Origin of the sequence: Chryseobacterium sp. PMSZPI, assembly GCF_002835665.1 — a bacterium.
In the GTDB taxonomy this organism is placed as follows: Bacteria; Bacteroidota; Bacteroidia; order Flavobacteriales; family Weeksellaceae; genus Chryseobacterium.
On record NZ_PIZV01000034.1, the window covers coordinates 1 to 57,671 of the forward strand.

A 57,671-nucleotide genomic window follows, 5' to 3' on the forward strand; every position below is an offset into this window, starting at 1 on the left:
TTCACTTTATTTTCTCTGGTTCTTCAGAATTTAATTAATATCTAATTTATTACTAAATCCTTTTGCAAATCTAAAGGTATTCGTGACATTAATCTTTTCTATTATATCTGAAATAAAATCTCAGTGTCCGCTATGCTTTCCGACAAAAATCAGTTATCTTCGAATTCGTTGTTTTTTAAGAGTTCAGCGAGAACTTTTTTAGCACGCATGACACGAACCTTTGTATTGGCTACTGAAATTCCCAGTTCCTCAGCGATCTCCTTGATGCTTTTTTCCTCAAAGAATCTTAGTTTGATAATATCCTGATAATTAGCATCTAAAGATTCTATGGTTTTAATGATCTTCTTTTGCTCTTCGTCAGAAATCATAAGTTCTTCCGGCGATTTTGCATATTGATTTTTAACCTCATCAAGGTTTTCGATAGAATCTTCATTTTCCCTATTTCTCTTTCTCCAGAAATCAATCACTGTATTTTGAGCAATCGTAAGAATCCAAGTCTTAAATTGAAAATGCGGATCAAACATGTCCAGCTTCGATAATACTTTAGAAAAAACATTCACAGTAATTTCATCGGCATCATTTTCATCCCTTACTTTTTTCATCACAAAAGAGAAAACATCCACCCAAAAAATATTAATGAGTTTAGTCTGGGCCTTTTGATCCTTATCCTTGGCCTTCTGGATGAGCAGGAATAGCTGTTCGTCGTTCATTAATAACAAATATAGCGCATTTGAAGTAAAATTGCAAAAGGCTAAGGGAACAAAAAAGCAGATAGCATGACTTCCATTTATATTTTATCAATTCAGCTTTCTTAGCTCATTAATTTATAAGCATTTTAAGATAAAAGTTGTTTAAACTTTATAGACCACAGAAGCTTTCATTTTAAAACACTTTAGTTCACTTAAGTAAGTTTGTTTAAAACGATTTCGTAAAAAAGTCCATATAAGATGAAAATCAAAGATTTTCACAAAGCTTAGGTGTTCTTATTATGCATAGGCCAGACTAAAAAAACTTAAGTGGTGAAACCTTTTGTGGTTAAAAATAATCAATATAAAAGTTTAAACTGCTTCGGTATTCCATCGTTTCAATTTTTTGCTTTTCTAGTCTTTTTCTCTTCCTTCTGAATTTTACTATCTTTGCATCGTAAAATTTTAAAGAAAAAAATCAATGAATTCCTTTATAGAAGAACTAAAATGGCGTGGTCTTTTTGCCGATATGATGCCCGGAACCGATGAACAACTGAATAAAGAGGTAACTACTGCATATATTGGTTTTGATCCAACTGCCGATTCTTTACATATCGGAAGTCTTATCCAGATAAAAATTTTAGCACACTTTCAACAACATGGTCATAAACCAATTGCTTTGGTAGGGGGTGCTACAGGAATGATTGGAGATCCATCCGGAAAATCTGCAGAAAGAAATTTATTGGACGAAGAAACGCTTTTACATTATGTTGATTGTTTAAAAAATCAGCTTTCTAAATTCTTAAATTTTGATGGTAACGAGCCCAACAAAGCAGAATTGGTAAACAATTACGATTGGATGAAGAATATTTCATTCCTTGATTTTGCAAAGAATATCGGAAAGAACATCACCGTTAACTATATGATGGCCAAAGATTCTGTAAAGAAAAGATTCTCAGGAGAAGGCGGTGCAGACGGAATGAGTTTTACAGAATTTACGTATCAGTTGATTCAGGGATATGATTTCCTTCATTTATATCAAAACAACAATGTCAAACTTCAAATGGGAGGTTCTGATCAGTGGGGAAATATCACTACAGGAACAGAATTAATCCGTAGAAAGGCTCAGGGTGAAGCTTTTGCGTTAACGGTTCCTTTGATTACAAAAGCTGACGGTTCTAAATTCGGAAAGTCTGAAAGTGGTGAAAACTATTGGTTGGATAAAAAGAAAACCTCTCCTTACAAATTCTACCAATTCTGGCTGAACGCTACGGATGAAGACGCTGAAAGATTTATCAAATTCTATACTTTCTTAGGAAAAGAGGAAATCGAAACTTTAATTGAAGAACATAAAACAGCTCCACACGAAAGAAAGCTTCAGAAAAAACTGGCTGAAGAAGTTACAGTCTGGGTGCACGGCAGAGAGGAATATGAAAAGGCATTAAAGGCTTCCGAAATTCTTTTTGGACGTTCTACAGCTGAAGACTTAGTAAGCCTGGATGAAGAAACGTTCCTTGAAGTTTTTGATGGAGTTCCACAAAAAGAAGTGGCCAAAGCTGATGTATTAGGAATCAACATCATTGATCTTCTTTCTGAAAAATCAGGATTCTTGAAGTCTAAAAGTGAGGCCCAAAGAGAAATTAAAGGAAATGCTATTTCTGTAAACAAACAAAAAGTAAATGATACTTTTACAGCCAATGAAAGCGACCTTATTGATGGTAAATTCTTATTACTTCAAAAAGGTAAAAAAAGCTACTTTATTGTAAAAGTGATGTAATCATCTTACATATAGTAAATACAATCAGCGCTGAGATAAATCTCAGCGCCGATTGTATTTATATAATATCCCTCTCTGTTTTTTTGAAATGTAAAAAGGAAAATACTATTTCGGAGAATATTCCCTAAAACGGTTTGCCCTTCTGAAAGTTCCTAAATCATTAAATCGGACACCATATTTCCGCAACACATCTTGTGCCTGTTTCCTACCTAAATGACGTACATAAAACGTTTCATTCACCACAAAATGATGAATACTGTGTGTCCAACCGAAAAAGAAGCAAAACAATTGCATAGGGAAAGTCCACCAAACATTAAGTACTTGTGTCTGCTCGATGACATTACCATCTTCAAGATCACCAAAATAATGCATATTGGAAGTTATAAAATGTAAGCAGAATTGACGCAATAAATTAGGCAAAAGAATTGTATATGTAATGATATCCAAACTTCTCAATATATTTTCAATAGAATACGGGAAGCCAAGATGGGTTCCGAATTGCCCATTCATCCAATTCATCAGCATATCTGCAAAAAAGAAATACAATACCACATGCGCAAAGATGGTCACAGGTATTATGCTTAAAAATGTGATTCGTTTCAATGTTAAAGATGTTTCCTCTTTAAGATTCCCGTTCTTTACTTCCCTATCCATATCACTATGCATTTGATAAAGTCGGAACAAGCCTCCCAGAACCACATCGGGAGTCATCAACAATCGTTTAACAGACCAGCGTTCACCATTGGTTACGCTACGTTCTTCCACATCATGTAAAGTTCCCGAAAACTTATGGTGATGGTAATGCATTTTACGCCTGATCCAGGGGTTAACAGTTAATGGTCGTAGGATCCAAACCGTAAAGAGCATAAAATGATGAATCGGTTTGTATTTTTTGAAATAAAGCCAATGAATGAGATCATGTTCAATTTCATGGAGCACTCCCATAAAAAAAGCATTGATAACGATCATGAGCCATGTCGGAATAAGAGTTTTATACCAGCCGATGGATACAGCAATAATTGCAATGATAGATAATAGAAATATCGAAAGTCCGATACTATCCTGCCACTTGAGCAAAGGATACGTTTCTTTAAGCTGTTGGAAAGATTGATTAATCTCTTTCCTGATTTGTCTTGAGGTTTCTTGGTGTTTCACTATTTTGTGATTTGTATAACAAAAATAATAATTTTCGCAATACACCAACACATAAATGTAAATTATTAAATAAACCATATTAAATAATTAATATGGTTTACATATATTCACAACCTAAAACAAATTAAAGTAATTAAAATCAGAAAGTATAACTCGCAGAAGCTGATAAATATTGGCCGCTGGAAGTCCCTTCTTTTTTCAGTTCTCCGTCCACCCAAATCTGAACTTTCAACGTAGAAGAAGCATTAGCACCGATTGCATTTACCACAACATTTGCATTATAAGCTCCCGGTTCCGATGTTACTTCAGGGCTTGACCAGGTTGTCCCGCTGAGACTACTTGCTGTCGTAGCGTTTCCATCAATTCCATATACCGCTCCATCAATATTACTTCCTGAAGAAGCGATTGCTTTAAAAACGATTTTATGACTTTTTCCTCCTCCATTGATATTGTTATTGTCATCATTATCCTTACTACAAGAAGTCACAAACCCGAAAAACAACACCGTCATTATAGCGACCAATGTACCTCTTAACAGTTGACTCATTTTCATTCTTTTCATAATCTTTTGTTTAAATTTTAATTATTTATATAATATTCTATGATTCGTGATTTTATATTTGCAAAGCTATGAGAGTCAGTAAATATTATCAATCCTAAAAAATTGGTATTTTTTTCTACCTAAATTCAGGTATTTTGTATGCTATTTTTTTTAATTAAATTGAACGTTTGAAAAAATATTTTACAGAATTGATATATAATGAAGAGATTACTTATTTTATTAAGCCTATTATTGTTTTTCAGTTTACGATCACAACAAATTTTCCCACTTAATGAAAAATTTTACATAGACAGCCTACAAAGTGTTATAAAAAGCACAGCACCCAACACTTCAAAAGCTACAGCTTCTTTTCTATTATCTAATTACTATAGAAACAGCGACTCCCTTTTAAGTAAAAATTATTTAAAAAATGGGAAAGAGCTTATCCAAAACAACGCTTTCTTCATCGCAAAATATTATTATTACGAAGGACAATACAACATGGATCGGAATAAAGCTAAAGCTGCACAATCTTATCAGCGATCCATTAAATCGTTATCAAAATTCAAAAATGAAGAATCTGATTTTCTCCAATCATTGGCGTGGTATAGCTACGGAGTCACACAAAAAGATAAAGAAGGATATGCTCCTTTAGTTAAAATTATTCTCGAAAAAAGCATTCCACTGGTCAAGAAATATGAGAAAAGTAGAAATTTGGGATTTTTATATACCCAGTTTGCCATTATTCTTACTTATAATGCACAGTTTGAGAAAGCTGTAAACTATAATAAAAAGGCACTAGAAATTCTCGAAAGGAGTTATCCAAATTCCGCTGAGTTGTTTTATACTTATCTCAACTCAGCCAATAATTACTGTTATCAGGCCAATGGAGAAGAAGCTAAAAAATATTTGGAAAAGGCAGAAAAATTAATCGCTCCATATCCTGAGTCATCAGCCAATGCCTTCTATTATTACAGTAAGACACTTTTATATATTACCAAACAAAAGAATTCAGAAGCGCTCTCTGTCATTGAAAAGGGACTTTTTTATGCTAAAAAGTTCAATCAAAACCTCTTGGCACAAATGTTTTATTTCAATAAATATGACATTTTGAAGAAGCTTAAGAGATACAGCGAAGCCAAAACCGTTTTGGAAGATGTCCTCACAGAAAAATCTCTCGCCATTGATCTTAACAACAGAAAAACTTTTTATAAACAACTTTCTTTATTAAATGAAGAAATAGGAAATACAAAAGAAGCTCTGGTTTGGGAACAAAAATACTCCAAACTGAATGATAGTCTAAATACAGAAAATATAAAGCTTGAAATCAACAAAATTGAGTCCAAGTATAATGCTGCTGAAAAGGAAAGAAAAATAGCAACTTTAAATGCCGAAAAAAATCAAAAGGATTTAGAAGTCAACAAAAAAAATTCTTACTTATGGGGAATGGGTCTTATTTTATTATTAGCATTGAGCCTTCTCACTTTCCTTTTTATCATTTTTAGAAAAAATAAAAAAATATCTGAACAAAAAATAAACGAAATAAAGCAAAAGGAAGAACTATCGCTTACTAAAGCTATTCTAGACGGTGAAGAAAGAGAAAGAGAACGCATCGCCAGAGATCTTCATGATGGTTTAGGCGGAATGCTTGCCGGAGTAAAAATTAATTTTTCCACCTGGTCTTCCAATCATTTACATCCGGAGAAAGATAAAGAATTTTACAAAATTTTAGGACAGCTGGATAATTCTGTGAGTGAACTCCGCCATGTCGCCAGGAACCTTATGCCGGAATCATTACTTAATTTTGGTCTGGAAACGGCATTAAATGACCTTTGTGAATTCTACGTTAGAAAAGATCTTGAAATTGATTTTCAAGCTATTGATATTGAAAAAAATCTTCCATTAAACATCCAGCTTAATATTTACAGAATTGTACAAGAACTATTAGCTAACGCGGTGAAACATTCCGAAGCTAATAATATTTTATTACAATGTTCCCAATCCGGCGAGAACTTTTTGATCACGATTGAAGACAATGGAAAAGGATTCAAAAAAGACATTGATAAGTCCACTAAAAGCATGGGACTCCATAACTTAAAAAACAGGGTAAACTACCTGAAAGGAAAAATGGAAATACATTCCGATAACCAAGGTACAACAATTAATATAGAACTCAATACTTATGGAGAATGAAAAAATAAATATTGCTATTGTAGATGATCATCCTATCGTTATTGAAGGCTTGAAAATGATGTTAAATAGCCAACCTCTTTTTAATGCTACTGAAAGCTTTACATCCGGATCGGAAATTCTTCACTTCATCAAGTCCAATAAAATAGATATTATCCTTTTGGATATAACCTTACCCGATATAAATGGTACAGAACTATGCAGGGAAATCAAAAAAATATCACCCGATACTTCTGTAATTATGTTTAGCAACCGCTCAGAAAGGAGTATTATTATGCAATCTATACAAAATAGTGCCAATGGGTATATTTTAAAAAATACTTCCATAGATGAGTTAGCAGAATGTATTAAAGGAGCTCGATCAGGAAATATCGTTTTTTGTAACGAAACAAAACAAATCATAAGTCGTCTTTCTCCAACCGATGCTCCTACTCCCAGGCTCACCAAAAGGGAAAAACAAATATTACAAATGGTCGCCCAAGGAAAAACAAGTATAATGATTGCTGAAGAGCTTTTTTTAAGCCCACTCACCGTAGACACTCATCGTAAAAACCTGTTGCAAAAATTCCAGGCAAAAAATTCTACAGAGCTTATTAATCTTGCCTTACAACAGCATATGATTGAGGAATAAAATAAAAAAGCCGCTCCTAAGGCGGCATTTTATATCTCAATATTTACATTTACAATTCCAGAAAACTATAATCAATAGAAGCTGTTAAGACTCCTTTTCCTACTTTTTTATCAGTTTTCACGATGTTTCCGTCAATCCAAAGATTAATAATCAATTCAGAATCAGTGTTTGGCATATCTGCATTAGCATCTAAATTTAACTGAGCCTGACTAGAGTTCACAAAAATTTCTCCGCTTGTCCAAGGTGAGGTCAAAGGAGTCTGTGTCGTATTATACATGGTATTCTGGCTGGTTCCGATCTGCGTAACGATAGTTTTAATAACTCCGCCTGCTGATGCTTTTACTTCGAATTGAACCAAATGATCCTGATAACCCTCATCATCATCTTTTTTACAAGAATTCACAACGGTAATCACAGAAAATAATAAAACGAATAAAAAAGAAAGTCTAGGTAAACTTTTTGATTTGTAAAATTGCTTCATTTCTTCAAATAGATTTTTTAATGTTTCAAATATAAGTTTTTTATTAATATAAAAATAATTTTCATGACAATTTTCTAACAAAGATTTACAAATAATATCAAATCAACAAAACACAAATTATACTATAAAATCCAATAATATAACTTAGATAATCAATCATTACATATAAGACATCATATTAATAAACTTATTTACATGAATAATAAAACATAATATTCACAATGTGATTTATTAATTATATTTGTACATGAATTTAGATTATCTAGTAAGAGAACCGGAAAATATTACCCCTAATACTCCAATTCTTTTTATGCTCCATGGCTATGGTAGCAATGAGCAGGACCTTTTCAGTTTCAGGGAAACCCTTCCCAATGATTGGCTTATCGTAAGTTTCAGAGCTCCAAGAAGCACACAGTTTGAAGGCTACTCGTGGTACGATATTGATTTCAATACTCCTGAAGGCTTTATCGACGTACCTCAGGCAAAAGAAGCATTAAATTCAGTATTGGAAAGCATATTAAAAATTATCAATCATTATGGACTTACCGACAGTAAGGTCCACCTTTGTGGCTTTAGCCAGGGAGGTGTATTATGTTATGCTTTAGCCTTGAAGTATCCTGAATTATTCAATAATATAGCATGCCTTAGCAGTTATCCCGAAGATAAAATTCTGGATGATATCGTAAAAGATAAAAAGAAGTTGGAAAGATTACGCTTTTTTGTTTCTCATGGTACAGACGATGCTGTCATTCCGTTGGATTGGGGAAGAAAAGCTGCAGATTTATTATATGATCTTAACTGTTATTTCACTTTCAGGGAATACATGAGCGGACATGGAGTTAATCAGAAAAATTATATGGATTTAATGGATTTTTTCTCAAAATAGAAACAATTACACTTTTAATAAGTTTCAACAAAATATCCAATTTTATTAAAAGACACACAAACATTCCAACATTGGAATGTTTTTTTATTCACAATAACAATAATTTTACTAAATTCAGTAAATGAAAACCATGATTCTTTTACTGGGATTATTTGTAAGCATTTTTACGAATGCTCAAAACACCTTTGAGCTCATCAACACCCAAAAAGCAGTCATCCCTTTTCGATTCATTAACAATCTTATCTTTCTCCCCATCAACATTAATGGTGCCGATCTTACTTTCCTTCTGGATACAGGAGTTGCTGAAACCATACTTTTCAGTCTTGATAATAAGGAACTCAGATTAGAAAATGTAGAAAAAGTAAGATTTTCCGGTCTTGGCGGAAGCTTAAGTATTGATGGTCTAAAATCCGACCACAATACCGCCAAAATAGGTGATGCCATTATCAATACGTCAATGTCGTTATATGTAATCATTGATGAAGAATTTAATATTTCGTCTCACGTGGGAATACCTGTTAATGGTGTTATTGGATATAATTTTTTTAAAAATCATCCTATTTTGATAGACTATATGTCAAAAAAAATCACAGTATATGACAGCATTGATCCTTTAAAAAAGAAATTAAGAAAGTTTGAAGAGTTCCCTATAAGCATTGAAAAAAGCAAACCCTACCTCTATGCTGACGTAGAAATGACCAATGAAAAGAAAAATTCAAAACTGTTGATCGATCTTGGAAACAGTGATGCCATATGGCTCTTCCCTACTCTTATTAAGGATTTCGTATACAACAGACCAAATATAGATGATTTCCTCGGACGTGGCTTCAATGGAGACATTTATGGCAAAAGAAGCAGAATTCATAACTTTTATCTCGGCAAGTTTCAATTTGAAAAACCTCTCACCTCTATGCCTGATGAATTTTCCATCCAGCATGTCACCATGGTAGAAAACAGAAAAGGATCCGTAGGAGGAGAAATTATGCGTCGTTTCACTACTATTTTTGATTATACCAACGGAAAACTTTATCTGAGAAAGAATAGAAATTTCAACGATCCTTTTCACTTTAATATGAGTGGACTGGACTTCAAACAAGACGGATTGGAATGGCAGGAAGACAGGGTAAAAATCGAAACAAAGAAAACCGCAGGTACTGTAATGAATGAAATATACAACGATTCTTTTCAGTATAAGTTTAGCCTAAAACCGATATTTTCCGTTGCAGGAGTAAGAAAAGATTCCCCGGCCGATCTGGCAGGAATAAAGAAGGATGACAGAATCATAAGCATCAACGGAAGTCCAACTTCTGAAATGACTATGGAAAGAATCATAGAATTGATGAAGTCCAGCGAAGGAAGAAGTATAACCATGCTTATTCAAAGGAAAAATGAAAAATTAACCTTAACTTTCACCTTAGAAGATCCAATTCCTTATCAAGAATAGCATATGAAAACAGAAGAGACCACTTTAGATAAAATAAGAACAAGGCCCAGATTCAAAATGCTGACACATCTTACCAAAGAAGAATACGCTGAGAGTCTAAAAAAATATCTTGCTGAACATAAAACCGAATTTTCCGGCAACATCAACAAAGAAGTGGCCACGATCTGGGTGGAAACTCCATATGATAATTATTGGAAACCACGCCTTTCCCTGCGGGTAGAAATTGAGGATGACCAAACAACAATAAGGGGCGTATTCGGCCCCAGTTCTGCAGTCTGGACATTTTTCATGTTTCTTTATTTTTCTTTTTCTATTTTGTGGATGACCTTCTTCACGATGCATTATGTAGAAAATCAAATAAAAAGCGCCGAATACCCTTGGGCATTGAGCGCTTCTTTTGTGATGTTATTTTTTATTCTCCTTACCTATTTAGCTGCAAGATTTGGGCAATATAAGGGAAAAGAAGAAATGCTTAAGCTAAGACAATTTGCTGAGGAATCTACTTTACAATTTGAGAAAATCGTTAATTAACAGGAGAATCTACAGGCTTTTCATTCTGAATAGGCGTCATACTTGCTCTTGCTGTTTTAATAGAATCTGCAACTTTCTCTCTGTTCGCTTGCTCTTTCAACATTTTTGAAACATCCGGCTCCAATAATTTTATAAGCTCTTCCACCGAGATATTATTAGCATTCGGATCTTCCAAAAGTTTTCTCCAAGGCTTTCTTCCGCCCCAATTATAATCTCCAAATACCATTACTGCCGTTCCTCTCGCCTTTGTTGTTGCACCACCCGGATTCAAAATCCAAGTATCTGCGTAAGAATACAACCATTGAGCATCTTTCCTCAATAATCTTAGGCAAGAATGAGAAGCTGGATATCCCGGAAGCGTATATTCATGCCATCCGATTCCACCTATATTGTGTATATTGAAGTTATAAGGGAGTTTCCATTCGCTGCTGACTGTTGAGATCGATAATTTCTTTTTCCAGTTGGCAAAGGTAAGTCCTCTTGTAGTCTGAGCCGCTTTTTTCCCCATACTCGTTGGTCCCCATTTAACAAGGCTTCCATTAGAGTACACTGCGAATGCCTGTATCGGATATGAAAAAATAACAAACTTTTTCACTCCACTTAAAACATCCAGCTGCATAGGAAATGGCGAATAAGCCATTAACGTTGTATCTATTTTAGCAGGAACTACCAAAGTATCCGAATTCCATTTACTTTTGGAGTCTAATCTGTTGAGGGCTAAAATAGCAGTTCGCTCCTGCTCATTATATTTTTTACTAAACTCCGCATACACGGAATCTCTTACTTTTTTATCTTTTGGAATTGCAAAAGCATTATAAAAACCATTTTCCTGCATGATCGGAGGGACAGATTCTTTCTTCACGACAGGTACCGAATCTTTTTTCACACTATCTTTTTCCGCTTCAGGAGTTTCTGAGACAGAAGAAACAGTATCTTTAAAAGTATCGCTTATCTTTTCTATTTCTTTCTTGCATGAAACCAGGAATACAGCACATAAGCAGGCATATAAAAATGATTTTTTCACAAATATGTTTTTCATAAGTAAAATTGGCCATCTAGTTTGGCTACCCAGTACAAATATCAGACCTAAAATCGAATCTGAAAAGACATTATGAAAAATTCCGTAAAAAAACGGTAATAAAAATGATTATTTTAAATCAATTTGTTGGTTTTAGCGTAAGATAATGCTTCAGCAATATTGTTCACACCAATTTTATCAAAGAGTTTTTTTCTGTGAAACTTTACCGTATCCGCAGTAATAAAAAGCTTACCCGCTATTTCACTGATCGTCAATCCACTGGCGTACAAACTTAAAATTTCATACTCTCTTGAAGAAAGTTTTATTTTTTCATTCTTCTCCCATACTTCCGCCTCCAAATCATATTTCCATATTTCATCAGATCCGTCTTTACTCAGTACAACATTTCCTGCCGAACTGTTAGCAGATAGAGAAACAACACACAATGCCTTCCAAACCTGCCCTTCTTCTGTAAGGAACATCGGAGTAAGTTTATGATTAACCAGGATAAGATTTTTTTTATTATTGATCAGATTAAAATCATAAGAAATAGAATATCTTTTTCTATCCTCTACAGGAATTTTTTCATAAAAATTAAAGCCTGCCTCATTGATTTTGATCAACATCTCCACATCTTCAGGTTTTACGTTTTGAAAATAAAAAGCATACCCCAGGTCTTTCACCTCCTCTGAAGTCTTACCACATAGAAAAAGTGGATTATCAGAAACGTATTCAAATCCTTTGGTTTGATAGTTGATCACATAGAGACTCTGGTAAGTAGTTCTGGAAAGCGCTTTTATCGCCTCCAGATAATCTCCGGACTGGCTAAAGTCAATATCCGCATTGCTACTGACTTCATTTTTATCATTAAAAAATCTATTAATTTCTTCCATAATGTTACAAATACCGTTCATATACTACACAAAAAGGTAGTTTTAGCTTTGATGTCACAAATCTACACAAAAGTGTAGTTGTTTTCAAAATGAGGTGATTTACTTTTGCGAAAAGATTTACATGATTGTACCTTTTTGAAATACAATGATCAAATGCACTCAAAAGCAGCTTTATATAAGGCAATTGAAGAGTCCATTTTCAATATAAAAATAACCATGATTATAAAGAAGCTGCAAAAATAACCGGTTAAAGTTAAAACAAATTCCGCTAATGAAGTTTTTATCGTAACCAACTCAAAACATGAGTCTTAATTCAGATCAGGAATATACATAACAATTACCGAATTGAGCAGCGTTTAGAGATCAGCTTTTTGAACAGTACATTCATCCCTGTTCAAAAAACTATAAGCTGATCGAAGCACCATATCGCTGATCTTTCTATTACTGTCTTTCGGCAGTAATTTTTTTTTACACTAAATTCAAGATACCTCTAGATCAATCACGGAACAAGAGCAAAAGTTGTGAGACTTAGAATATTTAGATCTATTTAATTTTAAAATGTAACGCAAAGGATTTCTATTATCCGGTGTTGTATTTTAGGAAGCAAAGGCTGAATCAATTATATTGATTCTTTCTAAGCGTACGCATATCTACATCGCTTCATCAGCGACTTTTGTCGCTTTCTTAGCTCTCTTATCAATAATCAATTGAATCTTGTCTTTGCGTTGAAATTAAATTTCAATATAAAGCTTAGAGGAGTAAAAAGATAATTCATTTTTTTCTTCAGATTAACTCATTTTTTACCCAGCCCACAACTTCTGCACCTGACCCTCAATCACCCATATTTTCAGTTTCTTCACAAATTTTAAATAAAACACATTAAGGAATTTATTTTGGTAGTATAAAATTTCGTATTAAATTAGACATTGGATTATATCAAAAACAAATTATAAAAGAAATTTTCAACTTATGAAACTGCCTATAGAATTAGGAGATGAATATATAAATACAGTTTTATCCAACCTTTCTTTAAAAGATCTTCCCAATGAAGAATGGAAACTGATAGAAGATTTTGAGAATTATGCCATCTCTAATTACGGACGAGTAAAAAGCCTGGAACGTTGGGTTTCAAACCCCAATGGAGGAGAACAGAAAATATTGGATAGAATCAAAAAGCCACAAGCTTTCAGATATTTCAATAAACACTTAAAGACTCATTTTTTTAGTGTGAAATGTGATCTTTGTATCGAGGGAAGATCATATGGAAAATCAGTAGCACGTTTAGTGTATTATCATTTTGTTGAAAAATTCAATATGGATGATCATTCATTTCTTATATCTTTTAAGGATGACAATCGATTTAATGTACATTTTAGTAATTTAGAGAAGTTAACAGTAGGCCAGCTGCATAGTAAGTCGCTAAGTACCGGTAGAGGAAAGAAAGGAAATTATCAGCAGGCAGTTAGTCAGTATACTGTTGATGGAAATTTTGTCGCTTCTTACGAAAATATTTATGCCGCAAGTGAAGCTTTGGAAATTTATCCTCCTCATATTCTATCAGTAATCAATAAAAAAAAAATTACCGCAGGAAAATTTCTATGGTTTGAAAAAGAATATAAGCCCAGTAAAAAAGATTTTATACCATCAAGAAAAAGTAAGCCAGAAAAGATACTCAATACAAGTTTGTGGAAAAGGCTCGGGCAGCCGCTAATCGATGAAAACAACCCTCCGGCCTGTATGAACTTATCACTAAAAAATCTTCCCGGAGAGCATTGGAAGCCGTTTCCTGATCTTGAGCCCTATTTCGCCATTTCCAATAAAGGAAGAATAAAGAGACTAAACACCTGGACACAAAGTATAAGCCAGACTTTTTGGAAGGAGCAGATCATCTCACTCTTTGTACAAAAGTCTGGTAATGAAAAATATTATCTTTACACTAAAATAAATTGCAATGGAATAGGCTATAATGTAGCAATTATCAGAATGCTTTACTATTGCTTTATTGAAAAGTTCGATCTTAAAGACAGGAATCTGGTGATCATAAACAAAAATGATCCACAATGGGATTTAGATATTTCAAAATTGACCCTACAGTCTGTTACTAAAATCCTTACTGAAAGAAATAAACAGTATGCTACTAAGGTAAGAACGGTACTTAATTCCAAAGAGGTATTCAACAATTCTCTTTGGGAAAAACTAGGTAAGCCCCCAATTAATAAAGAAAACCCTCCCTCTATTTTCGATTTATCTTTAAGAACCTTACCGAATGAGCAATGGAAACCGTTACCAGGTTTTAGCGAAAAATATTTTATTTCTAATAAAGGAAGAGTAAAACGATTAAGTGGATGGAGAGCCGGCATTCATTTTTATGAAGAGGAACAAATTATTTCTTTGAACTTGACAAAAGGCAAATATCCTGTTCTTTATTTTAAGTTACATCCAAAGGTAGATAATGTTAAAAAAATGCTTTTCCGGTTTCTTTGCTGCTCTTTTGTTGAAGAATTTGATATAAATAACAAAAACCTTCGGGTAATTAATGAAAATGAGAGGCTGTGGAAGATCGATCTGTCAAAGCTATCATTACACCCAATGATAGACTCATTAAAAAAATAAAATATTTAACCTATTTATTGCAATAGTATTATTATCCCATCAAATCCCGTTATAACCTATTCATAATTAACATTCTCTTTAGTATAATTATCCACCAGCTGCACAAGATCAGCGTCTAATATAGGATCATTGGAAGCAAAGAATACTTCAGTTTCAGTGTACATAATTTTTGTTTTTTAATCGTTAATAATTGTTTACAAAGAATTCTTGCAAGAAATCTCTAGTCCCAAAAGTAAAAACAGGCAACGCCAAAACTTGACGCAACAAAAATTATTAGGAATAAGAAAACAATTTAGAAAAAGCACATCCGTCAAATTATTAATTTCACTACTTTTATTTCCTTGAAAACAGCATTAGTACTAATACTGTAAAAGACTCATCCTATATCAATCAATGCTTTTTATAAACATTCTATATCTATGGAAAATAAAATATCGACGCCTTTTATCCATCATATAGATGAAAGTAAATTCATTTTAAAAAACATTAGTGATGTTTCTTTAAACGATTTTGATTCTCACGATGCCGAAGATCTTTTTATCATTATATGGAATAAGAACCCTAAAGATAAATCGGAACTCAATACAATTTATTTAATACCTCCCTATCGTAAAATTGATATTGACCTAACCGGTATGAATGGCTATTTTATAGCTTTCAAACGAGATTATCTTGAAGAAGATGAAGAAGAGTATGCTCTGGATGTTTACAATATATTCAATAATCAAGGACAATTTACCACCATCACTATATCGTCCGAGATACAGACAAACCTTAACCATATTATTGAATTAATACAATACGAGCTTAGTATTGAAAAAGGAACTTTTTTAGTGATAAAATCACTCTTAAAAGTAGTATTACTTCATTTAATCAGAATCAGGCAAAGCGCTTTTTTAAATCAGGATATTAATCAAAAAAGAGTGTATGAGTTTTGCAAATTATTAGACGAATTTTATACCGTTGAGAAAAAAGCTTCATTTTATGCTGATCGGTTAAATATAAGCGAAAAAAGACTCAATCAGATTCTTTCAGACAAAATGAATCGGACAATAACCCAACTCATCCATATCAGATTAATCCAAGAAGCAAAGAGGTTTCTTACGAGCGGAAAACTGTCAATAAAGGAGATTGCTAATCATTTAAACTTTGAAGATCAATCTTACTTCAGTCGCTTTTTTAAAAAACATACAGGACATTCTCCTGAAAATTATAAAAAAAATGCAAAGGGAGTTTCTCCTTTGCATTCATTAAAACAAGCTAGAAAAGATTGATTATTTTGATTTAGGTCCATATTCTTTATACAACATGGGAAGAATTTTTTCAAGATTAGTATACTCTTCCAATGCATGATAATTTAAACCACGCAAAGCATTATTGGTTGGGTTCAGTTCTTTTGAAAGCCAAAATCTGCTTCTAAGTTCTATTCCATTTTTTGTTCTCCTTACAAAGTGAACCATGTTAATAAAACCTTTTGCACAAATTGCCGTTCCAACATTAGGTTCTTTAAATTGAGACATATCAAAGCCAAACTCTTCCGGAGAAACAAATTTGATATTGATATCTGCTGCCCCCATCCCAATATCTTCATTGATTAAGTGGGTAACCTCCCAATTTTTTTCGTGAATCGGAATACGATCAGAAAGCAACGTTTCTCTTTCTTTTTTACCGACAGCAACATCATAATGTACATAATGATCCCATATCTTATATCTTAGCGGATCAAGCTGATGCCATGTAAACCACCAATCAAACATTTCAGGTGTCACTCCTTTCATTTCTAGAATTGATGACACATATCCGGTTCCATCCGGTAACACACAATACCCAATTTCAGAAGGCAAATATCCCGGTTTTAGTAAATATTGAAAGTGCTTTTGCAGGGTCTAATGGTCCTTTTTTAATAGCATTTGTTTTTGCTTTATCCACAGGAGCCATTGGCATATAAAAGTATTTGGCAAGAGGTTGTTTTTTCTCTTCTTCAGACAGAATTTGTTTGGAAATTTTCCGACCATCCAATACGGTAACCTTTTCTGTTTTTGAAAAAATGGCATTACGAGCCTGACTATAGATCGTTGTCGGAATCATTGCAAGTGCCATACCTGCAATAAAACTATTATATTTCATAACTTAATTTTTAAGATGTTAATTAAGATTTAAAAGTGATTTATTAAGAAAAGCCTGCCGGCAAAGCTTCTCCCTCTAACAGCCTACGACGAATATAACATTCAACAGTAGCGTATGCATTTAACACTTATTATCTTCATGGCAAAGTTATATCGAGATTATTACATACAGTATGCACAATTTGCGGACAATTAGGGATTATTTGGAAAATACCTCCAGTACCCAATAAGGAAAGTGGAACAGTTTCAAAATTTGTGGACTAGACAAAAAGTTGGGTTAATTTGAAGGGGAAGTAAATTAGCTTTAGTACTCTGAACTTACAATGAAGTCTTATTTAAATGAAAAAACAAGATACAATTCATTATTGATAAGGGAACTAAGAAAGAGACAAGGGCGATGAATAAGCTGTATGGATATGTACGCTTGGAAAGAATCAATACAATTGATTCAGCCTTTGCTTATACAACACCTGATAATTGAAATACTTTGCGTGAAATTTTAAAATTAAACAGATCTAAATATTCTAAGCCTCACAACTTTTGCTCTTGATCCAAATTAAAAGATTTAAATTTTTCTGAGGAGTCTTGTTAGGATAAGTACAAAAAAAGTGCTGTAAAAGATTTTTACAACACTTGTACTATTTTGATCAAATAGTTGCGATCCGGCTCGAACCCGCGACCTCCGCCGTGACAGGGCGGCATTCTAACCAGCTGAACTACCGGATCATTTTCTTAATTTTTAAAGAACTATGTTTCTTTTTTGTGATTGCAAAAATACATCTTTTTTTAATCCCTCCAAACATTCACACCTTTTTTTTCTGCGACATTTAGATAAAACACAGATTATCAATTATAAAAATTTTAAAAAAAATTAAATTCAATCACATGTAATCCCCTTTTATAAACCGTTTCCAGAGTTTTTAAGTAGTCTACACCTTCTACTTTTTATTCAAACTGTTTATTTTTTTCAAAAAATAAACTTCCTTCATTGATTTTTTTCCTGTTAAAAAAAAACATTTTCAATAACATAAAATTATTATCTTTGAATTATGATCAATTCACATATTAGAGATAAAAAACTTATCAGTGTAAATTCTACTCCTGTATTCCCTATTTCTCTTGGTGGAGCGGGCCTAGGCTCTTGTAAAGAAAATATTTTTTTTGAAGGACCCGTTTCAGAAAAACAAGCTGTTGAAACAGTTTTATTTGCGCTAGACAATGGAATTAATCTTATCGATACTTCCCCTTTTTATGGTGATAGCGAAACCAAAATAGGGATTGCTTTACAAGAATATGGAAAACGGTCATCCATTGTTCTGTCCACAAAAGTAGGTACACACCCTCAATATAAAGGTTATACTCCGGACAAAATTCTTAGAAGCATTGAGAACAGTTTAAAAACATTACAAACAGATTACCTCGATATCTTACACATCCATGACCCTTCTGATATTAACCTTCAAAGTATTATGAAAAATGGTACCATAGAAGCTTTACTTCGACTAAAGGAAGAAAAAGTAATTTTAAATCTTGGGCTTGGAGTTCGTGATCATCAACTCCATTTTCAATTCATTTCATCAGGATATGCCGATGTTATTTTACCCTATTTAGATTATAATCTCTTGCGTACTGATGCCGGTAATCTATTAGAAAAAGCTTATCAGGAGAAAGTTTCCGTAATGCTTGGATCGGCTCTGTGTATGGGATTGCTCTCCGGAAACGACCCATCCCAAATTAATATTCGTCATTATAATATAGAGCAAGACGTTTCAATAAAGAAATCCCAACAGATGTATGACTGGTGCAAACAAAACAATGTTGATCTGATGGCTCTCAACTATCAGTTTATCCTTACTCATCCGGCGGTAAACACTATCATTGTTGGAGCATCTTCCAAAGAGGAAGTACAAAAAAGCTTACATGCTTATAACGAACCTGTTAACCCCAAAATTATGAATTCTTTTTTAAAACAGTTTAATTTTTAATAAAAATACAACCAACTCACTTAACAAAACTTATGAAAAAAAACCTTTTACATTACAAAGATGAAAACATCTTACAATCATCAACCGGAATGATTCCTACGGATGTTTACCGCACAATTCTCGACAACGTTCCCCTAGTCTGCGTTGATTTGATTATCATCAAAGACAACAAAGCTTTCCTTACCAAACGTAAAAATAAGCCCTGCAAAGATGTATATTGGATGCAAGGTGGCAGAATGTTAAAAAACGAAGGAATAGAAGAATGTGGAATAAGAAAAGCCGCCTTAGAACTGAATATTCCTGCAGACAAAATAAAAATCACAAACTATTTGGGTACCTTCTCTACAGAATTTAATGATTCTGAACAAGGAGCTTCTTCACATACGATAAATGTAACTTTTCAGGCAGAAGTTGATGCTGATATTTCTTTAGGTTTTGACCATGATCATTCCGATGGAAAGTGGTTTGATATCAACGGAACTATTCCAACTGAATTACAAAGTCAGTATATACATCATCCTTATATTGCTGAGATATTAAAAATGATTGAACCCAAACGCACTTTAAAAACTGATAAAATCAAAGTATTAGTGACAGGAGCAAGCGGGTTCATAGGATCTCATTTAGGTAAACGACTAAAAAAAGAAGGATATTATGTAGTAGGAGCAGATTGGAAAAGTCCGGAATTTATGCAGCCCAACGAATTCTGTCACGAATTCCTTAGAATTGATCTAAGGGTAATGAAAAACTGTTTGCAGGCTTGCGAAGGAATTGACTGGGTTTTCAATCTTGCAGCTGATATGGGAGGCATGGGCTTTATCCAAAGTAACCACAGCCGAATCGGATACAACAACACAATGATCAGTTTAAATATGCTGGAAGCAGCAAGACACCATAACATCAAACGTTACTTTTATTCTTCAAGCGCTTGTGTATACCCTCTACACGCACAAGACGATTCTGAAAACACAATTGGATTAAAAGAGAGTGATGCATGGCCGGCTCAACCTCAAGACATCTATGGCCTTGAAAAATTGTACGGTGAAGAACTCGCCATGAAATATGCAGAAGAGTTCCCACAAATGCAAATGCGTATTGCCAGATTTCACGGAATTTATGGTGAGCAGGGAACCTGGAAAGGAGGAAGAGAAAAAGTACCTGCTGCCTTCTGTCGTAAAGCAGCTGCTGCGGAATCTGTTTTCGAAATCTGGGGAGATGGTGAACAAAAACGTTCTTTCTGCTACATTGATGACTGTGTAGAAGGTGTTATCAGAATTATGAAATCTGACTATGACAAGCCTCTCAATCTAGGTTCGGAAGAAATGATTTCTATGAATGATTTTGCCAAGCTTGTTATGGAAATTGCAGGAAGAAATCTACCTTTAAAACATATTGAAGGGCCAGAAGGTGTTCGTGGAAGAAATTCAGACAACAGCCTCATCGAAGAAGTGCTGGGCTGGAAGCCATCAATCCCTTTAGCTATAGGAATCGAAAAAACCTATCAATGGATTAAAGAACAGATAAAAGCAGAAAAGCAAACCGGAGTTAACACATCTGTATATAGTGAATCAACGGTAGTGGTTACAGAAGCATCAGATATTAATGCTTAAAGTAAATAATTATACATGGATCAACTGGGCAGGAAATTATTCCTGCCTTGCTGAAAATTATTTTGAACCTGAAACAGAAGAACAGATAATCGATATTGTCAGATTTGCAGGAATAAATAAGAAAAAGATTCGCGTGGTCGGTTCAGGGCATTCATTTACTCCATTAGCCCTGAGTAATGAAATTTTAGTATCTCTTAAAAATTATCGAAATTTAATTTCAATAGGCCAAGATTTCATCACCTGCCAGGGAGGAATGTATTTGCATGAATTGTACTCCATAATGAAAGTCAACAATTTATCCTTTCCCAATTTCGGAGTTATCAATAAACAAACTGTTGCCGGAGCATTGGCTACAGGTACACATGGTAGCGGGTTAAAACATAAAAGTCTTTCCGCACAAATAAAAAAAATACGTATTATACAAGCATCAGGAGATATATTGGAAATAAGCAAAGATGATGTATTAAAAATCGGTAATAAAGAGTTGAATCTTTGGGACGCAGCATCTATTTCATTAGGTACTCTTGGAATTGTCACAGAGGTAACATTACAGTGTGAACCTTTATTTTATCTAAAATCAGAGGAATCGATTATTGGATTTGACGAGTACCTTGACTCCATGGATGAATATGCTAAAAAATATGAGTATTTCAAAGCCTGGTGGTTTCCTCATACAGACAAAGTATATGTATTTAAAGCTGAGCGAATCCCGAAAGAACTTTATCTTGAAAAAGACAAGCTTCAAAACTATACCGATGAGCAGAGAAAACGCGACTCTGAAATTGATGTATTAACCGCTCCTTTATTCATAAAAAGCAATGAAGAAACTTTTCTAATTCCAAAAATCAATGCCTACTGTCTTGATTTCTTTTTCACACCTCGTATAAGAGTTGGAACTAGTTTTGAAATCTTAGTCCATGATGAAACAGTGCCAATGGTGGTTTCCGAATATGGATTGCCTATATTGGATAATTATCACAAAAAAGCATTAAAAGAATTCAGAGATACTTTGGAACACTCCGGACAAAAGATCCACTTCCCTATTGATCTTCGTTATACGGCCGCTGAAAGCTCATGGTTAAGCCCTTCTTACCAACAGGACACTTTTTATATTGGAATGTGTATTCGTGAATATCATAAAAAAGAGATTCATCCGTCTATGCAGCTATTTTTTGATGTTATGAAAAAATATAGAGCTTGTCCTAATTGGGGTAAACTTTCAGACTTATCTAAAACAGTGTTGGATGAAAGGTTTCCAAAGTTGAAAGATTTCCGGGAACTTCGTAATGACCTGGATCCGGACGGTACATTCTTAAATGATTTTACGAAAGATATTTTCCTTCCTTAAAGAATATAAAAACAAAAACCAAAGCAATAGTAAAATTACTCTGGTTTAATTATTTATTTTTGTAATATAATCTGTATCAGATTTTCAGGACTAGTCAATCCAAACAAGGAACTACAGTTTTTTAGAAAAGTACATTTTTAGTTATAACTTCAGATATAAAATAATCTTCATATCTAGAATTGATAAATTTGCATTTAATTCCGTTGGGAAAATGATAAATAAATACACCAGCTCCCAATTAAAGCCAAAAATGAAGCAAATATAAAAGGAGCTCCACTAAAGAATATTGGGGTGTTATCAGAAGTAAAATAAGCAAATATCCCGGTCATTAATAATGGTCCAAAAACTGCTGTAATACTACCAATACTGGATAATCCTCCCTGGAGCACTCCCTGTTTGTTATCGGGTACTTTTGAAGATATCATACTTTGGAGTATAGGGGTAGCCATTCCTCCTAATGCATACGGAATCATAACGACAAAAGCCATCCATGATGCATTGATGAACCCAAAAAGCAACAAACTAACACAATAAATGAACATACAAACCATAATAGCTTTCTTCTGTCCTAATTTGTCAATAAATAATCTAATAAATAATCCTTGGGATACTACCATTAAAATGCCAAAAAAGCCTAATGAGTAACCTATCATATCTGCCTTCCAGTTAAATTTTTCCATTCCATATACATTCCAGATACTCGACATAGCGTGACCCGCCAAAGCTATAAATACAAAAGCAATGATCAGATATGGTCCCAATATTTCTTTTTTAATACTTTTCATGGCACTGATAGGGTTGGCAGCTTTCCATGAAAATGATCTTCGATTATCATCTTTAAGTGATTCGGGCAAAACAAAAAAACCATAGATCAAATTGAGTAAGCTCAATGCAGCAGCTGTATAGAAAGGAATTCGCTCTCCATAATGACCTAATACTCCCCCGATCAGAGGACCTATTATTAGACCAAGCCCTGCAATTGCACTTATCATTCCAAAATTCTGGCTTTTCTTCTCCGGGGTACTGATATCTGAAACATATGCTGTAACCGTTGTCATACTGGATCCCATAATTCCCGCAATTATTCTTCCAACAAACAGCCATATAAGATTGGGTGCCATTGCCAGAATCAAATAATCTATTCCAAGTCCCAATAAAGACCATAACAATAATGGCCGTCTCCCGTAACGATCACTAAGACTTCCCAATACAGGAGCAAATATAAACTGCATTAAGGCATATAGGGATATAAACCAACCAATATACTTTGTTGTAGCACTTAGATCTCCATTCGATAATTTTAAAATAAGTGTGGGTAACACAGGAGCTACAATTCCTATCCCAATAATATCAATCAGAACTGTAACATAAATAAACACTAATGCGTATTCTTTTTTCCTAATCATGATAAAGATAATTGTTTGATTTAGCAGTTGCAGTATCCATTGCATTTTTAATAATCTGTGCGAGATAATTGAAATGCTGATTGATAAAGAAGTGATTTCCTTTTACAATTTGGCATTCGCAGCCGGCAGTTGTATAGTTTTGCCAATTTCTAATGTTGAGTGCGTACTGCTCATCTTTACCCATTACAGCATAAATTGGTGTCTGTATTTTTCCATTAAAAGTCCTATTTTCATTGTTTTCTAATAATCCGAAATCAGCTCTGAGTAAAGGTTCAAAGAAATCAAGCAATTCTTCTATTTCCATTACCTCATCGGACAGCCCACCAAGTTTTCTCACTTCAGCAAAAAAGTCTGTTCTTGGCAGTTCTGAAATGGGAAGATTTTTTTTTATTTTGGGTCCGGGGAAACCTGTAGGAATAAAATATTTAGGAGCATCTCCATTATTCTCCATAATCTGGCATATTTCAAGTCCCAGGATAGCACCCATACTATGTCCATAGATAATGTAAGGAACATTTTTTTTCCTTGTTTGCTTTATCTGGACCAGTAAATCTCCTACTGCTGTTTGTTTATTCTCCAAAAAAGGTTCAGACATACGTTCTCCTCTTCCCGGAAGTTCCGGAGTTTCTATCTGAAAATATGATTGTAAATTTTCGATTAGGGGACGAAAAGAGTTTTTGTCTCCGCCCGCATAATGTAATAAATAAATCTGCGGTTTTGATGATATTGTTGTGTTCATATGTTTTTTTGTTAAAATAAGACATGGAGGCTGTCCTCTCCATGTCTTTCAGGTTAGTCTTTAACTAATGTTTTATTAATAATCTCCAAGATCTGTTCCTCTTTCTCCAACATCATCTGATGAGTAGCTTCGATTGGATAAACAGATAGTAACTCCGGATTTTCTATGATTGAATCCACGTTATTGTACATTGAATTTTTAATATTGTTATTAAATGATTCATTAAATGTATCCCCATTCAGCATTGCTTTTAATAAAATAACTTTCGTCAAGTTGAGATTATTGGAAACAGATTCTTTAGCAATGGTAAACTCTGCCGACATAAACTTCTTGGTTGCAATAAAATGACTATCACCAATTGGAACATTCAGCCTGTCACTTAGCTCTTCATCGGTAGGGAATGCAAGAAAATCTATCAACGTCTGATCGTTAGCATAAAAAATTGTATCCAACAGATAGACCGTAATCTTTCTATGTCCTCTTTTCTCCAGCTCAGAAGCAATCTCTAATGCAATATTTCCTCCTAAAGACCAGCCCAGTAAAATGTATTCTTCCTGTTTTGTCTGCTCCTGTATCATATTAATGTGGTCCAGATAATAGCTTGCAAGCTTGTTCAGATTATCAATTTTTTCTTCATGATACAGATTGTAGGAATCTACCCCATAGCAGTCATAATCTGATTTCAGCTGTTCTGCAAGTGACTGATATACCTCACTTCCTCCATTTCCGGGATGGATAAGGAAAATATTCGGGTTGTTAGTGATTCCTCCCAATGTTGATATTGTTTTATATTCTTTACCTGTATTGGCTAGAGTCACAGACAATTTACTGATGGTTCTTTCTTTGAAAATATCCAGGATTTTGATTTGAATATCCAATAAGACTCTTATTCTGCTTATCAGCTTGATCACCATAATACTATTTCCTCCTAATTTGAAGAAATCATCATGAATACTTATGCTTTCCGGATTAAGCCCCAGGACCTCAGCATAGATTTCTGACAATTGTTTCTGGAGATCATTCATTGGGGCAACATACTCGGAAACCCCTGTAAATTTAGGTTCAGGAAGCTGTTTTCGATTAAGCTTACCATTGATGGTTAGCGGGAGATGATCAAGATGAACAAAAATATCCGGAATCATATACTCAGGAAGAGATTTTTTCAGGAATTCTGAAAGTAATTGCGGATCAATTACCGGATCGGATACATAATACCCAGCAAGATACTTTGCTCCTCCTTTATTTTCTTTTGCCAGTACTGCAACCTGACGAATACCTTCATAACGAAGCAATGTATTTTCGATCTCTCCCAATTCAATTCTATAGCCACGTATTTTTACCTGAAGATCATTTCTGCTAATATACTCTAGCTCTCCATTTGGCAGCCAGCGTACCAAATCTCCGGTTTTATATAACCGTCCATTTATTTCTTTTTCTTTCTGTTCAGCTGTTTGGAACGGATTTCTAACAAAGCATTCTTTGGTAAGATCTGCTCTGTTAAGGTATCCACGGGCAATACCTGCACCTCCAATATAAAGTTCTCCTATTGCTCCTACAGGGATAGGACGTTGATGATTATCCAATACATACAATGTGGTATTGGCAATGGGAGCACCAATGTTCAGTGAATTATAATCTTCTTTATAATAATGAAGCGTTGCACACACCGTTCCTTCAGTAGGACCATACTCGTTGATCAAAATAACATCATCGATATTTTTATTCAGGGCAGGGAAACTTTCTCCGCCCGCAAATATGAGTTTAAGGCTTGTTCCATAATCTATTACTTCTCTTAATAAAACCGGTGGAATAAATGAAACTTCAATTTTATTTTCATTGATATACTCATTAAGCTCTGCCACTGATGTTCTGAGCTCATTGCTGTAGAGCCACAAAGTATTTCCATTACATAAGACAGGGAATGCTTCATACACAAAAGCATCAAACACATAATTTGAGAAACAACCCACTTCATTAAATTCCTCAAGCTTATGGGCTTTTATCATTAACTCAATAAGGTTTATTACTCCTTTATGTTCGATCATTACTCCTTTTGGAAGCCCTGTTGTACCGCTGGTATAGATTACATAAGCAAGGTTAGCTGAACATACCTGAGTAACAGGGTTATCAGTACTTGATGTTTCTAGCATTTCCGCTAGATTATCCAGGGATAGCAATTCTGCATTTTCTATTCTATCACCTGAATCCTTCTGTGTCAGCACTACTTTTGCATTTGTATCTTCTAAAATATGTTTTATTCTTTCTGCAGGATAAGACGGATCCATCGGTACATACGCAGCCCCTGCTTTTAATACTGCCATGATAGCAATAAGCATCTGCTCAGAGCGTTCAAAAAGTAACGGAATCAGATCATCAGGTTGAATCTTGTAAGCTTCAATAAGATAGTTTGCCAAACGGTTGGCTCTCTCATTCAATGCTTTGAATGACAATCTGCAATCTTTATATACCAAAGCTATTTTTTCCGGAGTTTGTAAAACTTGTCTTTCAAATAGCTCATGAATTGTCATTTCTGACTGATAGTTTTTCTGTGTTGCATTCCAATTTTCTATAACCTGTTTATTTTCTTCTTCTGATAAAAGAACAAGCCCGTCGATTTTAGCATCCGATATTCCTAATTTTACCATCTGGTTTAGAAGGAACTGATAAGAATTGGCCATTCTGTCTATCGTTTCTTTTCTAAACAAGGATATTGCATAATTGAATGTCATCTGCATCATTCCCGGATAATCATTAATCATTGTTGTAAGATCAAATTTTGCGGCCTGATAGTCTACTTCTCCATGAAAAGGATGAAATAGAGTCTGTTCATCCCCAGAAGATTCTTCATGATCTGAACTTTGAATTCCGAACATGATCTGGAAAACAGGATGTCTTGAAGTATCTTGCTCTACCTCCAATTCTTCTACCAGTTTTTCAAATGGAAGATCCTGATAAGACTGAGCTTCTGTGACTGAGCCTGCCACTTGTAAAATAAAATCTTTTATACTTTGTTTTGAATCTATCTTTTCCCGCAGAGCCAAAGTATTAACAAAGAAACCTATGATATTTTCAAGACCTGCATGATGACGGTTGGCAATAGGGCTTCCCACGACAATATCATCCTGTCCTGAATAAGCAGACAACATCAGATAATAACCACTTAACATGACACTGTATAAACTCACTCCAAGCTTCTTGGAAATGTCTTTGAGACCTTCTCTTGTTTCTCCGGAAATATTAAAGGTAAGTGTTTCTCCTTCATAGGATACTTCAGAAGGTCTATGGAAATCGGTAGGAAGATTAAGACTTTGATAGTCATCAAATTTTGTTTTCCAATACTTGATTTGGTGATCCAGGCGTTCTCCCGAAAGATAGTTACGTTGCCATAATGCATAGTCTTTATATTGAATCTTCAACTCAGGAAGTTTAGGAATATTTCCATTCACCAACGCAAAATAAATGGTAGAAACCTCATTCATCAACAGATCTGTAGACCATCCATCGAAAGCAATATGGTGGATGACAACCGACAGATAATGCAAACCTTCCAAACGGAATATATGAATGTCCACCGGAATTTCTTCATTCAATCTGAACACTTTATTTGCGCATTTATTGATCGCCACATCAAGTTGAGCTCTGGTCTCTATATCGGTTATTCCAAATTCGGGAACATAATCTGTAACAACCTGATACCCTATCCCTTCTTCTGTAGTATGGATTATTGTGCGAAGTACTTCATGACGCATTATGATTGCCTGGAAAGCTGTACATAGAAGCGAAATATCAGTATTTTCATCCAATAAAACAGTCATTGGAATATTATATGCACCACTTCCTCCTTCATAAGAATCAATAAACCAAAGTCTTTCCTGTGCAAAAGATAAACGCTGCTTTTCAGGAGAATCAATTTTCATAGGAGTTATAAGAACCTGCTCAGTATTATTTTCATCTTTCAGAGCTTTTGCCAATGATGCTATTGTTTTATGATTAAATATCATAGATACATTGACAGGAACATCCAGCTCTTGCTTAATTTTACTGATCAGCTTTATAGCCATAATACTGTTTCCTCCTAATCTAAAAAAGTCATCATGAATACTGATCTTTTCTGACGCAATACCTAAAACCTCTCCATAAATATGTGACAGTTTCTTCTGCAATTCGTTTTCTATGGCAACAAATTCCCTATTACTTTTATATACCGGCTCCGGTAAAGCTCTTCTGTCTAGTTTACCATTAATAGTAAGAGGCATTTCTTGCAAATGAACAAAAACTGCAGGTATCATGTATTCCGGTAGTGTTTCTAATAAAAACCCGGCAAGATTCTCACCATTTAATTCAATATCAGAAACATAATACCCCACAAGGTACTTCATCCCTGTATTGTTTTCTTTAGCCACTACAACAGATTGCTTTACTTCAGGGAACAAAGACAGTTTGTTCTCAATTTCACCCAATTCTATTCTATATCCACGAATTTTAACCTGGAAATCTGATCGTCCTATATACTCAATATTTCCATCCGGGAGACATCGTACTAAATCTCCTGTTTTATATAATCGTTCATTTGTACCTTTTGTCCTTTGTTCCTGTGTTTGGAAAGGATTGGTTATAAATCGTTCTTCGGTCAGTTTAGCAAGATTCAAATAACCTCGTGCAATACCTGCTCCTCCTATATAGAGCTCTCCTATTGCTCCTACAGGTAATAACCTATTGTAATTATCCAAAATATAAGCTGTAGAGTTGCCAACAGGGCGTCCTATTAAATGAACATCACCTGCTTTCACTTGCTTGTAAGTAGCATATATGGTAGCTTCTGTAGGCCCATATAAGTTGTATAATTTTTTGATTTCTGACCAGTATTTTCCTGTTTCATAATCGCACGGCTCACCTGCATAAAGTAAACCTTTCAATAATGGATAGTCTACCCGAGGTAATACTGAAAGCATTACCGGAGGTAAATAAGCATATGCAATTTCATTTGTCAATAAATATTGACTGATCAAATCAGCATCTTTTTTTATACTTTCATCCAACAAATGAAGTTCATTCCCATACAATAAAGTATTGAAAAATTCAGATACCGATACATCAAAAACGTAAGAAGTATACGCCGTTATTTTTTGTCCTTCACTAAATCCATAAGCTTCTCTAACCTGATCTAATACATTCACTACATTTCTGTGCTCCACCATTACTCCTTTTGGCATTCCTGTCGTTCCACTCGTGTAGATCACATAAGCCAGGTTTTCTGAAGTGACCGTTGTGGAAGGATTATCTTTAGGCACCTCATCAATAATCTCCTGAAAATCAACATTATCTAAAGAAACCAGATGTGTATGTATATTCTGAAGCTTTTCCAGAGTTGCTTCTTGGGCAATAACAATTTTTGCCCTTGTGTCCTCCAGAATATATTTTATTCTATCTGAAGGATAAAAGGGATCCACCGGTACATAGGCTGCTCCTGATTTCAGTACCCCCAAAATAGCAATAAGCATATATTCAGAACGTTCAAAACATAAAGGAATAAGGCAATCAGGTTGAATATTATATGTTTTGATCAGATAATTAGCCAAGCGATTTGACCTTTCATTAAGCTCACGGTATGAAAGTTTCACATTTTGGTATACAAGCGCTGTGGCTTCTGGTGTTCTTATCACCTGCTCTTCAAACAACTTATGAAGGGTTTCAAATTTTAGAATATCCCAACCTTCTATTGCTTCTAATTGATTTTCTGAAACATATAAAATATTCTCCGAGGTTATTTCCCAGTCTTTTAAAATCTGATCCAACACGATCATCATTCCTTCCATCAGCTGCCCTATCATTTGAGATTCAAACAGAACACCTTCATAATTGAGTTTAAGTGTTACTTTATCTCCTTGTTCAGAAGCCATTATTCCTAAAGGATAGTCTAGTTTTTCTACTGAATCTGTGAATACAAAACCAAGCTCATTATCTTCTCCCCCTTTTGGTACCGGATAATTTTCATATACAAACAAACTGCTAAAAATTCGGCGCCCGTCGTGGTGAAGTTCTGCAAGATTGATATCACTGTATGTATTTAATTCACTGATTCTCTCCTGTATCTCTTTAATCTGGTCTACTACTTTACCTTCTTTATGAGAAACAATCAATGGTAAGGTATTGATGTAAAGACCGGCCGAGGTTTCAATTCCATCTACAGGTAGATTTCTTCCGGATACTGTGGTTCCTACTACTGTGCTTACTGATCCACTGTATATACTCAGCTGCTTGTGCCACAGATATTGAAGTACTGCATTGACAGTAAACCCGTTTGCTTTAGTAAAGTTTTTCAGCAAATGATATTGATCATCTGCTACCGAAAGGCTTACAAAATGATGGTCTTTAATATGACGATACGTTCCTAAATCTGTATTTTTCTGATTTTCTTTAATCAAGCTGCTTAAATTCTCCTGGTCTTCCAACAAATTCATATACTTCTTCCAAAAGTCACGACTATTTTCTTTCTGGCCCTGAAGATACTTCTGTGTTGTTGCGTAAGCATTATCTTTTATCAGAACCGGAAGTTGATTTTTAATCAATTTGAGATATGCGTCATGAACAGCATTTAAAACAACCGGCATACTCCATCCATCCAAAATTGCATGGTGATTACTGAACAAACAACTGAAATGTTTCTCATCCCGCTTGAACATATATACTCTGAACAGACTTCCTTTTGATAAATCATAAACTTCAAAACGATCATCATACATTATTTTGTTGATGATTGTTTCTTGTGCCTGTTCATCCATCATACTAATATCCTTATATCGGAAATCAAGGGATCCTTCTCTATTGATAACCTGGACAATTTCTCCGTTCCAATCAAATCTCAATCGCAAAGACGGATAGTGATCCTGTGTAAGTTTCCATGATTTCTGAAGTTTATCAATATCCATTTTTGTATGGTAATCCCACATTAATTGTACTCTGTAAGCATCATCTTTATCACCTTGACTTAATGCATGATACACAAATCCTTCCTGTAAACTGTTTGCCAGATATACCCCTTCAATTTCTTCAGATTCCTGAATAGCAAGTAATTGATTGTAATTCACCACATGATCTATATCAGATGGAGTAAGATAGCTTCTTTCTTCTGCCGACAAATAATCAATGATCTCAATAATATATTTTTTAAAGCCCTCGGACAAAGTGGAAATCTGCGAATCAGACAAATATCCAGATATTCCGAATCTCAACTGCCCGTCTACCACTGCTCCATTGATGCTGATCAAATGACTATCACGGTTTTGTCTTCCCATTCCTGAACCACTATCTTCAGCAGCAATAAACCAGGATTTTTCTCCTCCTGTTTCTTCCTGATCCAATTGCCCCAGATAATTAAAACTAATCTTTGGAAGATCTCTTCCAATATATCCGATAAGGCTTCCGTATCCCATTCCATTGTTTGGAATATTTCTCAGAGATTCTTTAGTAAGAATAATTGTGTCTTTCAGCTCTTTACCTGTTTCCAATACGGTAGGATACATGATTGTAAACCAACCTACTGTCTCTGTAATGTCTAGATTATGAAATACTTCTTCACGTCCGTGACCTTCCAATAAAACCGCATGATGAGAGTTTCCGCTTATTTTCGTTAAAGCAGATGACAATGCAGACAGCAACAGATCATTAATCTGAGTATGGTAAACATGATGGGTATTTCTGATCAGTTTTCCGGTCATTTCTTTATCTAAAATAAGATGACCATGATGATATTCTGTCCCTGCCAACGCACCCAGAACAGTATTATTTTCATCTACAATACCGGCAATTGAATTCCAATAGGCTATTTCTTTCTCTTTTAATTCTAAATCTTCAGATTTATAACTTCTTACTGCATTTACCCATTGACGGTAGCTACTTCCCTTAGTTTGGGCGCGAATACTTTCTTCATCTCCTTTTTCAACAGACTGATAGATATTCTTCAGATCTTCCGTAATAATTCTCCAGCTTACCGCATCAATAATCAAGTGATGAAGAGCAAAGAAGATTCTTGCACTACCATCCTGATAACCATTGATATATCCAATTCGGAATAACGGTCCGTTTTCAATATCAAAATCAGACTGCCATTCAGTCATTTTTTGGGATAGTGCTTCCTGGGTTAAATCAGATGCGTCAAGGTAACTGATTTTCGGAATAAGGACATTTTTATTATATTCCTGACTATATATTTCTTCTGTTTTAGGATAATACAATCTGAAGGCATCATGTCTTTCCAGTAAATATTGAATGGAAGTGTTCAAGTAGTCACGATTTAATTCCGGAACATGAATCAAAAATGCCTGATTCCAGTGGTTGAAATCCTTCAGATATCCACTTTCTTTCTGATTGAAGAACCACTCCTGAACAGGAAGGAAAGGTACACTTCCATGTAATAACCCTTGTTCTGTAAGGATATGTGCTTCCGAACTGTATTTTTTGTATTCAATAAGCGAAGATAATGCTGCTGCTGTTCTGGCACTAAAGACTTCTTTAACACTTATCTTTATCTCCAATTGTTGTCTGATTCTTCCTACAAGCTGAATACTGATAATACTGTCTCCTCCTAATTTGAAGAAATCATCATGAATACTGATTGTTTCTGTATTTAATCCTAATACTTCTCCATAAATTCGGCAAAGCTGTTTCTGAAGAGGAGTCTCTGGAGCCGAATATTCTTTGTTACCTGTAAAATCCGGTTCAGGTAAAGCTTTTCGATCTAATTTTCCATTGATGGTTACCGGTAAATTCATTAGATGGACAAAAACTCCGGGAACCATATACTCAGGAAGAGATGCTGATAAATGTTCAGTAAGTAATTCTGAATCTATCGCCGAATCGGAAACGTAATAAGCTACCAGGTATTTCAATCCGGATTTGTTTTCTTTAGCCAATACAGCAACCTGACGAATACCGGAATATTCCAATAATGTATTTTCAATCTCTCCTAATTCGATACGGTAGCCACGGACTTTCACCTGGAAGTCATTTCTTCCTACATATTCCAGTTCTCCACTCGGTAACCAGCGTACTAAATCTCCGGTTTTATATAAACGGGTATTTTCTCCTCTTTCTTTTTGAGCGTTCGTTTGGAAAGGGTTTGACATGAAACGTTCTTCCGTTAATTCAAGACGGTTCAGATAGCCTCTGGCAATACCTGCACCACCAATATACAACTCACCCACCGCACCTATAGGAACTGGTCGGAAATATGGATCCAGCACATACACCGTCATATTACGAATAGGACCTCCAATATTTAATGGATTTTTATCTTCTTTATAATAGTGAAGTGTAGAGCATACTGTCCCTTCTGTTGGACCATATTCATTAATCAGGGTAAGGTTTTCTATATTCTTATCTAAAACAGGGAAACTTTCTCCTCCGGCAAATATAAGTTTAAGACTCGTTCCCTGATGCACAACTTCTCTCAACAGGACAGGCGGAATAAAAGAAACTTCAATATTATTTTCTTTGATATATTCGTTAAGTTCTGTCACAGATGTTCTGAGATCATTGCTGTACAACCACAAGGTATTTCCATTACACAAAACGGAAAATGCTTCATATACAAAGGCATCAAAAACATAGTTTGAGTAGCAACCTACTTCATTGTATTGTTGAAGTCTATGAGTATTGATCATTGTTACAATAAGATTTACAACACTCTTATGTTCAATCATTACTCCTTTTGGCAGCCCTGTTGTTCCACTGGTGTAGATCACATAGGAAAGATTATCTGAAGTAACTTGGGTAACGGGATTTTCAGATGATACTATTTCAAGTTTTGCTTTGCAATTAACATCATCCAAAGAAATAATTTCAATATTCTCTACGGCTTTTATTTTATCAACGCAGTCCTCCTGGGTAAGGATTAGCTTAGCAGAGACATCATCCAAAATATGCTTTATCCTGTCTGACGGATAGGAAGGATCCATCGGAACATAGGCAGCCCCAGCTTTTAATACGGCAAAAATAGCAATCAATATATTTTCAGATCGCTCTAAACATATCGGTATTAAATCATCCGGTTGAATCGCATAATTTTCGATCAGATAGTGAGCCAGGCTATTTGCTTTTTCATTCAATTCCTTGTAAGACAGCTCTACATCCTGATATACTAAAGCAGTATGGTTCGGCATTCTTGCAGCCTGTTCTTCGAAAAGCTGGTGAATTGTTACATTTTCCGGATATTCCTGCCTAGTATTATTCCAGGCTTCTAATATCTGGAATGTTTCTTCTTGTGAAATCAATGGTATATCACAAATTTGAGTAGTATCGTCAGTCTGTACTATTTTCTCTAAAAGAAACTGATAAGAACCGGCCATACGAATGATGGTTTCTTTTCTGAAAAGGGCCTTCGCATAATTAAACATTATACGGATATTTCTTCCATCATCATCCACCATGGTTGTCAAATCAAACTTGGCAGCCTGATAGTCTATTTCTCCGTCAAAAGGATAGAATAATATTTCTTCATCATTATTTTCGTTACCTGCTTCAATATTCTGAAGTCCAAACATTACCTGGAATACAGGGTGTCTTGAGGTGTCCTGTTCCACACCCAATTCATCTACCAGTCTTTCAAACGGAAGATCCTGATAAGACTGAGCTTCAGTAACTGATTTTGAAACCTGAATAATAAAGTCTCTGATACTTTGTTTTGGATTGATCTGCTCCCGTAAAGCCAGCGTATTGACAAAGAGACCAATAATATCTTCAAGACCTGAATGATGACGGTTGGCTATAGGGCTACCCACAACAATATCGCTCTGTCCGGAATACATTGAAAGCATCAGATAATACCCACTTAGAAATACAGAATACATGCTTACTCCCATACTTTTTGAAAGTTCTCTAAGCCTTTCTGCTTGTTCCGGCATCAGATGAAAATATAAATTTTCACCTTCATAAGATATCTCTGCCGGTCTTTGGAAATCTGCAGTCAGATTAAGGTTCTCAAAGTCCTCGAATTTATTTTTCCAATAGTTGATCTGCTGTTCAAGACGTTCTCCCGAAAGATAATTACGTTGCCACAATGCAAAGTCCCTATATTGGATTTTTAATTCCGGGAGTTCATGGGTTTCTTTTCCAATAAGGCCATTATAAATGATCGCAACCTCTTTCAGGAAGACATCAGTAGACCATCCATCAAATGCAATATGATGAATAACAATCGATAGGTAATAACGATTCTCAAATCTGAAAATATTAATTTTAATAGGAGTTTCTTCAGATAAATGGAAAACAATATTAACGCTTTTGTTAATTACATTTTCCAACTCCTCCCTTGACGCAATATCTATAATATCAAAATCAGGAACGATATCGGTAACCAGCTGATATCCTACTCCTTTTTCGTTCGTTCTGATTATAGAGCGAAGAACTTCATGGCGTCTTATTACATTTATCAATGCTTCTTGGAGCAATTCAATCTGAATATTTTCATCTAATATTGTCGTAATAGGAATATTATAGGCGCTGCTTCCTCCTTCATAGGATTCAATAAACCAAAGTCTTTCCTGTGCGAATGACAGTCTCTGTTCCTCTTCAGAACTTACCTGAATCGAAGCAATAGTAACAAGCTCTTCAAAATGTGTTTCATCTGATAAGATACTTGCCAGTGACGACACTGTTTTATGATTAAATATCGTTGCTACATTAACCTGTATATTCAATTCCTGCTTGATTTTACTAAGCAGTTTAATCGCCATAATACTATTTCCTCCTAGTCTGAAGAAATCATCATGGATACTGATTTCTGTTGCCTCCAGTTTCAATATTTCGCCATAGATACTGCATAGTTTTGTTTCCAATTCGTTTTGAGGAGCAGAATACTCTTTGCTTCCCGTAAAATCAGGTTCAGGTAATGCGCGTCTGTCCAGTTTTCCATTGATTGTTAATGGTAAAGCTTCCATGTGAACAAAAACCTCAGGAATCATATATTCCGGAAGGAAATCGGCTAAGTAGTCCGAGAGCAGTATTGAATCAATATTCTTTTCAGATACATAATAACCTGCCAGATATTTTAATCCGGATTTATTTTCTTTTGCCAATACAGCAACCTGGCGGATATTAGGATAGGATTGTAACGTATTTTCTATTTCACCTAATTCAATTCTATAACCACGAATCTTCACCTGGAAGTCATTTCGACCAATGTATTCCAGCTCACCATCACGAAGCATACGAACTAAATCTCCTGTTTTATATAAGCGTCCGTTTTCTTTTTTCTCCTTTTGTTCCGGTGTTTGGAATGGATTGGATATAAAACGTTCTTCCGTTAAGTCAGGTCTATTTAGGTAACCTCTTGCAACACCTGCTCCACCAACATACAATTCCCCTACGGCTCCCACCGGAACAGGACGTTGGTATTGATCCAAAACATAGATGGTCATATTACCAATCGGGCCACCGATATTTACCGGGTTTTCATCTTCATTATAGTGGTGCAGTGTTGCACATACAGTTGTTTCTGTAGGGCCATAAGCATTGATAAGATCCACTCCATTAGCTTTATAAAGAGACATGATCTGTGGATTGGTTACATCACCAGCCACCACAAGCTTTTCTAAAGGAAGTATAAATTCACTTGTTAATAGGACGGGTGGTATCGTTGCTATACTAATGGTATTTTCTTTAATATATTGCTGCAATGCAGAAAGGTCAATCCGTTTTTCAGCATCCAGTAAATAAATACGATGACCATGAGTAATCGCCGGATATAGCTCCCAAATATGGGCATCAAATACATAATTGGCATACCACAGGCAATTCTTTTGTATGAAAGGCAAGTTAAAATCATGGATTAAGCCAAACTCTTTTGCCTCTTGCTGAATAAGATTCATTACATTTTTGTGTTCAATCATGACCCCTTTAGGCATACCGGTTGTTCCACTGGTAAAGATTACATAGGCCAGATTAGATGAACGAACCTTAGTCACAGGATTTTCTGAAGATATTCTTCCGATAATTACCTGGAATACTGCATTATCTAAAGAAAGAAACGAAGTCTCCAGGCTTTGCAGTTTTTCTATTGTATTTTCCTGTCCGATCACCACCTGTGCTCCGGTATCCTGAAGAATGTGTTCTATTCTTTCCACAGGATAAGAAGGATCCATTGGTACGTAAGCTGCTCCGGCCTTCAGCACAGCCAAAATAGCAATAAGCATATGCTCAGATCGTTCCAGGAATAACGGCACCAGGCTATCTGGTTGAAGATCGTATGTTTTGAGCAGGTAATTAGCCAAACGATTTGATCTTTCGTTCAGTTCTCTGTAGCTTAATACAACATCCTGATACACCAATGCAGGAGCGTCCGGAGCTTTAACAACCTGTTCTTCAAATAGCTGATGAATGGTTTTATCAGAAGGATAATCTGATTCTACAGCATTCCATTCTTCCATTAGCTTAAGCTGATTATCAGAAACATGTGAGAATTTATCGGAAGTAATTGTCCAGTTTTCAAGAATTTGGGCAAGAACCGTTTTCATTCCATCAATCAGCTGTTCCATGGTATGCTGTTCAAAAAGAACGCCTTCATAATTGATTTTCAGGGTTACACTTTCTCCCTGCTCAAATGCCATAATTCCTAGTGGATAATCCAGTTTTTCAACTGAATCTTTGAAAACAAATCCTAATTCATTGTTATCATCTCCACCTTGTGGTACCGGATAGTTTTCATAGACAAATAGGCTGCTGAAAATACGTCTTGCATCCTGATGAAGTTCTGCAAGGTTTACATCACTGTGGGTATTCAGTTCACTGATTCTCTGTTGAATATCAGCAATAACATCCATCACTTTACCTTCATTATGCTGTACAATTAATGGAAGTGTATTGATAAAGAGACCTGCTGAAGATTCTATATCATCTACAGGAAGACTTCGCCCGGATACGGTTGTCCCTACAACAGTAGTTCCAACTCCTCCATATACGTTTAACTGGCTATGCCACAAGTACTGTAATACAGCATTAATGGTAACTCCGTTTTCCGCAGTGAACTTTTTCAGTTGCTGATATTCCTCTTCAATGATCGTCATTTTTACAACCTGATGATCTTTAATCCGACGATAAGTTCCCACATCAATATGTTTTTGGGACTCTTTGAGCAGGCTGCTAAGGTCTTCACGGTCTTCGAGAAGGTTCATATAAGTAGTCCAGAAGCTTCGGCTGCCCTCTTTGTGCTGCTGAAGGTATTCCTGGGTTTTGATGTAAGCATGATCTGTTAGAATATTCAGATCCTGTTTTTTGGTCAGTTTCAGATAGATATCGTGAATACTGGTCAGTATGATAGGCATACTCCAGCCATCCAACACTGCGTGATGATTGCTGAAAAGACAGGTATAATGCTTATCAGAACGTTTAAACAGATATACTCTGAACAATCCTCCTTTTGATAAATCATATACTTCAAAACGGTCTTTTTGAGTAGCTTCTCTAATCAGTTCATCCTGCTCTTCTTCATTCATGGTACTCAGATCCTGATAACGCCAGTCTAAGCTTCCTTTTTTATCAATGATCTGGATAATTTCTCCATTCCAGTCAAATCTAAGTCTCAGAGCCGGAAACTGTTGTTGGGTATAAGACCATGCTTCTTTAAGGGTCTCAACATTCATATCCGAAAGATAATCCCATACCAATTGTACACGATAGGCATCATCTGTATCTCCCTGGTTCAATGCATGATATACAAACCCTTCCTGAAGACTGTTTGCCAGATATATTTTATCTACTTCTTCTGATTCCTGAACTGATAAAAGTTGTTGATCCTCTATGATATAGTCAATATCCGAACGGGTAAGGAAGCTGCGGGTATTTTGAGAAAGTTCTTCCACCACATGAATAATCTGCTCTTTAAAAGATTGAGCAAGCTGCTCTACCTGTTGTTGGGTGAGATATCCTGAAAGACTGAAACGAAGCTGTCCTTTTAATACTCCACCATTAATACTGATAATATGGCCGTCTTTGTTCTTTTTTCCTATTGAAAGACCAGTATCTTCTGCTGCAATAGACCATGTTTTTTCACCGGAATGATCTTCCTGATCTAGCTGTCCAAGATAATTGAATCCAATCTTCGGAAGTTCGTGGTTAGTATAGCCAACAAGACCTCCATAGCCGATACCATGATCCGGAATTTCTCTTAAGGCTTCTTTGGTCAATATTACTGTATCGCTCGCATTTGCTCCAGTTGTCAGTAATAGCGGATACATTGAAGTAAACCAGCCTACCGTTTCCGTAATATCCAGATTAGTGAATACATCTTCACGGCCATGCCCTTCCAGTACAATAGCATGTCTGGATGCTCCAGTGAACTCTGTAAGTGCTGATGACAATGCTGCCAACAGCAGATCATTGATTTCCGTATGATACACGTGATGGCTTCCTCTAATCAGTTTTTCAGTAGTATTCTGATCCAGAAGAAGGATATCATGATGGTATTCAGTACCAGAAATTTCTTCAAGAGTCTGATTGCTTTCGTCTACCTGAGAGGTTATTCCGTTCCAATAGCCCAATTCTTTATTTCTGGATTCAGCATCTCCAGATTTATAATTTTTAATAGCCTGCACCCATTGGCGGTAGCTGCTGCCTTTCTTAATCTGATAATTTTCTCCTTTTTCAAGCGTCTGATAGATGTTTCTGAGATCTTCAAGAATAATTCTCCAGCTCACCGTATCAATGATAAGATGATGGAAAGCAAAGAAGATTCTTGCCGTTTTATCCTGGTATCCTGTGATGTAGCCGATATTGTAAAGTGGTCCTTTTTCAATATCAAACTGCTCCTGCCATGTAGTAAATATTTCAGAAAGTTCTGTCTGACTTACTTTGGAAGCATCAAGATCATTGATTTTTACTCCTGTTTTTTGGTCACCATAATATTGGCTATAATTTCCATTTTCAAGAGGATAATATAACCTGAAAGCATCATGTTTTTCAATCAGAAGTTCAATGCTTTTTTCTAAAAGACTGCGATCCAGCTCAGGAACATTAATCAAGAATGCCTGATTCCAATGGTTCGAATCCGCTAGGTACCCTTTTTCTTTTTCACTAAAGAACCATTCCTGAACAGGTAAAAGCGGAACTTCGCCTGTAAGGATTCCCTGTTCTGTAAGGATCTCAATCTCTGCTCCTGATTTTTTCTCTTCCATTAGAACAGCTAATGCTGCGGCTGTTCTTGAAGAGAATATTTCCTTCACACTCAACCTTAAATCCAGACGTTGTTTTATTTTTCCTACCAGCTGAATACTGATGATACTATCCCCTCCTAATCTGAAGAAATCATCATGAATACTGATACTTTCAGCATTGATTCCCAGTACTTCTCCATAAATTTCAACAAGGCTCTTCTGAAGTGCGGTTTCAGGTGCAGAATATTCTTTGTTTCCTGTGAAATCAGGTTCCGGTAATGCTCTTTTATCCAGTTTTCCATTAATGGTTAATGGTAAAGCTGTTAAATGAACAAAAGCTCCGGGAACCATATATTCAGGAAGGGTTTCAGATAAATATTCTGAAAGCAGCACTGAATCAATCATTGCATCAGAAACATAATATCCGGCCAGATATTTAATTCCTGATTTATTTTCTTTGGCTATGACAGCAACCTGACGAATGCCTGGATAGCCTAACAATGTATTTTCAATCTCTCCTAATTCAATACGATAGCCACGGATTTTCACCTGGAAGTCATTTCTTCCAATGTATTCAAGTTCTCCGTTTGGTAACCAACGCACCAAGTCTCCGGTTTTATACAATCTTCCATTCTCTCCTTTTTTATTTTGTTCAGGAGTTTGGAAAGGATTAGAAATAAAACGTTCTTCTGTAAGTTCAAGACGGTTCAGATAGCCTCTGGCAATACCGGCACCACCGATATAAAGTTCACCTGCTGCCCCTACTGGAACAGGACGTTGATAATCATCCAGAACATACACCGTCATATTTCCAATAGCACCTCCGATATTCACCGGATTACCATCTTCGTTGTAATGATGTAAAGTGGCACATACGGTACTTTCTGTAGGTCCATAGGCATTAATCAAATCTACTCCCTGTTCTTTATACAGCTTCATCACCTGAGGATTGGTAACATCTCCTGCCACTACCATTATTTCTAATGGAAGAATATGGTCTTTTGTGAGAAGTACCGGTGGTATGGTCGCAATACTGATATTATTTTCATGTATATACTCCTGCAAAGCAATAAGATCCGTTTGTTTATCTTTTTCCAAGATATAAATGCTGTGTCCATGGGTAATAGACGGATATAATTCCCAAACGTGCGCATCAAATACGTAGTTAGCGTACCATAGACAGTTTTTATGAACAGAGTCTGATTTCAGACCAAATTCTTTGGCTTCCTGCTCTATTAAGTTGGCTACACTTTTATGTTCAATCATTACTCCTTTTGGAAGTCCTGTAGTACCGCTGGTATAAATTACATAAGCAAGATTCTCAGGTTTTACTTCCGTTATAGGGTTTTCTGAAGATATCGTTTCAAGAATAGCATGGACAGTGATTGTATCCAGTGAAATAATCTCTACTGATGTATTTTTTACTCTTTCTGCTGTATTTTCTTCTGCCAAAATGATTTTTGCTGCCGTATCCTGAAGAATATGTTCTATTCTGTCTGCAGGATATGAAGGATCCATCGGCACATAAGCTGCCCCGGATTTTAATACTGCCAGGATCGCAATAAGCATTTGCTCAGAACGATTCAGGCATAGTGGGACAATATCATCCGGCTGAAGACCATAGGTTTCAATAAGATGGTTCGCCAAGCGGTTAGCACGCTCATTAAGCTCACGATAAGACAATCTTACGTTCTGATATACTACTGCAATCTGATTCGGAGTTTTCGCAACCTGTTTTTCGAATAATTTGTGAATGGTTGTATCGGAAGGATAAAATACTTCTGTTGCATTCCATTCTTTCATTATTTTTTCACCAGCATCTTCTGTAATTAAACGAAGGTCAGATAGTTTGGTTGTTTCCAGGTTTACATCATTACCAAAGGCCTGTTCAAGCAGGTACAGATAAGAATCAATCATATTCTTAACCGTTTCTCTTGCAAAAATTGCCTTGGCATAATTGAACATTCCCTGGATGGTTTCTTCACCATCATCAATCATGGTAGACAAATCAAACTTAGCCACATCATAATCCGTATCTCCTTCATAAGGATGGAACAGTAAATCTGTATCATCAGCACTTCTGCCGAAACTCTGAAGACCAAACATTACCTGGAATACAGGATGACGGGACATATCCTGTTCTACCCCTAATTCTTCAACCAGTTTTTCGAACGGCAGATCCTGATGAGACTGCGCCTCAATTACAGACTGAGCGATCTGAAGAATAAAGTCTTTCAGATTTTGCTCTGCATCAATGGTTTCTCTTAAGGCTAATGTGTTCACAAAGAAACCTATCATATCCTCAAGACCTGCATGGTGTCTATTGGCAATAGGGCTTCCTACTACAATATCATTCTGACCGGAATAAGCAGACAGCATCAGATAATAACCTCCCAGCATCACACTGTATAAACTAACTCCCAGTTCTTTAGATGTTTTTCTCAGACCCTGGGCTAGTTTTGGAGACAGTACAAAATGGATGGTTTCTCCATCATAAGAAACCTGGTTGGGTCTCTTATAATCTACAGGCAGGTTCAGGGTCTGGAAATCATCCAGTTTTGTTTTCCAATAGTCTACCTGACGATCAAGTCTTTCTCCGGAAAGGTAATCTCTCTGCCATAATGCAAAGTCTTTATATTGTACCTTAACTTCAGGAAGTTGAGGTTCTTCACCCTTGATAAGGGCGTTGTAAATTGTTTGTATTTCTTTTAAGAAAATATCCGTTGACCAACCATCAAATGCAATGTGATGAATCACAACTGACAAATGATGGTGGTCTCCTAACCTAAAAATGCTAATTTCTATAGGAAGTTCTTCATCCAGACGGAAGATTTTATTGGAAACTCTATTGATTTCTCTGTCCAGCTCCTCTTTTGTATTTACCTCGTGTAAATGAATAGCCGGAACCTGGTCAAGAATCAACTGATATCCTTTTCCTTCGTCGGTTGAACGGATAATGGTTCGTAATACTTCATGTCGTATTACAATGGTTTCGAGTGCCTTTCCTATTACTGAAAGGTCTGTTTTTTCATTCAGACGGACAGTCATAGGAATGTTATAGGCACTGCTTCCTCCTTCATAAGTTTCAATAAACCAAAGTCTTTCCTGGGCAAATGATAACTTTTGCTCTTCAGGGGAATTCACTTTTACCGGTATTATTGTAACCTGTTCATCAATATTATTTTGATCATTTAATGCTTCTGAAAGTGAGGCTACTGTTTTATGGCCAAATATCACAGCTACCCCAACCTGCATATCCAGAGTTCGTTTGATGGAGCTGATTAATTTGATGGCCATGATACTGTTTCCTCCAAGACTGAAGAAATCATCATGAATACCAATACCAGAAGCGTCTAATCCAAGGACTTCTCCATAGATTCGACATAATTTCTCCTGTAATTCCGTCTCTGGGGCAGTATATTCCTTACCTCCTGTAAACTCAGGTTCTGGTAAGGCTCTTCTGTCTAATTTACCATTGATGGTTAATGGTAATGAGGTTAAGTGAACAAATGCTGCTGGAACCATATATTCTGGCAACACCTCTGATAAAAATGCGGTAAGATCACTTACTTCATTTGCTTTTTCTGAGACATAATATCCAACAAGGTATTTCAGTCCGCCTTTGTTTTCTTTGGCCAGAACCACAGCTTGTTTTACTTCTGGATATTCCTGAAGTCTGTTTTCTATTTCTCCTAATTCGATTCTATATCCACGGATCTTCACCTGGAAGTCGTTTCTTCCAATGTATTCCAGTTCGCCATCAGCAAGATAACGTACCAAATCTCCGGTTTTGTACAGGATTCCGTTCGTTCCCTGATTCTTTTCTTCTAATGTCTGGAAAGGATTTCTGATGAAACGTTCGGCGGTGAGTTCTTCACGGTTCAGGTAGCCTCTGGCAATTCCTGCTCCGCCTACATACAATTCTCCTACAGCTCCTACCGGAACGGCACGAAGATGTTTATCAAGGATATACATGCCTTGGTCTGGAATATTCTCCCCGATTAATGAGGCTTTATCCAAGTCGTCTGCACTCAATTTCTTGTAAGTAACATGGACGGTGGTCTCAGTAATTCCATACATGTTAATCAGTGTTGGAGAAGAATAATAACGTTCGTACCAAGGTTTTAAAGAGGCCAGATTTAAGGCTTCTCCACCAAAGATCACATAGCGAAGACTGCTTAATAGTTCGTCTCTTTGAAGTGCTGTATCTATAAACTGGTAGAAGGCAGTTGGGGTTTGGTTTAATACCGTTAAGCCTTCTTCTAAACATAAACTGAAGAATAAATTCGTGTCTTTGGTCTGTTCAGAGGATGGAACTAATAATTTTCCACCATAGAACAAAGCTCCCCAGATTTCCCATACACTAAAGTCAAATACATAGGAATGGAATAAGCTCCAAACATCTTTGTCATTGAACTGGTACCAATGATCTGTCGCACTGAACAAACGAGCTACATTGCGGTGTTCCTGTAGTACTCCTTTTGGCATTCCTGTTGTTCCACTGGTGTAGATTACATACGCCAGATGATTAGAAGCTACGGATGTAACAGGATTTTCAATGCTGCTGTTTTCAAGAACTGTTTTAAGCTCTGGATCGTTCAAAATAAGCATGGAAGTTTCCTCTCCGCAGGCTTCAAGAACATTAAGCTCAGAACCGCCTTGAGTAATGACAATTTTTGCACCTGTATCTGTCAAAATATGTTTGATTCTATCGGAAGGATATGATGGATCCATTGGAACATAAGCCCCTCCGGATTTTAACACAGCCAGAATAGCTACAAGCATTTCTTCGGAACGCTCCAAGCATAAAGGAATAAGATCATCTGGCTGAATATCATACGTTTTGATAAGGTAGTTTGCCAAACGATTAGCTCGTTCATTTAACTCACGATAAGAAAGTCTTATGTCCTGATAAACGACTGCTGTATGATTTGGTGTTCTCTCAACCTGAGTTTCAAATAATTGATGAATGGTGGTATCACTCGGATAATGAACCCCAGAAGACCATAGTTTGGAAACCGTTTTATATTCTTCCTGAGTAAGATAAGATAACTGATCGGATGAAATTTCTGAATTTTCAAGGATCTGATCCAAAACAGTGTTCATCCCACTGATTAATTGCTGAATCATGGCTTCCTCAAACAGATAGCCTTCGTAGCTGATATTCAGCCAAATTTCATCACCCGCTTCATAAGCTACAATTCCCAACGGATAATCCAGACGCTCTACCGAACCTTTGAAGACAAATGATAATTCATTATCCTCATCTCCTTTCGGAGCCGGGTAATTTTCATAAACAAATAAGCTGCTGAAAATCCGGCGCCCATCATGCTGAAGGCTTGCCAGGTTTACACTGCTATGCGTATTAAGCTCACTGATCCTGTTCTGAATTTCTGAAATAATATTGGCTACTTTACCTTCCGTATGGCTCACAATCAGTGGTAAGGTATTGATATACAAGCCAACTGAAGATTCAATATCATCTACCGGTATGCTTCTTCCGGAAACCGTAGTTCCTACCACGGTAGACTGTGTTCCGCTGTAAATCGCCAATTGTTTATGCCATAGATATTGAAGTACAGCATTGATGGTAAATCCGTTCTTTGTTGTAAACTTCTTCAATTGCTGATATTGTTCACCCACAATCGACATTTTGATCGAGCGATGATCTACAATCTGCTTGTATTCTGAAAGATCAATCTGTTTCTTAGATTCTTTAATCCAACCACTGATATCTTCACGATCTTCAAGAAGTCCCATATAGTCTTTCCAGAAATCAGCATTAGCATCTTTATGGTTCTGAAGATACTTTTGGGCTTCTGCATACGCTTCATCCGGTGCCGGAGAAAGCTCCTGATTTTTAATGAGTTTTAAATAAGCCTCATGAATAAGGGTCAGGAATATAGGCATACTCCATCCATCAAGAATGGCATGATGATTACTGAAAAGACAAGTATAATGCTGCTCTGAGCGTTTGAACAGGTATATTCTGAAAAGACTTCCTTTTGCAAGGTCATACACTTCAAAACGGTCTTTCTGGGTCAGTTCTGCAATGAAATCTTCCTGTTGATCTTTGTTCATTTCACTCAAATCATGATAACGCCAGTCGAGACTTCCTTTTTTATCGATAATCTGAACAATTTCTTCACTCCAGTCAAACCTCAGCCTTAATGTAGGAAGTTGATTTTGAGTATATACCCATGCTTCTTTCAGCTTTTCAAGATTCATTTCAGAAAGATAATCCCATACCAGTTGTACACGGTAGGCATCATCAGTATCTCCTTGATTCAATGCGTGATATACAAATCCTTCCTGTAAGCTGTTGGCAAGATATACGCCTTCTACCGCTCCAGATTCCTGAATATACATCAGCTGATCTTTACCAACAATATTCTCTGTATCCGATGGAGTTAACCAGGTTTTTGGTTCTGCTGTTAATTCATCAACAATTTGTTTTATATATTCTTCAAATTTTCGGGTAAGCAGATCTACCTGATTCTGTGAAAGGTATCCTGAGATTCCAAAGCGAAGCTGTCCGTCAGCAATGGCTCCGTTGACACTAATTATATAGCTGTCACGGTTTTTATCGCCCATGGAGTTTCCGCTGTTTTCTCCAGAAATATACCAGGTTTTCTCTCCTGTACTTTCTTCCTGGTCAAGCTGCCCAAGATAGTTGAAACTGATTTTCGGAAGTGCCTGTTTGGTATATCCAACAAGACTACCATATCCAATTCCATTGTTTGGAATACTTCTCAGTGATTCTTTGGTTAAAATAACAGTATCTTTTACGTCCTTCCCAGTCTGTAACAACAATGGATACATGGAAGTAAACCATCCCACTGTTTCTGTAATATCCAGGTTATTGAATACCTCTTCACGGCCATGGCCCTCTAGAAGAACGGCATGTCCTGATGTTCCGGTAAGGTCTGAAAGCGCGGAAGCAAGGGCAGATAACAAGATATCATTAATCTGTGTATGATATACATGATGAATCTCTCTAATCAGCTTCTCTGTATAGCTTTCTTCAAGGCTAAGATTTGCAAAATGATAACCATCAGAAGATACTTCAGCTAAAATATCATTGTTTTTCGCAACATTTCCGGCAGTATGAGTCCAGTAAGCAAGTTCTTTGGTTCTGGCTTCAGGGTTATCAAGAAGATATCCTTTTACAGCTTCAGTCCACTGGCGGTAGCTGCTTCCTTTTACATAGGCTTCAGGCTGGTTTCCTTTTTCTTCCGTATATTTTTTATTTGATGAATTAAGGTCGTCAGGAACCCCGATTGTATTTTCAAAGGAAGAAATTTTGTATTTCATCGGGGTTTCCAGATTCTGATATATATTTTTCAGGTCTTCTGTAATAATTCTCCAGCTTACGGCATCAATAATCAAGTGATGCAATGCAAAGAAGATTCTTGCGCTTCCGTCTTGGTATCCGTGAGCATATCCAACCTGGAATAAAGGTCCGTTCACAATATCAAAATGAGACTGCCATTCTGTAAATACGTTGGAAATTTCTTCTGATGACATTCCTGAAATATCAAGATCTTTAATTTCCGGTATATATTCTATTCCGTACTGTTGAGTGTATGTATTATTCTCTTTTGGATAATAGATTCTGAAGGCATCATGCTTTTCAATCAACAGCTTTATACTTTGCTTCAGCACTTCTGGATTAAGCTCAGGAACGGTAATCAGGAAAGATTGGTTCCAGTGATTAAGATCTCCTACATATCCTTCCTCAACCAAATTAAAGAACCATTCCTGAATAGGAAGGAAAGATAAACTTCCGGTAAGCTGACCTTGTTCTGTCAGAATCTGAGTTTGTTCTTCTTTGGCCTTGCTTTCCATTAATTCGGAAAGTTTCAGGACCGATCTGGTTGTAAAAATATCTTTAACGCTTACTCTTATATCAAGTCTTTGTCTGATTCTGCTGACAAGCTGGATACTGATAATACTGTCACCTCCTAATCTGAAGAAATCATCATGAATACCAATACCAGAAGCGTCTAATCCAAGAACTTCTCCATAAATCTGACATAATTTCTCCTGTAATTCGGTTTCAGGGGCTGTGTATTCTCTGCCTCCTGTAAACTCAGGCTCCGGTAAGGCTCTTCTGTCTAATTTACCATTGATAGTCAGTGGTAATGAGGTTAAGTGAACAAACGCTACAGGAACCATGTATTCTGGTAATACCTCTGATAAGAATGCAGTAAGATCACTTACTTCATTTGCTTTTTCTGAGACATAATAGCCAACAAGGTATTTCAGTCCGGCTTTGTTTTCTTTAGCCAGAACAACAGCTTGTTTTACTTCCGGGTATTCCTGAAGTCTGTTTTCTATTTCTCCTAATTCTATTCTATAGCCGCGGATCTTCACCTGGAAGTCGTTTCTTCCGATATATTCCAGTTCACCGTCTGCAAGATAGCGTACTAAATCTCCGGTTTTGTAAAGGATTCCATTTATTTCCTGATTCTTTTCTTCTAAAGTCTGGAAAGGATTAGTGATGAAACGTTCGGCTGTAAGTTCTTCACGGTTCAGGTAGCCTCTTGCTATTCCTGCTCCGCCTACATACAATTCTCCTACTGCTCCTACCGGAACGGCACGAAGATGTTTATCAAGGATATACATGCCTTGGTCAGGAATATTCTCCCCAATTAAGGAAGCTTTGTCCAAGTCTTCTGCTCTCAATTTCTTGTAGGTTACATGGACGGTGGTCTCAGTAATTCCATACATGTTAATCAGTGTTGGTGCGGAATGATAACGCTCATACCAAGGTTTTAAAGAGGCCAGATTTAAGGCTTCTCCACCAAAGATCACATAGCGAAGACTACTTAGCTGTTCTTCTCTCTGAAGTGCGGTATCAATAAACTGGTAGAAGGCAGTTGGGGTTTGGTTTAATACCGTTAAGCCTTCTTCTAAACATAAGCTGAAGAATAAGTTCGTGTCTTTGGTCTGTTCAGAAGATGGAACTAATAATTTTCCGCCATAGAACAGAGCTCCCCAGATTTCCCATACACTAAAGTCAAAGACATAGGAATGGAATAAGCTCCAAACGTCTTTGTCATTGAACTGATACCAATGATCGGTCGCACTAAACAAACGGGACACATTGCAGTGTTCCTGCAGTACTCCTTTTGGCATTCCTGTGGTTCCACTGGTGTAGATTACATATGCCAGATGATGAGATGCTACGGAAGTAACAGGGTTTTCAATGCTGTAGTTTTCAAGAACTGTTTCCAGTTCCGGATCGTTCAAAATTAACATGGAAGTTTCCTCTCCGCAAGCTTCAAGAACATTAAGCTCAGAACCACCTTGGGTAATGACGATTTTTGCGCCTGTATCGGTAAGAATATGTTTGATTCTATCTGCTGGATATGACGGATCCATCGGCACATAAGCTCCACCGGATTTTAACACAGCCAGAATAGCTACAAGCATTTCTTCTGAACGCTCCAAACATAAAGGAATAAGATCATCTGGCTGAATATCATACGTTTTGATAAGGTAGTTTGCCAAACGGTTAGCTCGTTCATTTAACTCACGATAAGAGAGTCTTACGGCCTGATAAACGATTGCTGTATGGTCTGGTGTTCTCTCAACCTGATTTTCAAATAACTGATGAATGGTGGTATCACTCGGATAGTCAATTCCACAAGACCATAGCTTAGAAACAGCTTCATTTTGTTCTTCAGAAATTAAATCCAATTCGGATATAGCAAGACTTTCTGTATCATTGATTTCTGCGATCTGACCAAGCAGGAACAGATATGTATTCAACATATTCTGAACGGTTTCTTTTGAGAAAACAGATTTCGCATAATTGAACATTCCCTGTAAACTATGGCCGATATCGTTAATCATAGTCGTCAGATCAAACTTAGCTACCTGATAATCAATATTTCCATTGAAAGGATATAACAATGTGTTTTCATTTTCCGATTGAGAAACGTCTTCTCCAAAACTCTGAAGCCCAAACATCACCTGGAACACAGGATGTCTTGAAGTATCTTTCTCTACCCCAAGCTCTTCCACTAATTTTTCAAAAGGAAGATCCTGATAAGACTGTGCTTCCGTCACTGATTGAGCAACCTGTAAGATAAAGTCTTTTATCTGCTGATTCGGATCAATAGTTTCTCTGAGTGCCAATGTATTGACAAAGAATCCGATCATCTCTTCGAGACCTGCATGGTGACGGTTTGCAATAGGACTTCCTACAATAATATCATCCTGTCCGGAATAAGCGGAAAGTGTTAAGTAATATCCTCCTAACAAAATACTATACAAGCTTACTCCAAGGTCTTTTGAGAGATTTTTTAACTTTTGAGTCTGCTCTTCATTAAGGCTGAAATAGATATTTTCTCCTTCATACGATATTTGAGCTGGTCTCTTGAAGTCTGTTGCCAGATCAAGGTTCTGGAATCCTCCAAGTTTGTTTTTCCAGTAACCGATCTGTTGTTCAAGCCTTTCTCCAGTAAGATAATTACGCTGCCATAATGCAAAATCCTTGTATTGGATCTTTAATGCAGCCAATTCATGGGGTTGCCCTTGTTTAATCGCATTGTAAATAGTGATTAGCTCTTTTAAGAAGATATCTGTGGACCATCCATCAAATGCAATATGATGAATCACTACTGATAAATAATGGCTTTCTTCAAGCCTAAAGATGTTGATATCTATAGGCAGTTCTTCTTCCAACTTGAAGATTTTATTAGCCACGCGGCTCACTTTTTCTTCCAGTTCCTGCATTGTTTTCACTTCATACTGATGAATAGCAGGAATATCATTCATAACCAATTGCCAGCCTTTTCCTTCATCGGTCATGCGAATGACTGAACGAAGTACTTCATGACGCATTACAATAGCATCCAATGCTTTACAAAGGGTTGTAATATCTGTATTTTTATCAAGAAGGAAGGCCATTGGAATATTATAAGCGCTGGTTCCGCCTTCATAATTTTCAATAAACCACAGTCTTTCCTGAGCAAAAGATAAACTCTGCTCTTCTGGGGTGTTAACCTTTACAGGAGTAATCGTAACCTGTTCATTGTTATGGTTTTCATCTGATAAAACAGTTGATAACAGAGCAATCGTTTTATGATTGAATATTTTGGCAACTTCTACCTGTATCTGTAAAGTCTGCTTGATTTTACTGATAAGCTTGATGGCCATGATACTATTTCCACCCAATCTGAAGAAATCATCATGAATGCTGATGGTATCTGCATCCAATCCTAATACTTCACCATAAACCTGGCAAAGCTGTTTCTGAAGAGTCGTCTCCGGAGCTGTATATTCTTTGCTGCCTGTAAAATCCGGTTCAGGTAGTGCTTTTCTGTCTAATTTTCCATTGATCGTTACTGGTAAAGTCGTTAAATGAACAAAAGCACCAGGAACCATATATTCAGGAAGAGATGCTGATAAATATTCTGAAAGCAGTTCTGAATCTATAGCCTCATCAGAAACATAATACGCCGCCAGATATTTCAATCCGGATTTGTTTTCTTTGGCCAATACAGCAACCTGACGAATTTCAGAATATCCTAACAGTGTATTTTCAATTTCTCCTAATTCGATACGATACCCACGGATTTTCACCTGGAAGTCGTTTCTTCCCACATATTCCAGTTCTCCATTCGATAACCAGCGAACTAAATCCCCGGTTTTGTATAAACGGCTGTTCTCTCCTCTTTCTTTCTGGTCTGAAGTCTGGAAAGGATTTGAAATGAAACGTTCTTCGGTAAGTTCAGGACGATTTAAATACCCTCTTGCAATCCCTGCTCCTCCAATGTACAGCTCACCTACAGCTCCTATCGGAACCAGGCGATTTTGCTGATCGAGAACGTATGCATAAGTATTGGCAATCGGTCCACCGATATTCAATGGATTTCTATCTTCTTTATAGTAATGAAGCGTTGCACAGACGGTTCCTTCTGTAGGACCATATTCGTTCACAAAAATAATATCATCAATATTTTTATCCAGGGCAGGGAAACTTTCACCTCCGGCAAATATCAGTTTCAGATTGGTTCCGTTCTCTACCACTTCTCTTAACAGAACGGGCGGAATAAATGAAACTTCAATATTATTTTCTTTGACGTATTGATTAAGTTCTCCTACTGATGTTCTAAGCTCATTGCTGTACAACCACAAAGTATTTCCATTACATAACACCGGAAATGCTTCGTATACAAAAGCATCAAATACATAGTTAGAGTAACATCCTACTTCCTGATATTCTTGAAGTCGGTGAGCCTTTATCATTGATTCAATGAGGTTTATCACTCCTGAATGTTCAATCATTACTCCTTTTGGCAATCCAGTTGTTCCACTGGTGTAGATCACATAAGCAAGATGATTAGCATTTACCTGGATAACAGGATTTTCAGATGATGTTATTTCAAGTTTTGCTTGAAGGCTTACCTCATGTATAGAAAGAAGCTCAACGGCTGTATTTTCCAGCTTTCCTGCTGTACTTTCCTGCCCAATAACCAACTTAGCCTGTGTATCCTGAAGAATATGCTGTATTCTGTCTGATGGATAAGAAGGATCCATTGGAACATAAGCTGCTCCTGATTTTAATATAGCAAGAATAGCGATCAATATATTTTCAGAACGCTCCAGGCATATTGGTACCAGATCATCTGGCTGAAGAGCATAATTGTCAATCAGATAATGAGCCAGCTGATTGGCTTTTTCATTCAGTTCCTGATAAGAGAAACGGATATTCTGATACACCAAAGCTGTTTGAGCAGGAGTCTTTTTCACCTGATCTTCAAAAAGCTGATGGATTGTTATTTCTGACGGATATGCTTTATAGGTGGCGTTCCATTCTTCTGTTAATTTCTTATTTTGCTCAAGAGGAACCAGATTCAATTCAGAAAGTGTCATTTCCTTCTGACCATCACCTTCTGCTATCTGCTCCAGTAAAAACTCATAAGAACGGATCATGTTTCCAACCGTTTCTTTTGAGAAAATGGCTTTAGCATAGTTGAACATTCCTTTGATGTGATCTTCTCCATCATCAATCATCGTCGTCAGATCAAATTTAGCCACCTGATAGTCTATTTCTCCATCAAAAGGATACAACAGCCTGTCCTGATTATTTTGAGAAGAAGAATCGCTTCCAAAATTCTGAAGGCCAAACATTACCTGGAAAACAGGGTGTCTTGAGGTATCCTGCTCTACTCCAAGTTCTTCTACCAGCTTTTCGAATGGCAGATCCTGATGAGACTGTGCTTCGGTAACTGATTTTGAAACCTGAAGAAGGAAGTCTCTAAGGTTTTGCTTAGTATCCAGGGTTTCTCTCAATGCCAGTGTGTTGACAAAGAATCCTATAATATCTTCTAGTCCTGCATGATGACGATTGGCAATAGGACTTCCTACCACAATATCATCCTGCCCTGAATACGCAGAAAGCATTAAATAATAGCCTCCTAACATTACAGAATACAGGCTTATTCCAAGGTTTTTAGACAGCGTTCTCAGCTTTTCACTTTGTTCTCCATCTAAGCTGAAATATAGATTTTCTCCTTCGTAGGATATTTGAGAAGGTCTTCTGAAATCTGTAGGAAGATCCAAATTCTGGAAATCTTCCAGTTTATCTTTCCAATAGCTGATCTGTTTTTCGAGGCGATGCCCGGAAAGGTAATCACGCTGCCATAAAGCATAATCTTTGTACTGTACTGGCAGATCAGAAAGCACCTCAGTATGTTCATTATTAAGAAAAGCCTGATAGATTGTTTGGATTTCTTTCAGGAATATATCCGTAGACCATCCATCAAAAGCAATATGGTGAATGACTGCTGACAGATAATATCGGTTTTCAAATCTGAAAATATTAATTTCAACAGGGATCTCTGTATCAAGTCGGAAGACTTTATTAGCACATTTGTTGATGGCTTCATCTAGATCTTTTCTTGTGTTTATTTCAGTCACTTTCCATTCAGGAATGCTGTTAGTAACCACTTGGTAGCCTATTCCATCTTCTGTTGTTTTAATGATGGAACGTAGAACTTCATGACGCTTAATAACTTCTTCGAAAGCTTTCTGTAAAATAGAAATATCCGTTTTCTGATCCAGAATTGCCGTCATTGGAATATTGTAGGCACTGCTTCCGCCTTCATAGGTTTCAATAAACCAAAGCCTTTCCTGAGCAAACGATAATCTTTGTTCTTCAGGAGTATTAACTTTTATAGAGGTAATGGCAACCTGCTCTTCAATATGGGTTTCATCCATTAACACTTCAGCTAAAGAAGCAATTGTTTTATGGCTGAAAATTGCAGCTACTTCTACTCTTATACCAAGAACCTGTTTAATCTTACTGATAAGTTTGATGGCCATGATACTGTTTCCTCCTAATCTGAAGAAATCATCATGTATTCCTATGTTGGCTGCCTCCAAACCAAGAACCAGGGCATAGATCTGACATAATTGTTTTTGTAGTTCAGTTTCAGGGGCTGTGTAATCTGTTCCTGCTGTAAATTCAGGTTCAGGAAGCCCTCGTCGGTCCAGTTTTCCATTGATGGTTAGCGGCAGTGAACTAAGGTGTACGAATGCCACAGGCACCATATATTCCGGTAATGTTTGTGATAAAAAGGTAGTAAGAAGTCCTGCTTCTATTGAAGAATCTGAAACATAATAGCCTACAAGGTATTTAAGTCCTGCTTTATTTTCTTTAGCCAACACAACGGATTGTCTTACCTCCGGATATTCCTGAAGCCTGTTTTCAATTTCGCCCAGCTCTATTCTATACCCACGGATTTTTACCTGGAAGTCATTTCTTCCCATGTATTCAAGTTCTCCGGAAGGCAGATAACGAACAAGATCGCCTGTTTTATAGATACGTCCGTTTTCTCCTTTTTCTTTCTGCTCTTTTGTCTGGAAAGGATTTTCTTGAAAGCGTTCTACAGTAAGTTCGGAACGGTTCAAATAGCCTCTGGCAACGCCTGCCCCACCAATATAGAGTTCTCCAATAGCACCTACCGGTACCGGACGATGGTAAGCATCAAGCACATAAATACTTGTATTGCTGATTGGCCGTCCAATATTATTAACTCTGCTGTTGGTATTGACAAGAGATGTTACTGTAGTCTCAGTAGGGCCATAGGAATTGACTAATTTAAATGCTCCTTCTTTTAATTTTTTGTGTAAATCTGAGGATAAGGCTTCCCCGCCTGAGTTCAGTATACGCAAGCTTTTCACCTTAGTAACATCTATACTTTGCAGTACGGAAGGCGTAAGGTGGATATAAGAAACGTTATGATCCGTCAATGTTTTTATAAACTCTTCTTCATTGAGTAACAGATTTTGACTGTCTATGAAGACTAAAGTATTTCCATTTAATATAGCGAGCAAAATCTGCTCTATAGAGGCATCAAACACATAGTTGGCAAACTGCAGAATAACATCGGAACTGTTTAATCCGTAACGAGGATAGAGATCATGAATTAAATTAACAGCACCTTTATGCTCTATCATTACCCCTTTAGGCATACCCGTTGTTCCACTGGTATAAATTACATAGGCAAGGTTTTCTTCCGTACCTTTCGTAAGAGGGTTATCTGTGCTCATTCCTGCAAGGGTACTGATGAAAGACATATTGTCTAAAGAGATAATATCCAGCGGCTTTTCTGCATTCTGAGATATTGCCTCTTTTGTAGTTTCCTGAGCAATAACCAGTAAAGCACTGGTGTCTTTTAGGATATGCTGTATTCTTTTTGCAGGATATGACGGATCTACAGGTACATACGCTGCACCTGCTTTCATTACTGCAAGAATCGCAATAAGCATTTGCTCGGAACGATTCAGACAAAGGGGAATCAGGTCATCCGGTTTAATACCGTATGTCTTTATAAGATAATTGGCTAAACGATTGGCTTTCTCATTCAATTCAAAATAAGACAGCTTATTGGCCTGATAGATAACAGCAATATTATCAGGCGTTTTAATTACCTGATTTTCAAATATATGATGTATTGTTTTTTGAGTTAAATAATTATTCTCTGTATCAGCAGAAAATTCATATTCTGAAACAGAATGCACATCATTTTCAATTTCCTCTGGCTTGGTTGGGCTAATAACAAAATTAGTGTGGGAACTATTTCTATTGATGTATTCAATGCTGCCATTAGGAAGATATCTGGCAGTATCCCCTGTTTTATACAGTCTTTCGTTTTCTCCATTTTTATTAGAGACCGCCTCTTGGAATGGATTATTAATGAAACGTTGAGCAGTTAGTTCCGGCTGATTCAAATATCCTCTGGCAATACCAGGTCCGCCTATGTAAAGCTCTCCTATAGATCCAAACTGAACCTGATTAAGCTCAGCATCAAGAATATAAACATCCTGGCCAAGAACATTTTTACGTGTAAAGGCATTGTCCTTATTATCTGAATGGAACTTTTTATAGGTTACAAAAACAGTAGTTTCAGTAGGGCCATAAATATTAATAACGGAGCAATTTTTATGATAACGTTCATTCCAGGATTCCAAAATACCTGGATTCAGGGTCTCACCACCTAAAATTACATAACGAAGGTGATTGAGTTGATCTTCTTTTTCAAGAGCTACCTCAATAAATTGTCCAAATGCCGTTGGGGTCTGACAAAGAATAGTAATTTGCTGTTCTAAACATAATGTAAAGAGTAAGTTTAGATCTTTAATCTGCTCAGATGAAGGGACAAGCAATTTCCCCCCGTATAACAGAGCTCCCCATATTTCAAGTACACTGAAATCAAATACATAGGAGTGGAATAAAGTCCAGACATCCTTATCCGTAAAATTATAGCCGTGATCTGTTGCTTTAAATAAACGTATTACATTCTTATGTTCCTGCATCACGCCTTTAGGCAGCCCTGTAGTTCCACTGGTATAGATTACATAGGCAAGATGAGAATGCGTAACATGGGTAAATGGATTTGAACAGCTGTATCCTTTTATCTCTTCTTTCAGCTCCAAATCATCCAAAACCAATAGAGAAACCGGCTGGGTATCTATTGTACGTATTTTGAGTGCTGCATCAGCATGTGCGAAGACAATTCTGGCTCCGGTATCATTAAGAATATGTTTTATTCTATCGGCAGGATGGGTTGGATCCATAGGAACATAGCCCGCTCCAGCCTTTAATACGGCAAGAATGGAGATCAACATATCATCTGAACGGTTCAGACATAACGGAATCATCTCGTCCGGCTGAACATCATATTTTTCAATAAGATAATGCGCCAAACGATTGGCTTTTTCATTAAGTTCTCTATAGGAAAGTTCAATACCCTTATAAACCACCGCAATATGATCCGGTGTTTGTGCAACCTGATTTTCGAAAAGCTCATGGATGGTTTTTTCTGATGAGAATTCATGCCAGGTGTTATTCCAGTCTTCGGTGATCTTTTTATATTTTTCCTGTGTAAGAAGGTGTAATCCGGATGATGTTATATTTTCATTTTCAAGGATCTGGCCAAGTGAAAC

The 57,671-nt window shown here is 36.3% G+C and carries 22 protein-coding genes (1 of these 22 running past the window's edge); 11 read left to right on the plus strand and 11 right to left on the minus strand.

The annotated features are described in order from the left end of the window. Window positions 1-149: 149 nt before the first annotated feature. Window positions 150-710: an RNA polymerase sigma factor gene (locus CW752_RS06960; protein ID WP_101239035.1), complete on the minus strand. Its 561-nt coding sequence runs from the start codon at window positions 708-710 to the stop codon at window positions 150-152. 457 nt (window positions 711-1,167) lie between these two features. On the opposite strand from CW752_RS06960, the gene tyrS reads away from it, so the two are divergent. Then, window positions 1,168-2,463, plus strand: coding sequence for a tyrosine--tRNA ligase (gene tyrS, locus CW752_RS06965; RefSeq protein WP_101239036.1), 1,296 nt, complete (start codon window positions 1,168-1,170; stop codon window positions 2,461-2,463). Between the two features lie 105 nt (window positions 2,464-2,568). Here the strand turns inward: tyrS and CW752_RS06970 are convergent, their stop codons facing one another. After that, complete coding sequence (locus CW752_RS06970) at window positions 2,569-3,618, minus strand: fatty acid desaturase (RefSeq protein WP_101239037.1); 1,050 nt, start codon at window positions 3,616-3,618, stop codon at window positions 2,569-2,571. 139 nt (window positions 3,619-3,757) lie between these two features. Next, window positions 3,758-4,165 carry a hypothetical protein gene (locus tag CW752_RS06975; RefSeq protein ID WP_228401658.1) on the minus strand — a complete coding sequence of 136 codons (408 nt, stop codon included), beginning with the start codon at window positions 4,163-4,165 and terminating at the stop codon, window positions 3,758-3,760. Between the two features lie 213 nt (window positions 4,166-4,378). Here CW752_RS06975 and CW752_RS06980 point away from each other — a divergent pair, with 213 nt between their 5' ends. Continuing rightward, window positions 4,379-6,352 carry a tetratricopeptide repeat-containing sensor histidine kinase gene (locus CW752_RS06980; protein ID WP_101239039.1) on the plus strand — a complete coding sequence of 658 codons (1,974 nt, stop codon included), beginning with the start codon at window positions 4,379-4,381 and terminating at the stop codon, window positions 6,350-6,352. Further along, window positions 6,342-6,980 (plus strand): response regulator, encoded by a 639-nt coding sequence (locus tag CW752_RS06985; RefSeq protein WP_101239040.1) that lies wholly within the window; start codon window positions 6,342-6,344, stop codon window positions 6,978-6,980. The genes CW752_RS06980 and CW752_RS06985 overlap by 11 nt, the downstream gene beginning before the upstream one ends. A gap of 49 nt (window positions 6,981-7,029) precedes the next feature. Here CW752_RS06985 and CW752_RS06990 read toward each other — a convergent pair whose 3' ends face one another. Next, window positions 7,030-7,461, minus strand: coding sequence for a hypothetical protein (locus CW752_RS06990; RefSeq protein ID WP_228401660.1), 432 nt, complete (start codon window positions 7,459-7,461; stop codon window positions 7,030-7,032). Between the two features lie 247 nt (window positions 7,462-7,708). Between CW752_RS06990 and CW752_RS06995 the strand changes: the two genes are divergently transcribed. From CW752_RS06995 to CW752_RS07005, 3 genes are all read left to right on the plus strand, one after another. Beyond that, window positions 7,709-8,347, plus strand: coding sequence for an alpha/beta hydrolase (locus tag CW752_RS06995; protein ID WP_101239042.1), 639 nt, complete (start codon window positions 7,709-7,711; stop codon window positions 8,345-8,347). Window positions 8,348-8,468: 121 nt separating this feature from the next. After that, window positions 8,469-9,791 (plus strand): PDZ domain-containing protein, encoded by a 1,323-nt coding sequence (locus tag CW752_RS07000; RefSeq protein ID WP_101239043.1) that lies wholly within the window; start codon window positions 8,469-8,471, stop codon window positions 9,789-9,791. A gap of 3 nt (window positions 9,792-9,794) precedes the next feature. Continuing rightward, on the plus strand, window positions 9,795-10,322 hold the full coding sequence (locus CW752_RS07005; RefSeq protein WP_101239044.1) for a hypothetical protein: 528 nt from the start codon (window positions 9,795-9,797) through the stop codon (window positions 10,320-10,322). On the opposite strand, the gene CW752_RS07010 is transcribed toward CW752_RS07005, so the two are convergent. Both CW752_RS07010 and CW752_RS07015 read right to left on the minus strand, forming a co-directional pair. After that, on the minus strand, window positions 10,315-11,346 hold the full coding sequence (locus CW752_RS07010; RefSeq protein WP_101239083.1) for a L,D-transpeptidase: 1,032 nt from the start codon (window positions 11,344-11,346) through the stop codon (window positions 10,315-10,317). The genes CW752_RS07005 and CW752_RS07010 overlap by 8 nt on opposite strands. A gap of 128 nt (window positions 11,347-11,474) precedes the next feature. Next, the gene (locus tag CW752_RS07015; RefSeq protein ID WP_101239045.1) at window positions 11,475-12,233 is read right to left on the minus strand and encodes a response regulator transcription factor; all 759 of its coding nucleotides are present in this window, start codon (window positions 12,231-12,233) and stop codon (window positions 11,475-11,477) included. A 969-nt stretch (window positions 12,234-13,202) separates the two neighbouring features. Here CW752_RS07015 and CW752_RS07020 point away from each other — a divergent pair. Further along, the gene (locus CW752_RS07020; protein ID WP_101239046.1) at window positions 13,203-14,846 is read left to right on the plus strand and encodes an NUMOD4 domain-containing protein; all 1,644 of its coding nucleotides are present in this window, start codon (window positions 13,203-13,205) and stop codon (window positions 14,844-14,846) included. Window positions 14,847-15,265: 419 nt separating this feature from the next. Next, window positions 15,266-16,120 (plus strand): helix-turn-helix domain-containing protein, encoded by an 855-nt coding sequence (locus CW752_RS07025; protein ID WP_101239047.1) that lies wholly within the window; start codon window positions 15,266-15,268, stop codon window positions 16,118-16,120. Here CW752_RS07025 and CW752_RS07030 read toward each other — a convergent pair whose 3' ends face one another. Both CW752_RS07030 and CW752_RS07035 read right to left on the minus strand, forming a co-directional pair. Next, window positions 16,121-16,690, minus strand: a complete 570-nt coding sequence (locus CW752_RS07030) for a DAPG hydrolase family protein (RefSeq protein WP_133121658.1) — start codon at window positions 16,688-16,690, stop codon at window positions 16,121-16,123. It lies immediately after the preceding gene. Beyond that, complete coding sequence (locus tag CW752_RS07035; RefSeq protein WP_101239049.1) at window positions 16,680-16,973, minus strand: hypothetical protein; 294 nt, start codon at window positions 16,971-16,973, stop codon at window positions 16,680-16,682. The genes CW752_RS07030 and CW752_RS07035 overlap by 11 nt, the downstream gene beginning before the upstream one ends. 1,048 nt (window positions 16,974-18,021) lie before the next feature. On the opposite strand from CW752_RS07035, the gene CW752_RS07045 reads away from it, so the two are divergent. Genes CW752_RS07045 through CW752_RS07055 form a run of 3 tightly spaced genes read left to right on the plus strand, consistent with a single transcriptional unit; the run spans window position 18,022 to window position 21,915 of the window. After that, window positions 18,022-18,957 carry an aldo/keto reductase gene (locus CW752_RS07045; protein WP_101239050.1) on the plus strand — a complete coding sequence of 312 codons (936 nt, stop codon included), beginning with the start codon at window positions 18,022-18,024 and terminating at the stop codon, window positions 18,955-18,957. Window positions 18,958-18,989: 32 nt separating this feature from the next. Beyond that, window positions 18,990-20,567, plus strand: coding sequence for an NAD-dependent epimerase/dehydratase family protein (locus CW752_RS07050; RefSeq protein ID WP_101239051.1), 1,578 nt, complete (start codon window positions 18,990-18,992; stop codon window positions 20,565-20,567). Next, complete coding sequence (locus CW752_RS07055; RefSeq protein WP_101239052.1) at window positions 20,560-21,915, plus strand: D-arabinono-1,4-lactone oxidase; 1,356 nt, start codon at window positions 20,560-20,562, stop codon at window positions 21,913-21,915. The genes CW752_RS07050 and CW752_RS07055 overlap by 8 nt, the downstream gene beginning before the upstream one ends. Window positions 21,916-22,109: 194 nt before the next feature. Here CW752_RS07055 and CW752_RS07060 read toward each other — a convergent pair whose 3' ends face one another. The 3 genes in view from CW752_RS07060 to CW752_RS07070 are tightly spaced (at most 53 nt apart) and all read right to left on the minus strand, a layout consistent with a single transcriptional unit that may run on beyond the window. Then, complete coding sequence (locus CW752_RS07060) at window positions 22,110-23,321, minus strand: TCR/Tet family MFS transporter (RefSeq protein WP_101239053.1); 1,212 nt, start codon at window positions 23,319-23,321, stop codon at window positions 22,110-22,112. Further along, window positions 23,314-24,060: a thioesterase II family protein gene (locus CW752_RS07065; protein ID WP_101239054.1), complete on the minus strand. Its 747-nt coding sequence runs from the start codon at window positions 24,058-24,060 to the stop codon at window positions 23,314-23,316. Before CW752_RS07065 ends, CW752_RS07060 begins: the two co-directional genes overlap by 8 nt. 53 nt (window positions 24,061-24,113) lie before the next feature. Then, a protein-coding gene (locus tag CW752_RS07070; protein ID WP_101239055.1) for a non-ribosomal peptide synthetase crosses the window boundary here: on the minus strand, window positions 24,114-57,671 show its 3' portion. The gene runs 12,117 nt beyond the window's last position; 33,558 of the gene's 45,675 nt are visible here — the last part of the coding sequence; the start codon falls outside the window, past its right edge; the stop codon is at window positions 24,114-24,116.

Coding starts and splice junctions, on each gene's coding strand:
- CW752_RS06960 (WP_101239035.1), bottom strand. CDS start 710: ATGAACGACGAACAGCTATTCCTGCTCATCCAGAAGGCCAAGGATAAG.
- tyrS (WP_101239036.1), top strand. CDS start 1,168: ATGAATTCCTTTATAGAAGAACTAAAATGGCGTGGTCTTTTTGCCGAT.
- CW752_RS06975 (WP_228401658.1), bottom strand. CDS start 4,165: ATGAGTCAACTGTTAAGAGGTACATTGGTCGCTATAATGACGGTGTTG.
- CW752_RS06980 (WP_101239039.1), top strand. CDS start 4,379: ATGAAGAGATTACTTATTTTATTAAGCCTATTATTGTTTTTCAGTTTA.
- CW752_RS06985 (WP_101239040.1), top strand. CDS start 6,342: ATGGAGAATGAAAAAATAAATATTGCTATTGTAGATGATCATCCTATC.
- CW752_RS06990 (WP_228401660.1), bottom strand. CDS start 7,461: ATGAAGCAATTTTACAAATCAAAAAGTTTACCTAGACTTTCTTTTTTA.
- CW752_RS06995 (WP_101239042.1), top strand. CDS start 7,709: ATGAATTTAGATTATCTAGTAAGAGAACCGGAAAATATTACCCCTAAT.
- CW752_RS07000 (WP_101239043.1), top strand. CDS start 8,469: ATGAAAACCATGATTCTTTTACTGGGATTATTTGTAAGCATTTTTACG.
- CW752_RS07005 (WP_101239044.1), top strand. CDS start 9,795: ATGAAAACAGAAGAGACCACTTTAGATAAAATAAGAACAAGGCCCAGA.
- CW752_RS07015 (WP_101239045.1), bottom strand. CDS start 12,233: ATGGAAGAAATTAATAGATTTTTTAATGATAAAAATGAAGTCAGTAGC.
- CW752_RS07020 (WP_101239046.1), top strand. CDS start 13,203: ATGAAACTGCCTATAGAATTAGGAGATGAATATATAAATACAGTTTTA.
- CW752_RS07025 (WP_101239047.1), top strand. CDS start 15,266: ATGGAAAATAAAATATCGACGCCTTTTATCCATCATATAGATGAAAGT.
- CW752_RS07035 (WP_101239049.1), bottom strand. CDS start 16,973: ATGAAATATAATAGTTTTATTGCAGGTATGGCACTTGCAATGATTCCG.
- CW752_RS07045 (WP_101239050.1), top strand. CDS start 18,022: ATGATCAATTCACATATTAGAGATAAAAAACTTATCAGTGTAAATTCT.
- CW752_RS07050 (WP_101239051.1), top strand. CDS start 18,990: ATGAAAAAAAACCTTTTACATTACAAAGATGAAAACATCTTACAATCA.
- CW752_RS07055 (WP_101239052.1), top strand. CDS start 20,560: ATGCTTAAAGTAAATAATTATACATGGATCAACTGGGCAGGAAATTAT.
- CW752_RS07060 (WP_101239053.1), bottom strand. CDS start 23,321: ATGATTAGGAAAAAAGAATACGCATTAGTGTTTATTTATGTTACAGTT.
- CW752_RS07065 (WP_101239054.1), bottom strand. CDS start 24,060: ATGAACACAACAATATCATCAAAACCGCAGATTTATTTATTACATTAT.